Source organism: Terrabacter sp. Soil811 (assembly GCF_001429655.1).
In the GTDB taxonomy this organism is placed as follows: Bacteria; Actinomycetota; Actinomycetes; order Actinomycetales; family Dermatophilaceae; genus Terrabacter.
Window position 1 is genome coordinate 683,811 of record NZ_LMSX01000001.1, and the last position, 55,607, is coordinate 739,417.

At 72.0% G+C, this 55,607-nt stretch carries 54 protein-coding genes and 3 tRNA genes (2 of these 57 cut by a window edge); 27 read left to right on the forward strand and 30 right to left on the reverse strand.

The window, feature by feature from the left end:
* Nucleotides 1–413, reverse strand: partial view of a 50S ribosomal protein L10 gene (rplJ, locus tag ASH01_RS03120; protein ID WP_056771162.1) — the 5' portion only. 175 nt of this gene lie to the left of the window's left edge; 413 of the gene's 588 nt are visible here — the first part of the coding sequence; the start codon lies at nt 411–413; its stop codon lies off the left edge, out of view.
* 319 nt (nt 414–732) lie between these two features.
* Between rplJ and ASH01_RS03125 the strand changes: the two genes are divergently transcribed.
* Nucleotides 733–1,683, forward strand: a complete 951-nt coding sequence (locus ASH01_RS03125) for a DUF3152 domain-containing protein (RefSeq protein ID WP_235508485.1) — start codon at nt 733–735, stop codon at nt 1,681–1,683.
* A gap of 93 nt (nt 1,684–1,776) precedes the next feature.
* On the opposite strand, the gene ASH01_RS03130 is transcribed toward ASH01_RS03125, so the two are convergent.
* The 7 genes from ASH01_RS03130 to ASH01_RS03160 all read right to left on the reverse strand — a co-directional run bounded on the left by ASH01_RS03130 (nt 1,777) and on the right by ASH01_RS03160 (nt 8,173).
* Nucleotides 1,777–3,033: a choice-of-anchor P family protein gene (locus tag ASH01_RS03130; protein ID WP_056771165.1), complete on the reverse strand. Its 1,257-nt coding sequence runs from the start codon at nt 3,031–3,033 to the stop codon at nt 1,777–1,779.
* A gap of 214 nt (nt 3,034–3,247) precedes the next feature.
* The gene (gene ggt, locus ASH01_RS03135) at nt 3,248–5,131 is read right to left on the reverse strand and encodes a gamma-glutamyltransferase (RefSeq protein WP_082619364.1); all 1,884 of its coding nucleotides are present in this window, start codon (nt 5,129–5,131) and stop codon (nt 3,248–3,250) included.
* 227 nt (nt 5,132–5,358) lie between these two features.
* Nucleotides 5,359–6,075: a 50S ribosomal protein L1 gene (gene rplA, locus ASH01_RS03140; RefSeq protein WP_056771168.1), complete on the reverse strand. Its 717-nt coding sequence runs from the start codon at nt 6,073–6,075 to the stop codon at nt 5,359–5,361.
* A 149-nt stretch (nt 6,076–6,224) separates the two neighbouring features.
* Nucleotides 6,225–6,659: a 50S ribosomal protein L11 gene (rplK, locus tag ASH01_RS03145; RefSeq protein ID WP_056771171.1), complete on the reverse strand. Its 435-nt coding sequence runs from the start codon at nt 6,657–6,659 to the stop codon at nt 6,225–6,227.
* A gap of 97 nt (nt 6,660–6,756) precedes the next feature.
* Entirely contained in the window at nt 6,757–7,635 is an 879-nt protein-coding gene (gene nusG / locus ASH01_RS03150; protein ID WP_056771174.1) for a transcription termination/antitermination protein NusG, read from the reverse strand.
* 79 nt (nt 7,636–7,714) lie between these two features.
* A complete protein-coding gene (gene secE, locus ASH01_RS03155) occupies nt 7,715–7,984 on the reverse strand; it encodes a preprotein translocase subunit SecE (protein ID WP_056771177.1) in 270 nt (89 codons plus the stop codon).
* Between the two features lie 116 nt (nt 7,985–8,100).
* Nucleotides 8,101–8,173, reverse strand: a tRNA-Trp gene (locus tag ASH01_RS03160).
* Nucleotides 8,174–8,431: 258 nt separating this feature from the next.
* On the opposite strand from ASH01_RS03160, the gene ASH01_RS03165 reads away from it, so the two are divergent.
* The 4 genes from ASH01_RS03165 to ASH01_RS03180 all read left to right on the forward strand — a co-directional run bounded on the left by ASH01_RS03165 (nt 8,432) and on the right by ASH01_RS03180 (nt 12,263).
* On the forward strand, nt 8,432–9,814 hold the full coding sequence (locus tag ASH01_RS03165; RefSeq protein ID WP_056771180.1) for an aminotransferase class I/II-fold pyridoxal phosphate-dependent enzyme: 1,383 nt from the start codon (nt 8,432–8,434) through the stop codon (nt 9,812–9,814).
* Nucleotides 9,811–10,332, forward strand: a complete 522-nt coding sequence (locus tag ASH01_RS03170) for a DUF5709 domain-containing protein (protein ID WP_056771184.1) — start codon at nt 9,811–9,813, stop codon at nt 10,330–10,332. Before ASH01_RS03165 ends, ASH01_RS03170 begins: the two co-directional genes overlap by 4 nt.
* Before the next feature lie 93 nt (nt 10,333–10,425).
* Complete coding sequence (locus ASH01_RS03175; protein WP_056771186.1) at nt 10,426–11,454, forward strand: adenosine deaminase; 1,029 nt, start codon at nt 10,426–10,428, stop codon at nt 11,452–11,454.
* Nucleotides 11,455–11,579: 125 nt separating this feature from the next.
* Nucleotides 11,580–12,263, forward strand: coding sequence for a hypothetical protein (locus tag ASH01_RS03180; protein ID WP_156415391.1), 684 nt, complete (start codon nt 11,580–11,582; stop codon nt 12,261–12,263).
* Between the two features lie 88 nt (nt 12,264–12,351).
* On the opposite strand, the gene ASH01_RS03185 is transcribed toward ASH01_RS03180, so the two are convergent.
* The 6 genes from ASH01_RS03185 to ASH01_RS03210 all read right to left on the reverse strand — a co-directional run bounded on the left by ASH01_RS03185 (nt 12,352) and on the right by ASH01_RS03210 (nt 15,021).
* A complete protein-coding gene (locus ASH01_RS03185; protein ID WP_056771192.1) occupies nt 12,352–13,425 on the reverse strand; it encodes a UDP-N-acetylmuramate dehydrogenase in 1,074 nt (357 codons plus the stop codon).
* A 17-nt stretch (nt 13,426–13,442) separates the two neighbouring features.
* Nucleotides 13,443–13,913, reverse strand: a complete 471-nt coding sequence (locus ASH01_RS03190; RefSeq protein ID WP_056771193.1) for a MaoC/PaaZ C-terminal domain-containing protein — start codon at nt 13,911–13,913, stop codon at nt 13,443–13,445.
* A complete protein-coding gene (locus ASH01_RS03195) occupies nt 13,913–14,359 on the reverse strand; it encodes an FAS1-like dehydratase domain-containing protein (RefSeq protein ID WP_056771198.1) in 447 nt (148 codons plus the stop codon). Before ASH01_RS03195 ends, ASH01_RS03190 begins: the two co-directional genes overlap by 1 nt.
* Before the next feature lie 112 nt (nt 14,360–14,471).
* Nucleotides 14,472–14,642 carry a 50S ribosomal protein L33 gene (rpmG, locus tag ASH01_RS03200; protein ID WP_020143294.1) on the reverse strand — a complete coding sequence of 57 codons (171 nt, stop codon included), beginning with the start codon at nt 14,640–14,642 and terminating at the stop codon, nt 14,472–14,474.
* Between the two features lie 170 nt (nt 14,643–14,812).
* A tRNA-Met gene (locus ASH01_RS03205) sits at nt 14,813–14,889 on the reverse strand.
* Between the two features lie 59 nt (nt 14,890–14,948).
* A tRNA-Thr gene (locus ASH01_RS03210) sits at nt 14,949–15,021 on the reverse strand.
* A 138-nt stretch (nt 15,022–15,159) separates the two neighbouring features.
* On the opposite strand from ASH01_RS03210, the gene ASH01_RS03215 reads away from it, so the two are divergent.
* Nucleotides 15,160–16,536, forward strand: coding sequence for an AI-2E family transporter (locus ASH01_RS03215; RefSeq protein ID WP_235509509.1), 1,377 nt, complete (start codon nt 15,160–15,162; stop codon nt 16,534–16,536).
* Between the two features lie 27 nt (nt 16,537–16,563).
* Here the strand turns inward: ASH01_RS03215 and ASH01_RS03220 are convergent, their stop codons facing one another.
* On the reverse strand, nt 16,564–17,460 hold the full coding sequence (locus ASH01_RS03220) for a hypothetical protein (RefSeq protein WP_056771205.1): 897 nt from the start codon (nt 17,458–17,460) through the stop codon (nt 16,564–16,566).
* A 59-nt stretch (nt 17,461–17,519) separates the two neighbouring features.
* Between ASH01_RS03220 and ASH01_RS03225 the strand changes: the two genes are divergently transcribed.
* From ASH01_RS03225 to ASH01_RS03235, 3 genes are all read left to right on the forward strand, one after another.
* Nucleotides 17,520–18,341, forward strand: coding sequence for a hypothetical protein (locus tag ASH01_RS03225; RefSeq protein WP_056771208.1), 822 nt, complete (start codon nt 17,520–17,522; stop codon nt 18,339–18,341).
* Nucleotides 18,342–18,438: 97 nt separating this feature from the next.
* The gene (locus ASH01_RS03230) at nt 18,439–18,642 is read left to right on the forward strand and encodes a hypothetical protein (protein ID WP_056771211.1); all 204 of its coding nucleotides are present in this window, start codon (nt 18,439–18,441) and stop codon (nt 18,640–18,642) included.
* Nucleotides 18,642–19,889, forward strand: coding sequence for a cupin domain-containing protein (locus ASH01_RS03235; protein ID WP_056771214.1), 1,248 nt, complete (start codon nt 18,642–18,644; stop codon nt 19,887–19,889). The genes ASH01_RS03230 and ASH01_RS03235 overlap by 1 nt, the downstream gene beginning before the upstream one ends.
* A gap of 120 nt (nt 19,890–20,009) precedes the next feature.
* On the opposite strand, the gene ASH01_RS03240 is transcribed toward ASH01_RS03235, so the two are convergent.
* Together ASH01_RS03240 and icmF are read right to left on the reverse strand one after the other, a co-directional pair.
* The gene (locus tag ASH01_RS03240; protein ID WP_056771216.1) at nt 20,010–20,771 is read right to left on the reverse strand and encodes a helical backbone metal receptor; all 762 of its coding nucleotides are present in this window, start codon (nt 20,769–20,771) and stop codon (nt 20,010–20,012) included.
* Nucleotides 20,772–20,801: 30 nt separating this feature from the next.
* Nucleotides 20,802–24,071 (reverse strand): fused isobutyryl-CoA mutase/GTPase IcmF, encoded by a 3,270-nt coding sequence (icmF, locus tag ASH01_RS03245; RefSeq protein WP_056771219.1) that lies wholly within the window; start codon nt 24,069–24,071, stop codon nt 20,802–20,804.
* Between the two features lie 91 nt (nt 24,072–24,162).
* On the opposite strand from icmF, the gene ASH01_RS03250 reads away from it, so the two are divergent.
* On the forward strand, nt 24,163–24,705 hold the full coding sequence (locus ASH01_RS03250; RefSeq protein WP_056772636.1) for a MarR family winged helix-turn-helix transcriptional regulator: 543 nt from the start codon (nt 24,163–24,165) through the stop codon (nt 24,703–24,705).
* A 58-nt stretch (nt 24,706–24,763) separates the two neighbouring features.
* Nucleotides 24,764–26,014: an AGE family epimerase/isomerase gene (locus ASH01_RS03255; protein WP_056771222.1), complete on the forward strand. Its 1,251-nt coding sequence runs from the start codon at nt 24,764–24,766 to the stop codon at nt 26,012–26,014.
* Here the strand turns inward: ASH01_RS03255 and ASH01_RS03260 are convergent.
* Nucleotides 26,011–26,202 (reverse strand): BldC family transcriptional regulator, encoded by a 192-nt coding sequence (locus ASH01_RS03260; RefSeq protein ID WP_056771227.1) that lies wholly within the window; start codon nt 26,200–26,202, stop codon nt 26,011–26,013. The two genes, ASH01_RS03255 and ASH01_RS03260, sit on opposite strands and share 4 nt — an antisense overlap.
* A gap of 206 nt (nt 26,203–26,408) precedes the next feature.
* On the opposite strand from ASH01_RS03260, the gene ASH01_RS03265 reads away from it, so the two are divergent.
* Nucleotides 26,409–26,888, forward strand: a complete 480-nt coding sequence (locus ASH01_RS03265; RefSeq protein ID WP_056771230.1) for a MarR family winged helix-turn-helix transcriptional regulator — start codon at nt 26,409–26,411, stop codon at nt 26,886–26,888.
* A gap of 28 nt (nt 26,889–26,916) precedes the next feature.
* On the opposite strand, the gene ASH01_RS03270 is transcribed toward ASH01_RS03265, so the two are convergent.
* From ASH01_RS03270 to ASH01_RS03280, 3 genes are all read right to left on the reverse strand, one after another.
* On the reverse strand, nt 26,917–28,161 hold the full coding sequence (locus ASH01_RS03270) for a D-arabinono-1,4-lactone oxidase (RefSeq protein WP_056771233.1): 1,245 nt from the start codon (nt 28,159–28,161) through the stop codon (nt 26,917–26,919).
* Nucleotides 28,162–28,204: 43 nt separating this feature from the next.
* A complete protein-coding gene (locus ASH01_RS03275; RefSeq protein WP_056771237.1) occupies nt 28,205–28,531 on the reverse strand; it encodes a hypothetical protein in 327 nt (108 codons plus the stop codon).
* 133 nt (nt 28,532–28,664) lie between these two features.
* Nucleotides 28,665–28,850, reverse strand: coding sequence for a hypothetical protein (locus ASH01_RS03280; RefSeq protein ID WP_056771240.1), 186 nt, complete (start codon nt 28,848–28,850; stop codon nt 28,665–28,667).
* A 74-nt stretch (nt 28,851–28,924) separates the two neighbouring features.
* On the opposite strand from ASH01_RS03280, the gene ASH01_RS03285 reads away from it, so the two are divergent.
* Nucleotides 28,925–29,446: a MarR family winged helix-turn-helix transcriptional regulator gene (locus ASH01_RS03285; protein ID WP_082619366.1), complete on the forward strand. Its 522-nt coding sequence runs from the start codon at nt 28,925–28,927 to the stop codon at nt 29,444–29,446.
* A 115-nt stretch (nt 29,447–29,561) separates the two neighbouring features.
* On the opposite strand, the gene ASH01_RS03290 is transcribed toward ASH01_RS03285, so the two are convergent.
* Nucleotides 29,562–30,116, reverse strand: a complete 555-nt coding sequence (locus ASH01_RS03290) for an NADPH-dependent FMN reductase (RefSeq protein ID WP_056771243.1) — start codon at nt 30,114–30,116, stop codon at nt 29,562–29,564.
* 97 nt (nt 30,117–30,213) lie between these two features.
* Here ASH01_RS03290 and ASH01_RS03295 point away from each other — a divergent pair, with 97 nt between their 5' ends.
* Nucleotides 30,214–30,807 (forward strand): TetR/AcrR family transcriptional regulator, encoded by a 594-nt coding sequence (locus ASH01_RS03295; RefSeq protein ID WP_056771245.1) that lies wholly within the window; start codon nt 30,214–30,216, stop codon nt 30,805–30,807.
* Nucleotides 30,808–30,810: 3 nt separating this feature from the next.
* On the opposite strand, the gene ASH01_RS03300 is transcribed toward ASH01_RS03295, so the two are convergent.
* From ASH01_RS03300 to ASH01_RS03310, 3 genes are read right to left on the reverse strand one after another with little or no spacing between them, the layout of a single operon-like run.
* A complete protein-coding gene (locus ASH01_RS03300; protein WP_056771248.1) occupies nt 30,811–31,668 on the reverse strand; it encodes a class II glutamine amidotransferase in 858 nt (285 codons plus the stop codon).
* A 2-nt stretch (nt 31,669–31,670) separates the two neighbouring features.
* On the reverse strand, nt 31,671–33,392 hold the full coding sequence (locus ASH01_RS03305; RefSeq protein ID WP_056771251.1) for a thiamine pyrophosphate-dependent enzyme: 1,722 nt from the start codon (nt 33,390–33,392) through the stop codon (nt 31,671–31,673).
* Entirely contained in the window at nt 33,389–34,912 is a 1,524-nt protein-coding gene (locus ASH01_RS03310) for an FMN-binding glutamate synthase family protein (protein ID WP_235509511.1), read from the reverse strand. The genes ASH01_RS03305 and ASH01_RS03310 overlap by 4 nt, the downstream gene beginning before the upstream one ends.
* Before the next feature lie 246 nt (nt 34,913–35,158).
* Here ASH01_RS03310 and lysX point away from each other — a divergent pair, with 246 nt between their 5' ends.
* From lysX to ASH01_RS03325, 3 genes are all read left to right on the forward strand, one after another.
* Nucleotides 35,159–38,524, forward strand: coding sequence for a bifunctional lysylphosphatidylglycerol synthetase/lysine--tRNA ligase LysX (lysX, locus tag ASH01_RS03315; RefSeq protein ID WP_056771256.1), 3,366 nt, complete (start codon nt 35,159–35,161; stop codon nt 38,522–38,524).
* Entirely contained in the window at nt 38,515–39,630 is a 1,116-nt protein-coding gene (locus ASH01_RS03320) for an alpha/beta hydrolase (protein WP_056771259.1), read from the forward strand. The genes lysX and ASH01_RS03320 overlap by 10 nt, the downstream gene beginning before the upstream one ends.
* A gap of 100 nt (nt 39,631–39,730) precedes the next feature.
* Nucleotides 39,731–40,630, forward strand: a complete 900-nt coding sequence (locus ASH01_RS03325) for an SGNH/GDSL hydrolase family protein (protein WP_056771262.1) — start codon at nt 39,731–39,733, stop codon at nt 40,628–40,630.
* A 29-nt stretch (nt 40,631–40,659) separates the two neighbouring features.
* On the opposite strand, the gene ASH01_RS03330 is transcribed toward ASH01_RS03325, so the two are convergent.
* A complete protein-coding gene (locus ASH01_RS03330; protein WP_443081033.1) occupies nt 40,660–41,274 on the reverse strand; it encodes a flavodoxin family protein in 615 nt (204 codons plus the stop codon).
* Nucleotides 41,275–41,429: 155 nt separating this feature from the next.
* Here ASH01_RS03330 and ASH01_RS03335 point away from each other — a divergent pair, with 155 nt between their 5' ends.
* The gene (locus ASH01_RS03335; protein ID WP_056771265.1) at nt 41,430–42,443 is read left to right on the forward strand and encodes a TIGR03885 family FMN-dependent LLM class oxidoreductase; all 1,014 of its coding nucleotides are present in this window, start codon (nt 41,430–41,432) and stop codon (nt 42,441–42,443) included.
* A complete protein-coding gene (locus ASH01_RS03340; RefSeq protein WP_056771267.1) occupies nt 42,440–44,122 on the forward strand; it encodes an alpha-amylase family protein in 1,683 nt (560 codons plus the stop codon). The genes ASH01_RS03335 and ASH01_RS03340 overlap by 4 nt, the downstream gene beginning before the upstream one ends.
* An 18-nt stretch (nt 44,123–44,140) precedes the next feature.
* On the opposite strand, the gene ASH01_RS03345 is transcribed toward ASH01_RS03340, so the two are convergent.
* Both ASH01_RS03345 and ASH01_RS03350 read right to left on the reverse strand, forming a co-directional pair.
* The gene (locus ASH01_RS03345) at nt 44,141–44,410 is read right to left on the reverse strand and encodes a DUF7218 family protein (RefSeq protein WP_056771270.1); all 270 of its coding nucleotides are present in this window, start codon (nt 44,408–44,410) and stop codon (nt 44,141–44,143) included.
* 73 nt (nt 44,411–44,483) lie between these two features.
* Nucleotides 44,484–45,449, reverse strand: a complete 966-nt coding sequence (locus ASH01_RS03350; protein ID WP_235509512.1) for an SDR family NAD(P)-dependent oxidoreductase — start codon at nt 45,447–45,449, stop codon at nt 44,484–44,486.
* 79 nt (nt 45,450–45,528) lie between these two features.
* Here ASH01_RS03350 and ASH01_RS03355 point away from each other — a divergent pair, with 79 nt between their 5' ends.
* Together ASH01_RS03355 and ASH01_RS03360 are read left to right on the forward strand one after the other, a co-directional pair.
* Nucleotides 45,529–46,710 carry a zinc-dependent alcohol dehydrogenase gene (locus ASH01_RS03355; RefSeq protein WP_056771273.1) on the forward strand — a complete coding sequence of 394 codons (1,182 nt, stop codon included), beginning with the start codon at nt 45,529–45,531 and terminating at the stop codon, nt 46,708–46,710.
* A gap of 60 nt (nt 46,711–46,770) precedes the next feature.
* Nucleotides 46,771–47,142, forward strand: a complete 372-nt coding sequence (locus ASH01_RS03360) for a hypothetical protein (RefSeq protein ID WP_056772646.1) — start codon at nt 46,771–46,773, stop codon at nt 47,140–47,142.
* Between the two features lie 12 nt (nt 47,143–47,154).
* Here ASH01_RS03360 and ASH01_RS03365 read toward each other — a convergent pair whose 3' ends face one another.
* The gene (locus ASH01_RS03365) at nt 47,155–48,027 is read right to left on the reverse strand and encodes an SDR family oxidoreductase (RefSeq protein ID WP_056772649.1); all 873 of its coding nucleotides are present in this window, start codon (nt 48,025–48,027) and stop codon (nt 47,155–47,157) included.
* 601 nt (nt 48,028–48,628) lie between these two features.
* Between ASH01_RS03365 and ASH01_RS03370 the strand changes: the two genes are divergently transcribed.
* Nucleotides 48,629–49,468 carry a sigma-70 family RNA polymerase sigma factor gene (locus ASH01_RS03370; RefSeq protein WP_056771275.1) on the forward strand — a complete coding sequence of 280 codons (840 nt, stop codon included), beginning with the start codon at nt 48,629–48,631 and terminating at the stop codon, nt 49,466–49,468.
* A gap of 17 nt (nt 49,469–49,485) precedes the next feature.
* On the opposite strand, the gene ASH01_RS03375 is transcribed toward ASH01_RS03370, so the two are convergent.
* Nucleotides 49,486–50,250, reverse strand: coding sequence for a GAF and ANTAR domain-containing protein (locus ASH01_RS03375; protein ID WP_056771278.1), 765 nt, complete (start codon nt 50,248–50,250; stop codon nt 49,486–49,488).
* 321 nt (nt 50,251–50,571) lie between these two features.
* On the opposite strand from ASH01_RS03375, the gene ASH01_RS03380 reads away from it, so the two are divergent.
* The 5 genes from ASH01_RS03380 to ASH01_RS03400 all read left to right on the forward strand — a co-directional run.
* Entirely contained in the window at nt 50,572–51,933 is a 1,362-nt protein-coding gene (locus tag ASH01_RS03380; RefSeq protein ID WP_056771281.1) for a cation:proton antiporter domain-containing protein, read from the forward strand.
* A gap of 186 nt (nt 51,934–52,119) precedes the next feature.
* Nucleotides 52,120–53,214 carry a glycosyltransferase gene (locus ASH01_RS03385; protein WP_056771282.1) on the forward strand — a complete coding sequence of 365 codons (1,095 nt, stop codon included), beginning with the start codon at nt 52,120–52,122 and terminating at the stop codon, nt 53,212–53,214.
* Entirely contained in the window at nt 53,202–54,284 is a 1,083-nt protein-coding gene (locus ASH01_RS03390) for a glycosyltransferase (protein ID WP_056771286.1), read from the forward strand. Before ASH01_RS03385 ends, ASH01_RS03390 begins: the two co-directional genes overlap by 13 nt.
* Nucleotides 54,281–55,402: a glycosyltransferase gene (locus ASH01_RS03395; protein ID WP_082619369.1), complete on the forward strand. Its 1,122-nt coding sequence runs from the start codon at nt 54,281–54,283 to the stop codon at nt 55,400–55,402. Before ASH01_RS03390 ends, ASH01_RS03395 begins: the two co-directional genes overlap by 4 nt.
* Nucleotides 55,403–55,452: 50 nt before the next feature.
* Nucleotides 55,453–55,607: the beginning of a glycosyltransferase family 2 protein gene (locus tag ASH01_RS03400; protein ID WP_235509513.1), read on the forward strand. It continues 709 nt past the right edge of the window; the window shows 155 of its 864 coding nt (coding positions 1–155); it begins with the start codon at nt 55,453–55,455; the stop codon falls past the right edge of the window.

Consider the following 55,607-nt stretch of genomic DNA (forward strand, 5'->3'; position numbering starts at 1 on the left):
CCCGCAAGCTTGGCCAGGAGAACCTCGCGGGACTCGAGGTCCGCGAGCTTCGTGATCTCCTCGGGGGACAAGGTCTTGCCGTCGAGGACGCCAGCCTTGATCACGAGGAGGGGGTGTGCCTTGGCGAAGTCACGCAGACCCTTGGCCGCCTCGACCGGGTCACCGGTGATGAAGGCGATGGCCGACGGGCCCTGGAGGTGACCGTCGAAGGCCGTGATACCGGCCTCCTTGGCGGCGCGCTCCGTGAGCGTGTTCTTGACCACGGCGTAGGTGGCGTGTTCCCGGATCGAGGTGCGCAGCTGCGAGAGCTGGGCCACGGTCAGACCGCGGTACTCGGTGAGAACGGCCGCACCGGACTCACGGAACTTGTCCGCGATCTCGGCAATGGCAGCCGTCTTCTCGGAGTTCGCCATCTGGGCCTCCTTCCCTTGCGTGGTGCCGCCTGTCGAAGGGGCCCGGAGGGCCTGCACGAAAAGAGCCCCGGCGCAGGGCGCTCGGGGCTCGCAGCGACATACTCGAGGTATGCCGTGAGGCTGAGTGTCCTGCGCTGGCTGCCCGCATCGTGCGGAACCTTCGGGAGATCGTGGTTGCCCACGCCCTCCAACCGGCGGTCATTGGTCGTGGACCACAGTACGGGCTGGACCGCTGCGGACCAAATCGAGCCCGGGGCCTGTCGGCGGGTCCGACGCACGATCCCCCACCACACCGGGTACGTGACCTAGCGTGACCCCCATGGCGAGTGGCAGCGCAGTCCGCCGCCCGACCCCGTCAGAGCGGCAGGCGATCCGCCGCCGCCGGACGTGGGCGGGTCTGGCCGTCGTGCTGTGCGTGGCCGCCGACCTCTGGGTCATGACGTCAGCCGGCGCCGGCGAGCCGGTCCCCGAGGGTGCGGTCTCACGCGCCGCGCGGGTCTCAATCACGGCCGGGACGGCACCCGCGGTCTCGATCGACCAGGTCGAGCGAGTGCCCGAGGCCGCGACCGACTCGCAGGTCGACGGTTCCGCCTCGACCGGTGCGACCGGTGCGGCAGGCACCACGGGCTCGACGACGTCGGACGACGCGACGGCCGCCGGGAAGAACGACGGCAAGGACGACGGCAAGGACGACAAGGGCGCGGTCATCCAGGCGGGGTCCGGCAGGTTCACGGTCGTGGCCATGCCCGCGGCCGCCCTGCGCCCGGTCCCCACGAGCGGCCGCACGGTGCGCTACACCGTGGAGCTCGAAGGTGGTCTCGACATCAAGGCCGCGGACCTGGCCACGACGGTGGGGAGCGTGCTGACCGATCCGCGAGGCTGGCAGGCGAAGGACGGCGTCCGCTTCGTCAACGTCTCCCCCGCCGCGGCCGCCAAGGGCGGGGCGACCATCGACCTGCGCATCACGCTCGCGAGCCCCGACACGACCGACCGGCTCTGCGCGCCGCTGCAGACCCGGGGCCAGGTCAGCTGCCACAACTCCGGGCGGGTGGTGCTCAACCTGCGCCGGTGGGTCCTCGGCGCGGAGGCCTACGGCAGCGACATCGCCGGCTACCGCACCTACCTCGTCAACCACGAGGTCGGCCACGGCATCGGTCACGCGCACGCCTATTGCGGCGGGCCGGGCAGGGTGGCCCCGGTCATGATGCAGCAGACCTACGGCCTCAAGGGCTGCACGGCGTGGCCCTGGCCGACCCCGAAGCCGGCCTGACCTCCCACGTCGCGGCCGGCATACGCCCACTCACCCTGGTGACGGGCCGCGGCCGGTGATGCCGACCGCGGCCTCGTCACGATGGGTGCCGTCTCAGAGCAGCGAGCTCGCGGAGTGGCCGACCCGGACGACGGAGCCCGTCGGCAGCGAGCCCAGCACGCGGTCGGTGACGACCTCGATCATGACGACCTCGACCGACTTCGCGGTGCGGGTCACCTTGTGCAGGGTGACCCGGCCGAGCCCCGGCACGGTGACGACCGTGTTGGGCTTGACCGTCGAGGTGATGGACGGCAGACCGGTGATGCGCAGCCCGACGAACCGCGAGGCGTCGGTGGTCACCGGGGTGGCGCCCGCGCTCGATTGGACCGCCGAGGTCTCGGCGACGATCGTGTCGGCGCTGATGAGGCCGTTCAGCACGCGAGGCGCACCAACGGTGTTTTTGACCTGGCTGCGACGCGACGTGGCGGTGATGGTGGAGAGCACGTCTGTCGTCGTCGTGCCGGTGGACACCACCCCCGGCACCCCTGCCGTGGCCACCGTCGCGCGTCCCGAGCCTCCGGTGCACGGGGGGTACGCGAGAGCGGTCCGGCTCGAGGACACGGCGCCGTCGGCGAGGTTGGCCGACGTGGCGTAGCCCATACCGGAGACGAGCCCGACCACTGGTCGCGACAAGGAAGTGTTGGCGACCCCGACGTCGATGCGTGACCCGACCGGCAGGCCGAGGGAGTTCTGTGCGGTGATGACGACCCGCAGGGCCGTCGTGCTGACTCGCCAGTCGTTGCCGGAGAACGCCTTGGTCTGCGTGTTGAGGTAGACCGTGGCGAGCGCGGTCCCGGCCGAGGTCCGCAGCGTGATCGCCGAGTTCGGAGCCGGGTTCGCATTGAGGGCACGCCCGCCGATCTTGAGGCCGAGCAGCTCGGCGCGGTTGTCGCCGCTGTAGACGCCTGTCGTGCTCAACGTCGCCGTGCTGGCCCCGGTGACGGCATCGGCTCGGACGAGCCCGCCGAGGAGGTCGACCGCCCCGGTGGTCGCCGTGGCACGGCTGATCTTGTAGGTCGTCGTCGTCGAGGTCGCGGCCGAGGTGCGCGTCGACCCCACCGACCCGGCCGCCGGGACGGTGACTGCCGCCGTGGATCCCGTGGTCGTGTGGCCGAAGGTAGTCGTGCAGCCGATCGAGGCGATGGCCGTGGGCCCGGAACGCACGAGGCCCCCGACCACGACGTAGGTGCCGTAGGCGAGGGCCGAGACTCCGGTCGCCGGTGCTGCTGCGGATGCCGGTGCGGCACCGAGGGGCGCGGCCATCGTGGAGATGGCCGCTGCTGCGAGGATCGCCGTGAGTTTCCTGTTCATGGTCGTGCTCCTGTCATCGATGCCCTGCTCATCGATCCCCTGACCGATGTACCCATGTCAACGACCCGACCTGTCGGCGTGTTATGGGCTGGATGCGTCAATCGCAAGGTTGGTGTGGTACTGGGGCTCTTGCGATTTCAAGCACCCCCGGAGCGGACGCCGGAGAGGCCGGCCCCTCGTCGGGACCGGCCTCTCCGGGTGGGTGCGCTCCAGGTCAGCGCGGGTGCACCACCATGGCCGAGCCACCACCGCGGCGCGTCGTCTCCGCGGCGGCCTCGAACAGGCCCCAGCGCAGGCTGCGGATCGCCGTCACGGCACCGATCTCGTTGGGCGTGCCTGCCGATGCCAGCTTGTGGCCCATCGCCGTCAGCGCCGCACCGGTCGGACCGCTGAGGATCGCCGGCTCGGCGCCCTCGCTCGAGCCGTTGCGCGAGCTGAGGCGCGGCGCCGCGATCGCGTCGACGAGCGACAGGTCGCGGTCGAGGTAGCCGAGGATCGTCTGCGACACCGACGTGATGATCGTGGCACCGCCCGGCGAACCCACCGCGAGGAAGGGCTTGCCGTCGTCGAGCAGGATCGTCGGGCTCATCGACGACCGCGGACGCTTGCCGGGGCCGGGCAGGTTCGGGTCCGGGACGCCCGGGGTCAGCGGCGTGAAGTTGAAGTCGGTGAGCTCGTTGTTGAGCAGGAACCCGTACCCGGGAACCGTGATGCCGGAGCCACCGGTCTGCTCGATGGTCAGGGTGTAGGACGCGACGTTGCCCCAACGGTCGGTGGCCGTCAGGTGCGTCGTCGACTGCCCCTCGTAGGGCTCGCTCTGCGCGACCGTGCCGGGCGCGCAGGAGGTGTAGGCGCCGTCGGGCGAGCCGAACGGGATCTGACGAGCCTGGGCCTTCATCGGGTCGAAGAGGCAGGCGCGCTCTGCGGCGAAGGCAGGATCGGTCAGCTCCTTGACCGGAACGTCCGGGACGTCACCCACCCAGCGGTTGCGGTCGGCGAAGGCCGTCGCCGACGCCTCCGAGAACCGGTGCAGGTAGTCGACGTCCGACAGGTCGGACGTCGAGACGCCCGTGCGGTCCTCGTAGGCCTGGACGAGGTTGAGGATCTCGGCCACCGCGATGCCACCCGAGCTCGGGACCGGCATGCCGTAGACGTCGTAGCCCTTGTACTGCGAGTGGATCGGGGCCTTGGTCAGGGCGCGGTAGGCGCGCAGGTCGGCCCTCGTCAGCTGGCCGCCCATGACCGAGGAACCCGCCTTGGCGTGCGGCGCCCGGGACTCGGCGACGATCGCCCGTCCGAGCGCCCCGGCATACAGCGCCTCGGTGCCCTGGGTGCGCAGCGTCCGGTACGCCCTGGCCATGTCGGGGTTGGTGAAGACGGAGCCCACGGCCGGAGCCTGGCCGCCCCGCAGGAAGACCTTCGCCGTCTCGGGGAACACGGAGAAGCGCGCGGCGTTGGCTGCCGTCTGGTCGGCGAACGTCTGGTCGACGACGAAGCCCGTGGCGGCGAGGCGCTCGGCCGGCTTGAGCGCCGCGTTGAGCGACAGCGTGCCGTGGTCGCGCAACGCCTTGGCCCACAGGGCGGGCGTGCCGGGCACGCCGATCGACAGCCCCGAGTTCACCACGGTGTTGAAGTCCATCGCCTTGCCCGTGGCCGGGTCGGTGAAGGTCTTGTCGGTGAACGTCGCCGGAGCCGTCTCGCGGCCGTCGATGGTCGAGACCTTCCTGCTGCGCACGTCGTAGTAGACGAGGAAGCCACCGCCGCCGATGCCGGCGCTGTAGGGCTCCGTGACGCCGAGCGCCGCTGCGGTCGCGACCGCAGCGTCAGCTGCGTTGCCCCCGCGGGCCAGGACGTCGATGCCGACCTGCGAGGCGTCGCGGTCGACCGAGCTGACGGCACCCCCGGAGCCCGTCATGACGGGGACCTTCGGCAGCGGGGTGGGCTGGCCGTGCCAGCCGCGGTCAGCCGCGGCGGCGGCGGGCGCGACCGCCGGCTGCGCGCCGGCCGTGGCCGGCAACAGGGAGAGAGGGAGCCCGACGACGAGAGCGCCGAGGACCCATCGGGAACGTGTCGTGGTGCATACGCTGTGACGACTCATCTTTCGACCGTACCCGCGCAAACGCCGCAGATCGCCCCGAGAACCCCGCCGATCCGAGGTCTGGGACAGGTGTGACCAGGAGGCCACTCGACGGGGACGGGGCGCTCACTCGAGGGTGAGCGAATGGCGTCGGCGCCGGGAGCGCCCCCAGCCAGGACGGTCGGAGACGCACGAGAGCCCGCCACCCCCAGAGGGGTGACGGGCTCTGCGCTGCGTGGGTCAGGCCGTCAGGCCTGGTCCTCCTCGGCGAGGAGGTTGCGCGTCTTGGAGAAGTCGAGCGGGATGCCCGGGCCCATCGTCGTGGAGACGGTGGCCTTCTCGATGTAGCGGCCCTTGGAGCTGGCCGGCTTCAGACGCAGGATCTCCTCGAGGGCAGCGGCGTAGTTCTCGACGAGCTTCGTCTCGTCGAAGGAGGCCTTGCCGATGATGAAGTGGAGGTTCGCGTGCTTGTCGACGCGGAACTCGATCTTGCCGCCCTTGATGTCGGCGACGGCCTTGGCGACGTCCATCGTCACGGTGCCGGTCTTCGGGTTCGGCATGAGACCACGCGGGCCGAGGACCTTGCCGAGACGACCGACCTTGCCCATGAGGTCAGGCGTGGCGACGACGGCGTCGAAGTCGAGCCAGCCGCCCTGGACCTTCTCGAGCAGGTCGTCGGAGCCGACGTGGTCGGCGCCGGCCTCACGGGCGGCCTCGGCCTTGTCGCCGTTGGCGAAGACGAGGACGCGGGCGGTCTTGCCCGTGCCGTGCGGCAGGTTGACCGTGCCGCGGACGGCCTGGTCGGCCTTGCGGGGGTCGACGCCGAGGCGCATGGCGACCTCGACGGTCTCGTCGTACTTGGCCTTGGCGGTCTGCTTGGCGACGCGGACGGCCTCGAGCGGGGCGTAGACCTTGCCGGGCGTGACGAGCTCGGCGGCTGCGCGGTAGTTCTTGCTGCGCTTCATGACTGCTCCTGCTTTCTTCGTGGAGTCGTGGTGCGACCGTGCGCTGGTCTCCCACGGGGCCTCACGGCCGTATGCCGTGTGGCCCGGTTCGGGGCGTGCCCGCCCTCACGCGGAGGGCGGGCGTCCCGAGGTCTGGTGACCCGAGCTCGTCAGAGCTCGGTGTCGATGCCCATCGAGCGGGCGGTGCCGGCGATGATGCGCGCCGCCATCTCCTCGTCGTGGGCGTTGAGGTCTTCCATCTTCTGACGGGCGATCTCGAGGACCTGGTCGCGCGAGAGCTTGGCGACCTTGGTCTTGTGCGGCTCGCCCGAGCCCTTGGCGACGCCGGCGGCCTTCTTGATGAGCTCGGCGGCCGGCGGGGTCTTCGTCACGAAGGTGAACGAGCGGTCCTCGTAGACCGTGATCTCGACCGGAATGACGTTGCCGCGCTGGGACTCCGTCGCGGCGTTGTACGCCTTGACGAACTCCATGATGTTGACGCCGTGCTGACCGAGGGCGGGGCCGACGGGCGGTGCGGGGGTGGCCTGACCGGCCTGGATCTGCAGCTTGATGAAGCCGGAGACCTTCTTGCTCTTGGGGGGCATGGTTGCCTACCTTCTGCGTTGCTGGGCCGACGCCTTGGGCGATGACCCGGTTGCATGTCCTCGTGCGGTCAGCCGCACGAGGTCGTACGACCCTCGATCAGATCTTGGCGACCTGGGCGAAGGAGAGCTCGACCGGGGTCTCCCGGCCGAAGATGGAGACGAGCACCTTGAGCTTCTGGGTGTCGGGGTTGATCTCGGAGATCGTCGCGGGAAGGGTCTCGAACGGGCCCTCCATGACGGTGACGGACTCGCCGACCTCGAAGTCGACGACCCGCACGTCCTTGCCGGCGCTCGAGCCCGACGACGCGCCGGAGCCGTCGGCGGCCGCAGCGGCCTCGAAGTTCGGGGCGAGCATCGTGAAGACCTCGTCGATCGACAGCGGCACCGGCTGGTGGGCGTTGCCGACGAACCCGGTGACGCCGGGCGTGTGGCGCACGGCGCCCCAGCTCTCGTCGGTGAGGTCCATGCGGACGAGGACGTAGCCGGGCATCCGGACGCGACGGACCTGCTTCTTCTGGCCGTTCTTGATCTCGGTGACCTCCTCCATGGGGACCTCGATCTCGAAGATGAAGTCCTCCATGTTGAGGGTCTGGATGCGCGTCTCGAGGTTGGCCTTCACGCGGTTCTCGTAGCCGGCGTAGGAGTGGATGACGTACCAGTCACCGAAGCGCGTGCGCAGGTCGGCCTTGAAGTCGGCGACGGGGTCGCCGCTGCCCTGGGCCACCGGCTCGTCGTCATCGGAGGTCTCGGAGGTTTCGGAGTCAACGGCGGGGTCGACGTCGTCGTCGGACCCGTCGTCGGTCTCGACATCGGTCTCCGCGGCGACGGTGTCGAGGTCGGAGTCGGTGGCGTCGTCCTCAGCACCCGACTCGACGTCGGAGGCCGAGAGGTCGTCGGTCTCGACCGCGGGGTCGACGACGTCGCTCTCGGTGCTCTCGCCGTTCGGGGCGCCCTCGTGGGCGAACTGCTCGGACACGCTCTGACCTGCTTCCTTGCTCGTGGACCGGCCGTGACGGCCGGCAGTGACATCCCGTGAGGGGGCCGGGGCTCGTGCCTCAGGTGGCCGAGCCGGTGAAGACCCAGGAGACCAGCCGGCTCAGACCGAAGTCGAGCGCTGACACGAGCGCCATCATGATCACGACGAACACGACCACGACGGTCGTGTAGCGCACGAGCTCAGGACCCGTCGGCCGCACGACCTTGCGCAGCTCGTCGAGGATCTGGCGCACGAAGAGGCTGATCGCGCCAAAGAGGCGCGACACGGGGTTGCCGCCGCGAGCCTTGTCGGCACGGCCGGACCCGCGCTTGGCGCTCGTCTCCGTCACGATTCCTTCTTTCTGCCTGGGTGTCGGCCCGCGGGCGCCACACCCCGACCGTGGAGTCCCACGTCAGGGCAGAAGCCGCGTGCCGCCTTGCACGACGACCACATCACTGGGATGCGCAGGGCAAGAGGGACTCGAACCCCCAACCGCTGGTTTTGGAGACCAGTGCTCTACCAATTGAGCTATTGCCCTTCGCCGGGGACGTTGGGTGTCCACGGCGGGACGGCATGCGTCAGCATGGCCAGCGAAGCCGTCCGAGGGACGATCATACGGGACGGATGCGCCCCAACGCGAACCGACCCGAAACCCCCTCCGCGGGCCCTCCCCCGTCACCCGCAGGTGACCCTTCGGACGGCCTCCGGGCACCTGCCGCGCCCGCGGCGGGAACCGCGCGACCCGGCATACGGACTCGGCCGCCCGACCCGGGCGCCGCAGTGGCAGGATCGAGAGGTGACGAACCCGCGCACCTCCCTCGCGTCCCTGTCCGACGACGACCTGGCCGGCTTCCTCGCCGAGCAGCGTGAAGCCTACGCGGCCCTGCAGTCCCGCGGCCTCAGGCTCGACCTGACGCGGGGCAAGCCGTCCGCCGCGCAGCTCGACCTCTCCGACGACCTCCTGCGCCTGCCGACCGCGACGAAGGACCGGGCCGGGGTCGACGTGCGCAACTACGGCGGACTCGAGGGCCTCGCCGAGCTGCGCGAGCTCTTCGCCGACCTGCTCTGGGTCGAGCCGAGCCAGGTCGTCGCCGGGGGCAACTCGAGCCTGACGATGATGTACAGCACGATCGTCGACTTCCTCCTCTTCGGCGGCGTCGACTCGCCGCGGCCCTGGTCGCAGGAGGAGAAGGTCCGCTTCGTCTGCCCCGTCCCCGGCTACGACCGGCACTTCTCGATGCTCGCGTCGTTCGGCATCGAGATGGTCACCGTCGACATGCACGCGGACGGCCCGGACATCGCCGCCGTCGAGGCGCTCGTCAAGGACGACCCGAGCGTCAAGGGCATCTGGATCGTCCCGACCTACGCCAACCCGTCCGGGGCCGTCGTCTCGCAGGAGATCGCCGCCCGCCTCGCGGCCATGCCGACCGCGGCGCCCGACTTCACGATCTTCTGGGACAACGCGTACGCCTTCCACCACCTCACCGAGGACGAGGCAAAGAGCGCCGACATCCTCAGCCTCGCCGCCGCCTCCGGGCACCCGAACCGGCCGATCATGTTCGCGTCGACCTCGAAGATCACCTTCGCGGGCGCCGGAGTCGCCGTCCTCGCCGCGAGCGCGGCCACCGTGAGGTGGTACCTCGGACACCTCGCGATGGGCTCCATCGGTCCCGACAAGGTCAACCACCTGCGTCACGTCGAGTTCTTCCACGACGCCGACGGCGTGCGTGCGCACATGCGCAAGCACCGCGAGATCATCGCGCCGAAGTTCGCGGCGGTCGACGAGGCTCTGACGAACGGCCTCGCGGGGCTCGAGGTCGCCGAGTGGAGCCACCCGACCGGGGGCTACTTCGTCAACCTCGATGTGCTCGACGGGACCGCGTCGCGGGTCGTCGCGCTCGCCAAGGAGGCCGGCATCGCGCTGACGCCGGCGGGCGCGTCCTTCCCGCTGGGCCACGACCCGCGCGACCGCAACATCCGCCTCGCCCCGACCTTTCCCGTGCTCGACGAGGTGCGCACGGCCATGGCCGGCGTCGCGACGTGCGTCGCCCTCGCCGCCGCCGAGAAGCTGACGCAGGACCGCGCCGCGGGGGTAGGGGCAGAGGGCGACGGCGAGACGCCGTCGGCCGGGGACGCCACGAGCCCCTCGCACACCGCCACCGAAGGAGCCTCGCGATGAGCGACCAGGATCCCAACGAGACCATCGACGACGAGCTGACGACCTACAGCGTCGACGACGAGGACCAGCTCCAGCCCGAGGACACCCTCGACGACGGTGACCTCGAGGACGTGCTCGACCGCGGCTACTCGCCCAACGACCGGCCGCAGGGCGTCACCGCCCACGGCACGACCGCCTACGAGGAGTCCGTCGACGAGACCATCGACGAGCGCATCCGCCAGGAGGTGCCGGACCCCGACTCCGCCTACGGCGCGCCCGACAACGAGAGCGGCCTCGACGGCGACCGCGTCGGTGGCGACGACCCCGACGCCATCGACGCCGAGGACGACTGGCTCGGAGACCACGAGGTGGGCGACGCCCGCGCCGGTCGCCTCGTGGCCGACGACGAGGGCGCGCACGACGACGACGAGAAGCAGGCCTGGGCCAGCGACGTCGGCGTCGACGGGGCCGGCGCGTCGGCCGAGGAGGCCGCGATGCACATCGTCGACGAGATCGCTGACGAGCCCGACGAGGACTGAGTCCCGCGCGACCCGCAGAGAGGCCACGGCCCGGCACCAGCCGCGCCGTGGCCTCTCCGCGCCGCCCGGGGACCGGATGACACACTGACCCGCATGACGCGTGCGGTGCAGGACCTGCCCAAGGCGCACCTGCACCTGCACTTCACGGGCTCGATGCGCATCGACACGGTGCGAGACCTCGCCGCCCGGCACGGCATCCGCCTGCCCGACGCCCTCGTGACGGGCTGGCCGCCCCGACTCGCCCGAGCCACCGACGAGCGCGGCTGGTTCCGCTTCCAGCGCCTCTACGACGCCGCCCGGTCCTGTGTGCGCGGGGAGGACGACATGCGCCGGATCGTGCGCGAGGCCGCGGCCGACGACGCGGCCGAGGGGTCACGCTGGCTCGAGATCCAGGTCGACCCGACGTCGTACGCCCCCTTCGTCGGCGGGATCACGCCGGCGCTCGAGATCGTGCTCGACGAGGCACGGGCCGTGTCGGCCGCGGGGGACATCGGGGTCGGCGTCGTCGTCGCGGCGAGCCGCATGCGCCACCCCCTCGAGGCCCGCACGCTCGCTCGCCTCGCCGCCCACCACGCGGGCGAGGAGGCCGGCGACGTCGTCGGCTTCGGCCTGTCCAACGACGAGCGACGCGGGGCCGTAGCCGACTTCGCGCCGGCCTTCGCCATCGCACGGCGGGCCGGTCTGGCTCTCGTGCCGCACGGCGGCGAGCTCCTCGGCGCCCAGTCCGTCATGGAGACGCTCGAGCACCTCGACCCGGACCGCATCGGGCACGGCGTGCGCAGCGTCGAGGACCCACAGGTGCTCGACGCCGTCGCCGAGGCCGGCGTGACCCTCGAGGTGTGCCCGGGCAGCAACGTCGCCCTCGGGGTCTACGCCGACGCGAGCGACGTCCCGTTGCGCCGGATCGTCGAGGCCGGCATCCCCGTGGCGCTCGGCGCGGACGACCCGCTCCTCTTCGGGTCCCGCCTGGCCGCGCAGTACGCCGCGGCCCGAGAGCTCGGCTTCGACGACGACGGCCTCGCCGCGCTCGCCCGCGGCTCCCTCGAGGGCAGCCGGATGCCCGACCGCCTGCGCAAGGCCGCGCTCGCCGACGTGGACGCCTGGCTCGCCGGGCCGGCGTGACACCGACCACACGCAGGACCGGGTCGTAACCGGTCATAACGGGCCGCTCCCCACGGAGCCGGCCTCCTCGCCCATCCCCACCGGGTTTGCTCAGGATCGGTGCGCCCGGTCATGCTGGTCGGGAGATGAAGACTTCTGCCCCCGCCACCACCCGCCCATCGACCGCCTCCGGCGCCCGTCTGCGACGACTCGCCGTGGTCGGTCTCGTCGCCCCCGTCGTCGCGCTCGCGGCGTGCAGCGGGGAGTCGCCCGTGACCGCCGACCCGACGGCCCCGGCCGGCACGACCCCGGCCGCGACGAGCACCTCGACGACGTCCACGACGACCGCAGCGCCCACCACGGCCGCGCCGACGACCGCCGCCCCGGTGAAGTACTCGACGCGCACCGTCAAGGCCGTCATCAAGGACCCCCAGCTCGGCCACACGATCACGGCCATGCGCGTCTCGCGCGGCCTGCCGTTCCCGAAGAACCAGCCCGTCGGGGCCGAGGCCTTCGAGATCGTCGGGGTCAAGGTCGAGTTCGCCGCCGGCTCGCGCTACTCGGCGTCGCTCGACCCGAAGATGCTGACGCTCATCGCGACGAACCCCAAGCAGAACGTCGCGCCCACGGCCGAGTTCGGCAAGGCGTACAAGGCCGACCCGCTGCTCACGACGAAACGCGACGAGCGCGACCGCGGGTGGGTCTTCTTCAAGGTCGACAGGGGAACGACGACCGCCCTGCGCCTGGCCTTCAACCGGCCGGCCTACGCCGTCAGCACGACGGACAAGAACATCCCGGCCAAGACCTTCTCCGTCGTCCTGACGAAGTAGTCACTGCACACGGTCTGACGCGAAAGGCTCCGGTTCCCAAGGGAACCGGAGCCTTTGCCGTGTGATCGAGCGCTCGCCGGAACTGCTCTCAGAGCTGGTCGCCGACGATGACCGGCTCGTTGACGAGCGTCACGCCGAAGGTGTCGCGCACCCCGTCGCGCACCTGCCGGGCGAGGGCGAGGACGTCGGCGGTCGTGGCACCGCCCCGGTTGGTCACGGCCAGGGTGTGCTTCGTGGACAGCGCCGCCGGCGCCGGCAGGCCGAAGCCCTTGGCGAAGCCGGCGTGGTCGATGAGCCACGCGGCGCTCGTCTTGACCCGGCCGTCGGGCTCGGGGAAGCGCGGCGGCGTCGGCCCCTCCCAACCGAGCCGCTCCCCCACGCGCTCGACGAGGTCGTCGAACTCGTGGCGGCTGAAGATCGGGTTGGTGAAGAACGACCCGCACGACCACGTGTCCGGGTCGGCGTCGTCGAGCACCATGCCGCGGGACCGGCGCTGCGCGAGGACGGCCTCACGGGCGTCCTGGAGGGGCACGCGCGTGCCGAGCTCGACCCCGAGACCCTTCGCCAGGGCGGCATACGCCACCGGGCGGCTGAGGTCGGCGACCTCGAACTGGAACACCACGTCGAGCACGACGTAGCGCGAGTGCCCCTTGAAGCGCGAGTGGCGGTAGGTGAAGGCGCAGTCGGCGTTCATGAAGGTGCGCACGGCCTGCTCCTGCCGGTCCCACGTGCGCACCTGCGCGACCGTCTGCGACACGTCCTGACCGTAGGCGCCGACGTTCTGGATGGGCGTGGCCCCCGTGAGACCGGGTATGCCGCTCAGTCCCTCGACGCCCGCCCATCCCTGCGCGACGGCATGGGCCACGACGTCGTCCCACACCTCGCCAGCGGCCACCCGGACCACGGCGCCGCCGCAGTAGTCGGCGGACTCGGGCGTGATGCCCGACGTGGCGACGCGCACGACCGTGCCCTCGAAGCCGTCGTCGGAGACGAGGAGGTTGGAGCCGCCCGAGACGACGAGCAGCGGCTCGTCGGCGTCGTCGACCTCACGGACGGCGTCGACGAGCTCGTCGGTGGTCGTGGCCGTGACGACGCGCGCAGCCGGGCCACCGACCCGCATCGTCGTGAGGGTCGAGAGGGGGACGTCGTGTTGCTCCTGCACGCGGTGGACCGGCCGGCTCAGTCGAGGACCGCGACGGCGAGCGCCCGGCCGAGGACCTTCTCGCCGGCCGCGGTGGCGGTCAGCTCGACGGTGACCCGCTTCGCCTCGGGGTCGACGGACTTGACGACGCCCGAGACCTCGATGTCGGCGCCGCCGTCGTAGGGCACGACGACGGGGCGGGTGAAGCGCACGCCGTACTCGACCACGCGGCCGGCGTCGCCCACCCAGGCGGTGACGAGCGTGACCGCCGAGCCCATCGTGAACATGCCGTGGGCGATGACGTCGGGCAGCCCGACCGCCTTGGCGAAGGGCTCGTCCCAGTGGATGCGGTTGCGGTCGAGGGAGGCGCCGGCGTACTGGACCAGGCGCGCCCGGTCGACGTGGACGGTCGTCGCGGGCAGCGCGTCACCGACGGAGACCTCGGAGAAGGACCGCACGGCCGCCGGCGTCGTGCTCGGAGTGCTCGGAGTGCTCGGAGTGGTGCTCATCACTCGCCCCCTCGGATCACGATGGTCGACGTGGCCGTGCAGACGGCCTCACCCGCCTCGGTGGCGAGCTCGGTGCGGGTCGTCACCATGGCGTGGCCGCCGGCCTCGCGCACGGTGTCGACGTGGAGCGTGCCGACGACGGCGTCGCCGGCCGTCAGGGGGCGGTGGTGGACGAAGCGCTGCTCGCCGTGCACCACGCGGGAGAAGTCGATGCCGGCCTCGGGGTCACGGATCAGCTGGCCGTCGCACTGCTGGGCGATGAGGACCGCAAACGTCGGAGGCGCGATGACGTCGGCGTAGCCGCGAGCCCGGGCGACCTCGGCGTCGACGTGCACCCGGTCGGCCGAGCCGACGGCCTCGGCGAACTCACGGATCTTGGCGGCACTGACCCGATAGGTCTCGGTGGGCGGGTAGACCCGGCCCTGGAAGTCTGAGTTCACCGGCATACGGGCAGCCTATCGACCGCTGCCGACCGGCGCCCGCGCCACCCGGTGGGCGTCCGGGAACGACGACGCTCCCCCGGCCGATGGCCGAGGGAGCGTCGAGGAAAGCGATGGTTCAGCGGGTCTCGCGGTGCTCCGTGTGCTTGCCGCACTTCGGGCAGAACTTGTTCATGGCGAGACGGTCGGGGTTGTTCCGACGGTTCTTCTTGGTGATGTAGTTGCGGTCCTTGCAGTCCACACACGCCATCGTGATCTTCGGACGGACGTCGCTGCTCTTGCTGGCCACGGCAACCTGCTCTTTCGGGAACGTACTTTGGGTGTTCGGTCGTCTTGCGACGGGTGTCGCGCGGCGCGTCACGCGTTCCGGGCGGCATCCCGGGGTGACACGCAGGCGCGACGTCCAAGGCTACGCGACACCCCGATGATTCGAGAAATCGAACCGGGTACGCGCGGAAGTGGTAGCGGGAGCGGGGCTCGATCCCGCGACCTCACGATTATGAGTCGTGCGCTCTAACCAGCTGAGCTACCCCGCCATGGGCTGTCGTCCCCCGGCCCGCCGCAGAAGCGACGAGGCCGGGAACCGACCGACCAGAGCCCCAATAGGGAATCGAACCCTAGACCTTTTCCTTACCATGGAAACGCTCTGCCGACTGAGCTATTGGGGCGCGGCCGACACCGAGAAACGTTGCGAGAACGTCTTCAGGACGACCTGTTGTGCGACGGTGAGACTACACGGTCGGCGGCGCGGATACGAAATCGAGCAGATGACCGACGGCCGGCGTCCCAACTGGGAGGATCAGGGCATGAGCGGTCTCATCGACGGCCAGCACGACCCGGGTCCGGCCACCGAACCGCCGGACCCACCGGTCGGGTCCGGGGGCCCACCGCCCGGCACCGACGTCGGTGACGTGGACACCCGCCTGGTCGACGTGCAGGTGCGCTTCGACCGGCGCAGCGTATGGCGCGCGGGCTGGCTCGCGGTCGCCATCGTCGCGATCGCCGCGCTCGGCAAGTTCGTCATCGACGACGGCGGCTCGGTCATCTTCACCCTCATCATGGCCATGCTCGCCTCGATCGCGATGGAGCCGGCCGTCGCACGGCTCTCGCGCCGGATGCGGCGCGGTATGGCGACCATGATCGTCATGCTCGGCGTGCTCGTCTTCTGCATCGTCTTCATGCTCGCCTTCGGCAACCTGCTGGCCGACCAGCTGGCCACCTTCGTCGCCTCGATCCCGTCGCTCGTGGAGAGTGCGACGACGTGGGCCAACGAGACCTTCGGCGTCGAGCTCAGCCCCGACAAGCTGCTGGCCCAGTTCACGAGCGAGGTCGGCGGCCTGAGCACCCTGGCCGGCAGCGTGGCCGGCGGCCTCATCGGTGCCATCGCCGCCGTGCTCGGCGCCTTCTTCTCGTCGATCACCTTCTTCTTCTTCACCTTCTACTTCTCCGCCGACAGCCTGCGCCTGCGTCGCTGGGTCGCCCAGCTCGCCCCGCCGCGCCAGCAGGCGGTCATCGGGGTGGCCTGGGACCTCGCGGTGATCAAGACCGGCGGCTACGTGTCGGCCCGGCTCGTGCTCGCCGGGATCTGCGGCGGACTGTCGAGCCTGTTCATGCTCATCATCGGCATGGACTACTGGTTGGCCCTCGGCATCTGGACCGGCCTCGTGGCCCAGTTCGTGCCGACCATCGGGACCTACATCGCGATCGCCTTGCCGGTCTTCGTCGGCCTCGTCGGACCGGAGCCGTGGCAGGGGCTGGCGCTGCTCGGCTTCGCCCTCGTCTACCAGCAGATCGAGAACGTGACGATCGAGCCGCGCATCTCGGCCGACGCCGTCGACGTGCATCCCGCGGTGTCCTTCGCAGCCGTGATGTTCGGCGCGGCGCTCTTCGGCGTCTCGGGGGCCTTCGTGGCGGTGCCCGTGGCCGCGCTGATGCTCGCCCTCTTCGACATCTACTCGCGCAAGTACGAGCTGCTCCCCCAGCTCGCCGCGCCGCAGCCCGGTGAGCGCCAGAAGGCCGACCACCAGCACGCGTCCTTCACGGCCCGCCTCCCGGTGCTGCCCGGAGCCCGGGCGAAGGCACCCGAGCCGCCGACGCCCGCGGCGGCGCCGGAGCCGACGGGTCTGCGCGCGACGCTGCGCCACTGGTTCTCCCGGCACGACACGTCCGGCCCGAAGACGTAGCCCGCACCCGATGCCCTGACGGCCGCGTCACTCCCCGTCGTGCGCGTCGTGGGCGTCCAGCGCCTGCTGGGCCGTCGCCTCCTCCTCCTCACGGCGACTGCGTATGCCGCCCGCCTCGTCGAGCTCACCCGTGACCTTCTCGAGCCGGGACCTCGCCGTCGCGAGCCGCCGCTCGAGGTCGGCGATGCCCTCCGTGACCTCCTCCTGGCGGGCCGTGAGGACCGCCACCTGTCGGTCGGCGGACCGCAGGTCGGCCCGTGCGGTCTCGAGTGCCGACTGGAGTCGGGCCCGCTCGGCGGCGCGCCGGCTGCGTCGTCGGTCCTCGAGGTCGACGGCGTCGCCTCCTCCCCCGCCGGGCAGGACCGAGAGCGCCGGTCGGGCGCGGTCGGGCGCGGACGACCCGAGCTCCTCGGGGTCCGTGATGGCGACGACGTCGGCCACGTCGACCGAGCCGAATCCTGAGTAGCTGAGCGCCTTGACGAGCGCGCCCGTGAGGACCGAGGCCTCGGCGTCCTCATCGGCGATGAGCGCGGTCAGCGTCTCGCGCACCTCCTGGGCCGCACCGGCGCCGAGCTTCTGGCCGTCCTCGGCCGCGACCTCGGCGATGCGGTCGGCCATGGCGTCGACGCGGGTGGCGCGCTCCCGGCCGAGCAGCCGCAGCTGGTCGGCGTCGAGGGTGCGCTGGGCCTCACGGAGCAGCTCGGCGAACGACCGGAGCTCCTCGAGCTCGTCCGCGTGCTCGCGCACGAAGTGGTTCACCGCCCACGCGGCGAGGGTCGGCTTGCGCAGGGCACCCACCGAGGCGGCGAGGTCCTTCTCGCCCGCGGACCTCGCCTGGGCCACCAGCTCGGAACGGAGGGGAGTGAAGCGAGCGGGCGGGGCGGCATACAGCTGCTCGACGGCGGCGCGCAGGTGCAGGATCACCTCTGCATCCTCCCGCAAACCCGCTGGTGCGGCCCGCGCGGGACGGGCAGGCTGGGGCCGTGATCTGGATCTGTGCGACGTGCGCCGTCGAGACCGATGACCTGCCCGAGCCTCCGGACGCGTGCGCCGTCTGCGAGGACGAGCGGCAGTGGGTGCCCGAGCAGGGGCAGCGCTGGACGACGGTGGACCGGCTGCGGGAGGCCGGGACGCGCATCCGCGTCGAGGCGGTCGAGGACGACCTCTGGGGGCTGCGCGCCGAGCCCGAGGTCGGCATCGGGCAGCAGACGATGGTCGTGCGCGTGCCCGAGGGGGTGCTCCTCTTCGACTGCGTCGGCTACATCGACGACGCCGCGGTCGAGCTCGTGCGATCGCTCGGGCCCGCGCTCGCGGTGGCCTCGAGCCATCCGCACATGTACGGCTTGCAGACGGAGTGGGCCCGGGCGCTCGGCGACGTCCCGGTGCTCGTGGCCGCGCCCGACGCCGAGTGGGTGCGCCGGCGAGACCCGCTCGTCGAGCTCTACGACGAGCAGCGGCAGGTCGCACCGGGTCTGACGCTGCACCGCGTCGGCGGGCACTTCCGCGGTCAGGCCGTCGTCGAGTGGACGGCGGGCGCCGAAGGACGCGGGGTGCTGCTGGCAGGCGATGCCGTCTTCCCCAACCCAGACCGTCGGTCGATGAGCTTCATGCGCAGCTATCCGAACCGGATCCCCTTGTCGGGCAACGTCGTCCAGCGCGTTGCCGGTCAGCTGGAGGCCCTGCACTTCGACCGCCTCTACAACAACTTCGGCACCGCCGTGCCGTCAGGGGCCAAGGCCATGCTGCGACGGTCCGCCGACCGCCACGCGGCGTGGACGCGGGGGGACTTCGACCACCTGACGTGAGGACGCGGCGCCAGGTCGTGCCCGCGACGCGTCCAGTGGGTAGGTGCACCTCGACGGCGTCGTCCGGCGCCGCGCCACACCCCGTGGAGGAGAAGCCATGAGCGACAACCCGCTGGACCCCGTGAGCGACGACCCGACGACCGARGGCCCCGCTGACGGCGGAGCCGACACGAGCAGCCACGACGGTGGCGCCGACGGTGGCGCCGACACCGAGGGCCCCGCTGACGGCGGAGCCGACACGAGCAGCCACGACGGTGGCGCCGACGGTGGGGCCGGAGCGGACCCGACCAGCTCGATCTGATGACCGCTGGCACGACGAGCCGGGTGCCCACGCACGAACGTGGGCGCTCGGCGCTCGCGCGTCTCGTCCCCTTCGCCGCCGACGAGTTCGCCACGGACCACTGGTCGCACACGCCGGTCGTCACCAGGGCAGCCGATCTGCCGGGCGGACTGCTCGACCTCTTCGACGAGGGCTCCGTCGACGAGCTCGTCTCCCGACGCGGGCTGCGCGCCCCCTTCCTGCGGGTCGCCCAGAACGGCCGCACCCTCGGTGACCGGGAGTTCACCCAGAGCGGAGGCGTCGGTGCATCCGTCGCCGACCAGGTGAGCGACGACAAGCTGCTCGGGCTCTTCGCCGACGGTGCCACCATCGTCCTGCAGGGGCTGCACCGCACGTGGGGGCCCCTCATCGACTTCACCCAGCAGCTCGCGGAGGAGCTGGGGCACCCGGTTCAGGCCAACGCCTACGTCACGCCCAGCCAGAACACCGGCTTCAGCGACCACTACGACGTGCACGACGTCTTCGTGCTCCAGATGGCCGGGGAGAAACGCTGGCGCGTCCGGCCCCCGGTGCACGACTCACCGCTGCGCGACGAGCCGTGGACCGACCACCGTGCCGAGGTCGAGGAGGCGGGACGTCGAGCACCTGACCACGAGTTCACGCTCCGTGCCGGTGACGTCCTCTACCTGCCGCGCGGCTGGGTGCACTCGGCCACCGCGCTCGGCGGGGTCAGCACGCACCTCACTCTGGGCGTCCACGTCTGGACGCGACGTCACGTGGCCGACGAGCTCGTGTCGATAGCGCTGGCCGAGGCCAGCCGCGACGAGAGCGTGCGCGCCTCGCTCGACGTCGCGCCGACGGGCTTCGACCACGAGGCCATCGCCCCCGACGTCGAGCTCGTGCGGGCAGCGCTCGTACGCGCCCTGGGCGAGATCGACGTGGCCACGGTCGTCGACGCCCTCGAGGCGCGCGCTCGCGGGTCGCAGCGTCCAGCACCGATCAGCCCGCTCGCCCAGGTGGCAGCCGCTGAGGCCCTTCGTCCCGAGACGACGCTCCGGCTCCGGCCGCACGTGGCCGCGCGGCTCGTGCCCTCGGGCGACGGCCCGGCCCGGCTGCGCAGCCGCCTCGCCGACTTCCCGGTCGAGTCGCACGACGTCGGCACCTTCGTGGCGCTCGTGGCAGGCGGCGTGCTGCGTGCCGACATGGTCGGGCTGGAGCTGGCTCGTCGGCTGATGCTCTCCGGCCTGCTCGTCGTCGCCGACGACTGAGGCACGACGTGGCCCCTCGACGGTCGAGGAGCGGCAGATGGTGGCCTCTCGACGGTTGAACCGTCGAGAGGCCTCGTCGTGCCGGATGGCGATGGTCGAGGGGTCAGTCGGTGCCGGGACTCAGGCGGTGCCGGCCGCAGTCAGGATCGCCCGGGCACCGACGAGACTCGGGCCGTACCAGGTGAGCAGGCGTCCGCTGACGAGCGCGGTGCGGGCCTGCGTGAAGGCCTCCGGACCGTCGGCCGCCGTGAAGACGTAGGGCTCGTCGGGCAGCAGGACGGTCACGCCCTCACGGTCGAGGGCGGCCACCTCGACGTGCGGATAGCGGTCTGCGTCGTCGGCGAGGACGTTGCGCCAGCCGAGCCGCGACACGAGGTCACCGGTGAAGGTGTCACGCCCGACCGCCATCCACGGGTCGCGCCAGATCGCCACGGCCACGTCGACGACGGGCTCGGGCACGGGCCCACCCCACTCGCCCCGCGCGGCGACGAGCCAGTCAGGCGTGCCGACCTCGAGCACCTCGACGAAGAGTCGCTCGAGGGAGTCCAGCGCCCCCGGCACCGTCTCGATGTCGGTGACCCAGACAGGTAGGCCGTCAGCCCGCAGCCGGCGGACGTCGAGCTCGCGGTTCTCCTCCTTGTTGGCCACGACGAGATCCGGCTCGAGAGCCGAGATGGCCCTGAGGTCGGGGTTCTTGGTGCCCCGAACCCGTTGCACCGCAAGACCTTCCGGATGCGTGCACCAGTCGGTCGCGCCGACGAGCCGCTCCGGGCACGTCGTCGCCAGCGCCTCGGTGATCGACGGCACCAACGACACGACCCGGCGTGGCGGTGTCGGGAACGACACGGCATACGCCAGGTCGTCGGCGAGTGTCACCGGCACGGTTCGTGGCCTTTCGACGGTTGCAGCGGTTCAGACGTTGCGGCGGTACTGGCCACCGACCTCGAAGAAGGCCTCGGTCACCTGCTGGAGCGAGCACACCCGCGCCGCCCGCATGAGGACGTCGAAGACGTTGCCGCCCTCGATGGCGACGGCCTTGAGCTCCTCGAGCGCCGCCGCCGCCTCGACCTCGTGCTCTGCGCGGAACGCCCGGACGCGCGAGAGCTGGCTCTGCTTCTCCTCCTCGGTGCCACGGGCGAGCACGACCGTGCGGGGCACGTCACCCTCGTGCGGGTTGCGGAAGGTGTTGACGCCGACGATCGGCAGGCTGCCGTCGTGCTTGCGGTGCTCGTAGAGCATCGACTCGTCCTGGATGCGGCCACGCTGGTAGCCGGTCTCCATGGCCCCGAGCACGCCGCCGCGCTCGGTGATGCGGTCGAACTCCTTGAGGACGGCCGCCTCGACGAGGTCGGTCAGCTCGTCGATGACGAACGAGCCCTGGAGCGGGTTCTCGTTCATCGCGAGCCCCCACTCGCGGTTGATGATGAGCTGGATGGCGAGGGCGCGACGCACCGACTCCTCCGACGGGGTCGTCACGGCCTCGTCGAACGCGTTGGTGTGCAAGGAGTTCGCGTTGTCGTAGATCGCGATGAGCGCCTGCAGCGTCGTGCGGATGTCGTTGAAGTCCATCTCCTGCGCGTGGAGCGAGCGACCCGACGTCTGGACGTGATACTTCAGCTTCTGCGACCGCTCCCCCGCGTTGTACTTCTCCTTCATCGCCACGGCCCAGATGCGGCGGGCCACGCGGCCGAGCACGGAGTACTCCGGGTCCATGCCGTTGCTGAAGAAGAAGCTGAGGTTGGGCGCGAAGTCGTCGACCGCCATGCCGCGCGCGAGGTAGCTCTCGACGTAGGTGAAGCCGTTGGCGAGGGTGAAGGCGAGCTGGCTGATGGGGTTCGCCCCGGCCTCGGCGATGTGGTAGCCGGAGATCGACACGGAGTAGAAGTTGCGGACCTTCCGCTCGATGAACCACTCCTGGATGTCGGCCATCATCTTGAGGCTGAACTCGGTGCTGAAGATGCAGGTGTTCTGGCCCTGGTCCTCCTTGAGGATGTCGGCCTGCACCGTGCCGCGGACGTTGGCGAGGGCGTATGCCGTGAGCTCCTCGCGCTCGGCGTCGCCGGGCTCCCTGCCCTCCCGCGCCCGGAAGGCATCGACCTGCTGGTCGATGGCGGTGTTGAGGAAGAAGGCGAGGATCGTCGGCGCCGGACCGTTGATCGTCATGGAGACGCTCGTCGTCGGGGACACGAGGTCGAAGCCGTCGTAGAGGGCCTTCATGTCGTCGAGCGTGGCGACGGAGACGCCCGAGGTGCCGACCTTGCCGTAGACGTCGGGGCGGGGGTCGGGGTCGCGGCCGTAGAGCGTCACGGAGTCGAAGGCCGTGGACAGGCGGGTGGCCGGCTGCCCCTCGGAGACGAGCTTGAAGCGGCGGTTGGTGCGGAACGGGTCACCCTCCCCCGCGAACATGCGCGCCGGGTCCTCCCCCTCGCGCTTGAACGGGAAGACCCCGGCGGTGAAGGGGTAGTAGCCGGGGAGGTTCTCGCGGCGCAGGAAGCTGACGAGCTCGCCGTGGTCGCGGTAGCGAGGCAGTGAGACACGGGGGATCTTGTTGCCCGACAACGACTCCCGGGTCAGGGTGTTGCGGATCTCCGTGCCCCGGATCGTCACGACCTGCTCGTCGCCGGAGTAGGACTCGACGACGGAGGGCCAGTCGGCGAGCGCGCTCGCCACATCGGTCGGCACGTCGGTGCGGGCGTGGTCGAGCAGGGCCTCGACGGCGTCGACCGCGCTCTCGGCGCTGTCGACGTCGTCGGCCGCCGCTGCGGCCGCGAGCTCCCCGCGCACCGACTCGAGCCGCTGCACCCGGCTGGCCGCGGCGGCATACCGCTCGGTGGCCTCGTGGTAGCCGCGGACGGTGTCACTGATCTCGGCGAGGTAGCGCACCCGGGACGCGGGCACGATGGTCGCGATGCGGGTGGACTGCCTCGTGGCGACGCGCGGCAGCACGCCCTCGTCGACGGGCATCCCCTTCTCCGAGAGCAGCTCGCGCAGCTGCTGGTAGAGCGCGGTGACGCCGTCGTCGTTGAAGGTGGCCGCCGAGGTGCCGTAGACGGGCATGTCGGCCGGGCTCTTGCCGAAGGCCTCGCGGTTGCGCACCATCTGGCGGCCGACGTCGCGCAGGGCGTCCTCGGCGCCGCGGCGCTCGAACTTGTTGATGGCCACGACGTCGGCGCGGTCGAGCATGTCGATCTTCTCGAGCTGGCTGCTGGCGCCGAACTCCGGCGTCATGACGTAGAGGGAGACGTCGGCGTAGTCGATGACGGCGGCGTCGCCCTGGCCGATGCCCGGCGTCTCGAGGATGACGAGGTCGAAGCCGGCGGCGCGCACGACGTCGAGGACGTCATCGAGGTGGGTCGGCACCTGCGAGCCGCCGCGCGTGGCGAGGCTCCGGAAGAAGACGCGGTCGCCGTCGAGCGAGCTCATCCGGATGCGGTCGCCGAGGAGCGCTCCGCCGCCACGGCTGCGGGTCGGGTCGACGGCGAGCACGGCGACCCGCAGCTTGTCCTGCTGGTCGAGGCGCAGCCGGCGGATCAGCTCGTCGGTGAGGCTCGACTTGCCGGAGCCGCCGGTGCCGGTGATGCCGAGGACCGGCACGCGACGCCGGCCCGCGGCCTCGCGGACGCCCGACAGCATGGCGTCGTCGATGTCACCCTCCTGCGCGCCGGTGATGGCGCGTGCCACGGCGGCCCGCTCGCCGGCGAGCACGGCCTCGAGCGCCGGCGCACCGAGCTCCCACGGGTCGAAGTCGCAGTCGGCGACGACGGTGTTGATCATGCCGGCGAGGCCCAGGCGCTGGCCGTCCTCGGGGCTGAAGATCGTGACGCCGGACTCGCGCAGCCGCGCGATCTCCTCGGGGACGATGACGCCGCCGCCGCCGCCGACGACGCGGATGTGGCCGGCGCCGTTCTCCTCGAGCAGCTTCACGAGGTACTCGAAGTACTCGACGTGCCCGCCCTGGTAGGAGCTGACGGCGACGCCCTGGACGTCCTCCTCGATCGCCGCGTCGACGACCTCCTGGACCGAGCGGTTGTGCCCGAGGTGGATGACCTCGGCCCCCTGCGTCTGCATGATGCGCCGCATGATGTTGATCGACGCGTCGTGCCCGTCGAAGAGGCTGCTCGCCGTGACGAGGCGGACGTGGTGGGACGGCTGGTGGTGATCGCGCTTCGCTGCGTCGGACATGGAAAAATAGTAGGACTTCCTACTAATGGACGTCAACGCGTCGGCGTCCTACGATGGCGCCATGAGTGCGCAGACCAACGCCGCGGGCGGCATGAGCGCCGGAGCGGGTGGCGGCACGAGCGCCGGCGTCGCCGCCGGGTCCGGCCTCGGCTTCGACCCGATCGCCCGGGCGCGGGAGCAGTGGGTCGAGCAGGGCTGGGGCCCGGCCGCCGACGGGATGGCCGCCATCACCTCGCTCATGCGGGCGCATCAGATCGTGCTCGCCCGCGTCGAGGCGACGCTCCGGCCGCTCGGGGTGACCTTCGCGCGCTACGAGGTGCTCATGCTCCTGTGGTTCAGCCGGCGCGGCTCGCTCCCGATGAAGGTCATCGGCAGCCGCCTGCAGGTGCACCCCACGAGCGTGACCAACGCGGTCGACCGCCTCGAGGACGCCGGGCTCGTGACGCGCTCGACGCATCCCGAGGACCGGCGCGCGATGCTCGTCGCCCTCACCCCGACCGGCCGCGAGCTCGCGGAGCGGGCCACCAAGGCCCTCAACGCCGAGGTCTTCGAGCAGCCCGACCTCGGGGCCACCGACGTCCGCTCGCTCGTCGACGTCCTGACGCGGCTGCGACGCGACGCGGGCGACTTCTGACCCCAGTTCGTTACGCGGACCGGCAGCGGCCGGGGCGCGACCTCGGCAGACTGGGGGCATGCCCGACACGCCGCTGCCCCCGGACCACCTCGACCGGCTCGCGCAGCAGCGGCGGTCGTTGCGCGAGCTCGCGCGCGCCGCGCAGCGGCCCGGCGGCGGGTTCGGATGGCTCGGCGACGACGGGAGGCTCGACCCGGCATACGGTGTCGAGCTGTGGATCACGGCACGGATGACCCACGTCGCCGCCCTGGCGGTGCTCGAGGGCGACACGTCGTTCGAGGCGGTCGTCGACCACGGCGTCGCGACCTTCGCCCCCGGCGGCCTGCTCCACGATCCCGAGCACGGTGGCTGGTTCGCGTCGGTCCACGCCGACGGCACGCCCGACGTGTCCGACAAGCGGGCCTACGAGCACGCGTTCGTCGTGCTCGCCGCGACCTCCGCGTCAGCCGCCCGGCGTCCCGGGGCGGACGACCTGCTCGACCGCGCGCTGCAGACCTACGAGCAGCGCTTCTGGCGGGAGTCCGACGGTCTCGCCCTCGACGTGTGGGACCGCACGTGGACCGACCTCGAGGACTACCGCGGCGTCAACGCCAACATGCACTCGCTCGAGGCCCTGCTCGCGGCGTGGGACGTGACGCGCGACCCGCGTTGGCTCGGTCACGCGCTCCGGATCACCGAGCGCGCCGTGCACGGCTTCGCCCGCTCGTGGAACTACCGCCTCCCCGAGCACTTCGACTCGTCCTGGGAGCCGCGCCCCGACTACAACCGCGAGCGCCCGACCGACAAGTTCCGCCCGTTCGGCGTGACGCCCGGCCACCTGCTCGAGTGGTCGAGGCTGTCGCTGCACCTGCGCCACGCCCTCGGGGCCGAGGCGCCGGCATGGCTGCTCGACGAGGCGCGCTCGCTCTTCGACGTCGCGGTGCACGAGGGCTGGGACGTCGACGGGCACGAGGGCTTCGTCTACACGACCGACTTCGAGGGTCGGCCCGTCGTGCGGGACCGGCTGCACTGGGTCGTCACGGAGGCCATCGGCGCCGCCCGCACGCTCCACCTCGCGACCGGCGACCCGACGTATGCCGCCTGGTACGACCGGTGGTGGGAGCACGCCCACGCGTGGTTCGTCGACCCCGAGCAGGGGTCGTGGCGCCACGAGCTCTCACCCGAGCTCGCGCCGTCGAGCGTCGTCTGGCAGGGACGCCCGGACGTCTACCACGCCTACCAGGCGTGCCTCGTCGGCGCGCTCGGCGAGATCACGTCGTTCGCCGGGGCCCTCCGGGACGGGCACCTCCGGTCGGCTCGGACCGCCTAGTCCTGCTGGCGGTCGACCAGGGCCCAGATCTCGCTCTCCGGGTAGCGGCGATGTCCGCCCAGCGTCCGCAGCGCGTGGAGCCGGCCGCTCCGTGCCCACCGGCTGACGGTCTTGGGATCGACGCGGAAGATCGTCGCGACCTCCGCCGGGGTCAACAGCCTCTCGACCGCTGTGTCATTTCCGTCCATGTCAGTCCGCCTCGCGCGATCGCAGCGTCAGTGGAGGTCACGGACTCGGGGCTGGCTGCTCAACCCCGAGTCCGAAGGATCCCGGATCCCGGCTCGCCCTGGGGGCGGTCGTCGCCGGGCTCCCGACACCTGTCACGGTACGGACAGTTCATTCGACAATCAAGCGACCAGACCAACGAGCGAGACGGCCTCAGTAGATTGGGCTCATGAGCCACCGCGCCCAGGCCCGCGACGACGCGACGGTCGCCCTGAGAGAGCTGATCCTCGCCGGCGAGCGCTACCGCATCGCGGTGGCCGCGCGTCTCGACCTCACGGTCAACGAGAGCCGGACCATCAGCTACCTCCTGGCCCGTGGCCCCATGGGCCAGACCGAGCTCTCGACCGCCCTCGGCCTGACGACGAGCTCGACGACGACGCTCCTCGACCGCCTCGAGCAGCGCGAGATGGTGCGACGCGTCCCCGACCCGAACGACCGGCGGCGCAGCTCGGTGGAGATCCCCGAGTCGGGCGTGCTCCGGCTCCGCGAGGTCAGGGACTGGCTGCCCCAGGCCTTCGACGCGTTCGCCGGGGACGACCTGCACGACGTGGCCGCCACGCTGGGGACCCTCGCCGCCTCGCTGCGCGAGGTCACCACCCGGATCGACGCCTCGCACACGTCGAGCCCCGGGCGCCGCAAGCGCCACTGAGCGCGGCGTCGTCCGGACCGGTCGTGACTCAGCCGATGACGCGGTCGAGGAAGGCGTTGCCGAAGACGCGCTCCGGGTCGACCCTCGCCCGCAGCGACCGGAAGTCGGCCATCCGCGGGTAGAGCGGCTCGAGCTCGTCGACGCCCGCGACGAAGCACTTGCCCCAGTGCGGCCGTGCCCCGAGCGGCAGGAGGGCTGCCTCGACCGCCGGCAGGACGGCATACACGCGCTCGACGTCGCGGACCCACGTGAAGTGCACGGCCACGACGTCGTGCCCGTGCGAGCCGCTGAGCCAGAGGCCGTCGGCGGCGACGGTGCGCAGCTCCGAGACCTGGAGCACCGGCGCCATGAGGTCACGGAGGCCGCGGAGGCGCTCGATCGCGGTGAGGGCGTGCTCGCGGGGCACGAGGTACTCGCTCTGGAGCTCCTCGCCGCGGCTCGGGGTGAAGCCCATCCGGAAGTGCGGCAGCCGGTCGAGCCACGGCCCCGGCACGCCGCCCTGGGCCGTCACCGACTCCGGGTCGGCACCGTCGAGCATGTGCATCGTCGTGGTCGCCGGAACCGCGCCCAACGGCTCGCTCGGCGCCTGCTCGCCGCGGCTCTTGAGCCAGACCTGGTCGATGCCCGCCTCGCCCCACCGGGTGAAGAGGCTGACGCTGTAGGCGCTGCTCGTGACCGCGTCGAACGCGGAGGGGAGCGCGTCCCACGACAGGCCGGTGAAGACGTCCTGTCGCACGTCGTAGGTGGACTCGACGTCGAGGGTGACGGAGGTGACGATCCCGAGCGCACCGAGAGCGACGACGCTGCCCTCGAAGCCGGCGTCGCCACGGCTGACGGTGCGCCGCTCACCGTCGGGACCGATGAGATCGAGGGAGGCGACGGCCGTTGCGAGAGAGCCGTTCCCGGTGCCCGAGCCGTGCGTGCCGGTGGCGACGGCACCCGCGACGGAGATGTGCGGGAGCGACGCGAGGTTGCCGAAGGCCCATCCCGCCGCGTGCAGCCGGGTCGCCACCTGGCCGTATGCCGCGTGCCCCGTCACGCGGGCCGTGCGGGTCGTCGGGTCGACGACCACGGCGGTCGGCAGGTCGACGAGCGAGACGAGCACGCCGTGGTCAGCGTCCGTGATGTCGGTCAGGTCGGTGAAGCTGTGCCGCGACCCGAGGGCGCGCACGCGCGGGGCCGCCGCGACGAGCTCCTGCAGGTGCTCGACCGAGCGCACCCGCTCGATCGGGGACCGGTAGGTGTGGCTGCCGGCCCAGTTCGTCTCCGCCATGGCCCCCAGTCTGCCCGCGGCGGCCGAGGCGAGGTCAGCGGTGTCAGGCCTGGTGACGCCGGCGGTGGCTGCGGTCCTCGTGGAGCTCGGGGTGGACGTCCTCGGGCAGCTCCTCGGGCTCGGCACCCTCGCCCGGACGGGCCACGCCCCAGCCGTCGGCGGTGATGGTGTCGACGGGCGGGTTGCCGACGAGGTGGGAGCGCTCGGCTCCCTCCGGGTGGTCGCGACGCGCCTGCTCGGTGTCGTCCCGATGCTTGTTGAGCGACTCGCTGGAGTCGCGCCCGGCTCGACGCGGCCCGACGATGACGAGGCCGATCACGAGGATCACGACGACGGCCAGCATGACGATGAGTCCTACACGATCACCCATGGGCACCTCCAGGGTCCGATGCGTCACTCCCGACGGTACTCCCGTCGGCTCCGCGTGAGGCCCGTTGTGCGCGAACGGATGCCGCGCGGGTCGCGCAGCCCGCAGCGGCCCGGAGCTGCTCGGATCGCCCGGGTCAGTGTGCGTCGCGGGCGGCCCGGGCCGCGGCGACCTTCGCCGCGCGCTCGCGCGCGAGCCGGGCCGTGGGGTCGTTGCCCTCGCCCAGCTGCGCCGGGCCGAAGACGGTCAGGGCGACCAGGCGCAGGCGGTAGCCGATGCGGTACCCGACCGAGAGTCCGTCACGGGGCGTTGATCTCGACACGATGCTGCCTCCAGTTAGTTAGTGCACTAACTGTTAGTGTACACAGATCCCGCCACCCCGACGACGAGGCCTCGATGACCCGCAGCACCACCGCCCGCACCACGCCGCGACCGACCACCCGCTCCGGGGAGACCGCCGGCTCCACCGTCTCCCCCGTCTCCCCCGACGACCTGCTCAAGCTCGACCAGCAGGTCTGCTTCGCCCTCGCCGTGGCGGCCCGCAACGTCATCGGGCTCTACCGCCCGGTGCTCGAGCCCCTCGGGCTCACCCACCCGCAGTACCTCGTCATGCTCGCCCTCTGGGAGCGGTCACCCCTCACCGTCCGCGAGATCGGCCGGCTCCTCAGCCTCGAACCGGCCACGCTCTCGCCCCTGCTGAAGCGGCTCGAGGCCGCAGGTCTCGTGACGCGCGACCGGCACCCCGACGACGAGCGTGCCCTCGCCATCACCCTGACGCCGCGCGGCCGGCGGCTGCGCGAGCAGGCGCTCGACGTGCCGCCGCAGATCGTCGAGCGGCTCGGGGTGCGGGTCGAGGACCTCCAGGCGCTGCACGCCTCGCTGACCCGGGTCATCGCCGCCACGACGGCGAACGACTGAGCGCGACCCGACGGGGCACAACGGCCCGGGTATGCCGCGGGGCCCGGACATCGGTCCGGGCCCAGCGGGTCGTCGGCTCGTGGCGAGCCGGGAGGTCGGACGTGGGGCAGGCGGGTCAGGCCGCGGGTCGGTGGTCAACGAGGGCGCTGAGCGCGTCCTGCAGTCGCCCGAAGACCTGGGGGTCGCCGAGCACGTCGGTGTCGATGGTCGTCTGCGACACGATGACGTCGTCGAGCACGACGGCACCGGCGATGCCTGCCGACCGACGGGCGTCGTCGTGGGCCCACTTGCCGCCGTAGGGGGTCGGGGTCGCGCCGACGACGGCGAAGGGCTTGCCGGTGATGGCGCCCTGACCGTAGGGGCGGGACAGCCAGTCGATGGCGTTGTTGAGCACGGCGGGCATGGTGCCGTTGTACTCCGGCGTCACGGCGAGCACGCGGTCGGCGCCCGCGACGCTCTCGCGCAGCTGGGCAGCCGTGGCAGGCACGTCGTCGCCGTCGATGTCCTCGTTGTAGAACGGCAGGGCGCCGAGGCCGTCGATGATGTCGATCTCGACACCCTCGGGCGCCTGGTCGCGCAGCGACTCGGCGATGCGACGGTTGACGGACTCGGTGCGCAGGCTTCCGACGAGGACGGCGACGCGCGTGCGGGGGGTGGCAGCAGTGGTCATGCGAGACAAAACGGACCGCGGTCCGCTTCTATTCCCGAGGGCGGCAGGTCATCGCGGTCGCCCTGCACGGTCCGTCGTCCGACCTAGGATCACGACCGTGTCCACCGAGTCACCGCTCTTCGACCTGCACCGCCGCCCCGAGCGGCGTGACGCGGCGCGCAACCGCGAGCTCCTCCTCGACGCCGCGCACCGGCTCGTCGACCGCGACGGGGTCGACGCCGTGACGATGGATGCCGTCGCCGCCGAGGCCGGCGTCGGCAAGGGCACGGTGTTCCGTCGCTTCGGCAGCCGCACCGGCCTGATGTCGGCCCTCCTCGACCACGGCGAGGCACGGTGGCAGGGCCGGGTCATCTCCGGTCCACCACCCCTCGGGCCCGGCGCGCCCGCGCTCGACCGGCTCCTCGCCTTCGGCGAGTCCCGGCTCGAGCGCACCCTCGTCAGCGGCGACCTCATGGTCGCCGCAGCGGGTCGCCACGGCCGGTCGCTGCCAGCGGTCGCCTTCCTCGTGGCCCACGTGCGCCACCTGCTCGCCGAGCTCGACGTGACCGGGGACCTGCCGGTCCTGGCCCTGTCCCTCCTCGCCCCGCTCGACGTGACCTTCGTCCTGCCCCAGCTCGAGGCCGGCGTCACCCGCGAGCGCATCCTCGCCACCTGGACCGACCTCGTGCGTCGCGTCGTCGAGGCCGGCTGAGCCTCACCTCCCGGTCGGTCGCTGCGAGGCTGCGGCCGCGCCGAGGTCAGCCGGCTGCAGGCGGTGCCGCGGCTCCGGGTCGACGACGACCCGCTCGGTCACAGACAGGTCGGGGCCGACCCGGACGAGGACGCCGGGGTCGAGCATCCGCCACGCGGGGTCGTCGTCGAGGCGTTCGCTCGCGACGACGACGCACGGTGCGTCGGCCAGCTCGTCGCTGACGACGCGCGTGCCGGCGTCACTGCGGTGGTCCAGGACCTCGACGGGCTTCCGACGGTCGAGCAGCCACAGGGCGTGCGTGTCGGGGTAGCGGCACGCCCACAGCTCGGTGGGCGTCGTCAGGACGACGTTGACGGCATACACGGGCAGGTGCCGGGCCACCCAGCCGAGGGCACGCTCCATCCCCAGGGCCACGTCCCCACCGGCAGCGGCGGTCTCGGCGGTCACGAGTGCGAAGAGGCGCTCGGAGTCGGTGTCGCCGCGCACCGTCGCCATCGCCGCGCCGAGGTGCTCCTCGAGACGGGGCAGCCCCTGGACCACACCGTTGTGTGCAAAGAGCCGGCCGTCGAGCTCGAAGGGGTGGGTGTTCTCGGGGCGCGGCCCGGTGCCGGACGAGTGGCGGACGTGCGCCACGAAGGTCGCACTGCGCCGTTCCTTCGCCTCGCTCGCGAAGTCCGCGTCGTCCCAGGCCGCCAGCGCCTGCTTCTCCACGACCGGGCGGCCGGCCTCGTCGAAGGTGCCGAGGCCCGTGCCGTCGGGGTTGCGGTGCGACTGGCGACTCAGGCTGTCCGGGGCGTCGAGGAGCCAGAACGTCGCGGACACCCGCGCGCGACCGGCACTCATCCCGAAGAGGCGACACACGGCTACCTGCTCTCCACGGCCTCCTTGGCCTTGGCGCTGGCGAAGCCCCAGCCCTGGGCGAGCTTGGGCTTGGGCGGGATCGCGACCTCGTCGGGGTTGGTCACGACGTCGAGCAGCACCGGGCCGTCGGTGGCGAGGGCCCACGTCACGGCGTCGTCGAGCTCGTCGGCCTCGGTGACCCGGCGGCTCGTCAGACCCATGGCCGCCGCGACGGCAGCGAGGTCGGGGTTGTCGAGCTCGGTCCCGAACTCCGGCAGCCCACCCTGCTCCTGCTCGAGCTTGACCATGCCGAGCCGCCCGTTGTCGAAGACCACGACGACGACGGGCAGCCGATAGGTCACCGCGGTGCGCAGGTCGCCGAGCAGCATCATCAGTCCACCGTCGCCGGCGAAGGCCACGACCGGACGAGTGCGGTCGAGCGCCTGCGCTCCGAGCGCCATCGGCATCGCGTTGGCCATCGAACCGAGGTTGTAGGAGCCGACGAGCCGACGCGTGCCACGCATCGTCACGAACCGGGCGAGCCACGCGGTGGACATGCCGGTGTCGCTCGTGAAGATCGTCGTGTCGGGCGCCAGCCGGTCGACGGCGGCCGCCACCGCCTCCGGCCGGATGCGCTCGTCGGGGTTGTCGAGGACGGCTCTGGCCCGCCCGAGGAGCGTGCGGTCGTGGTCCGGGTCGAGCAACGAGCGCTGACGTTCATGCCACGTCTCGTATGCCGTGCGCGCGCTCTCGAGGTGCCCGCGGTCCTCGCGTCGGCGGAGGCGCGGCAGGAGCTGGTCCAGCGTCGACGCGGCGTCGCCGACGAGGGCGTGCTGCACGGGGGTGCGCCGGCCGACGTGCTCCCCGCGCGCGTCGAGCTGGATCACCGCCTTGCCGGTCGGGTACCAGTCGCGGTAGGGGAAGTCGGTGCCGACGAGGACGAGCACGTCGCAGTCGTCCATGGCCTTGGCGGCGGCGGGGTTGCCGATGAGGCCGGACTGGCCGACCTCGAAGGGGTTGTCGTGCTCGAGTCCCTCCTTCGCCTTGAGCGTGAGCACCATCGGGGCGGCGAGCACGTCGGCCAGCTCGAGCACCTGCGAGCGGGCCCCGCGCGCACCGCACCCGACGAGGAGCGTCACGGGGACGTCACCGGCGAGGGCGGCGGCGGCGGCCTCGACCTGCGCGACCGGTGCTGGCGCCGGCACCGCGGTCGGTGCGAACGTCGCGGGACGCACGCCCTTGTCGAGTGCGAGGTCGCCGACGTCGCCCGGCAGCGTCAGCACGGCGACGCCGCGCATCGACTGTGCCGCGTTGACGGCCTGCTCGAGCAGGTAGGGCAGCTGTCCCGCCGAGGTCAGGGTCTGGGACCACACCGAGACGTCGGCGAAGAGGGCGTTGTTGTCGACCTCCTGGAAGAAGTCGGTCCCGATCTCGGGGCTCGGCACCTGGCCGCAGATGGCGAGGACCGGCGCGTGCGACTTCTTCGCGTCGTAGAGCCCGTTGAGCAGGTGGATCGACCCCGGTCCCACCGTGCCCATGCACACCCCGAGCGTGCCGGTCAGCTGCGCCTGGGCGCTGACGGCGAAGGCCGCCACCTCCTCGTGGCGCACCCCGACCCACTCGATGCGGTCCTCCGTGCGGATGGCGTCGGTCAGCGGGTTGAGGGCGTCGCCGACGACGCCCCAGACCTGCGTCACCCCGGCGTCCGCCAACGAGGTGATGATGTGCTCGGCGACGGTGGTCATGACGGGCTCCCGCCGAAGTGGTCGGCGCTCGCTGCGGCCCAGTCGTGGGCCCAGTCCCGCGGGGGCTCGGCCAGCAGCTGCCCCGGCGCGAGCCAGTCGTAGAGCTCGGCGTAGGACTGGTTGCGGGTCGCCGACACGTTGAGCCGCAGGTGGTGCGGCGTCAGGCGCGAGGGGTCCGTGACACCCATGGCCGCCATGATCCGCATCGCCTCGTCGACCGTGGCCTGCTGGTAGCGGTGGACGCGCTCGCTCTTGTCGCCGACGTCGAGCGCTCGTGCGCGGCGCGGGTTCTGGGTGGCGACGCCGCTCGGGCACTTGTCGGTGTGGCAGCGCTGGGCCTGGATGCAGCCGGCGGCCATCATCATGGCGCGGGCCGAGTTGGTGTAGTCCGCCCCCTGGATGACGCGCTTGACGATGTCGTTGCCGGCCGCGACCTTGCCACTCGCGCCGATGCGCACACGGTCACGCAGGCCGACGCCGACGAGCGCGTTGTGCACGGTCATGAGGCCGTGGGTGAGCGGCATCCCGACGTGGTCCTCGAACTCGAGCGGCGCAGCACCCGTGCCACCCTCAGAGCCGTCGACGACGATGAAGTCTGGCGTCGTGCCGACCTCGAGCATCGCCTTGCAGATGGCGAGGACGTCGACCCGGGAGCCGACGCAGAGCTTGAAACCGGCGGGCTTGCCGCCGGCCAGCTCACGCATGCGCCCGATGAACTCGATGAGCTCCACCGGCGTGCGGAAGACGCGGTGGCTCGACGGGCTGACGCACTTCTCCCCCTGCGGCACCTGGCGGATGTCGGCGATCTCCTTCGTCACCTTGGCCCCCGGCAGCACCCCGCCGATGCCGGGCTTGGCGCCCTGGCTCAGCTTGAGGGAGACGCACTTGACCGAGTCGCCGGATGCCTTGTCGGAGAAGGTTGCCGGGTCGAAGTCACCGTCCTTGGTGCGCGCACCGAAGTAGCCGGTGCCGATCTCCCAGACGATGTCGCCCCCGTGCTCGAGGTGGTAGGGCGACAGGCCGCCCTCGCCCGTGTCGTGGGCGAAGCCGCCGAGGGCAGCACCCTGGTTGAGCGCGCGGATCGCATTGGCGGACAGGGCCCCGAAGCTCATCGCCGAGACGTTGAGCAGCGCCATGGAGTAGGGCCTCGAGCAGTCGGGGCCGCCGACCACGACGCGGGCCGGCTCGTCGGGTGGGTCGACCGGCGCAGCGGAGTGCACGAGGTACTCGTAGCCGACCTCGTTGACGTCGAGCTCGGTGCCGAACGGGCGCTCGCCGTGGATGCCCTTGGCCCGCTCGTAGACGACCGACCTGGTGTCGCGGTCGAACGGGCGGCCGTCCCAGTCCCGCTCGATGAAGTACTGCTGCAGCTCGGGGCGGATGTCCTCCAGGAGGTAGCGCAGGTGCCCGACGACGGGATAGCGCCGCAGGATCGTGTGCTTGCGCTGGAGGAGGTCCCAGGCCGCGAGCCCGACCGCACCCGCCCCGGCTCCGCCGACCACCCACCTGCTTCGACCCACGACTGCCTCCTCGCCCGACGTGCCGCCTGCGCGACCCGTGCTCGTTCGCCCCGGGTGCCCGTTCGGGACGAGCACTCCGACGTTCGCGTCCACCCGAGACCTACCCGCGACGGTGGACCGCATACCTGAGAGGTTCCTGAGCCGGTCGGGCCCGTACGACACTGGATGTGGGCTGGGCGCGGCCTGTGGGGCCGTTCGCAGGCAACGCCCAGCGACCGTCCAGCGCGCAGGTGGATCGTCTGCGGCATGGGCACCCGAACCTTGCGGGCGCCGGCCTCGCACCGTCCCGCGCGACTGCTCACCGGCCTGTACGCGCTCGCCACCCTCGTGGCACTGCTGCTGACCCTGCTGGCCCGACGCCGACCGCACCCGTTCCTCGCCGAGGGCATCTTCGGCCTCCTCAACGTGCCGGTGGCCCCGACCTTCGTGTCGGTGGTCGTCCTCGCCCTGGCCACTCGGGCGCTGCTGGGCCGCAAGCGGATCGGGCTGTGGTTCGTCGCCGTCTTCCAGGTCCTGGGCATCTACGTCGGGTTCGTGGCGCTCGTGCCGGCCGCACGGCTCCCCCGGACCGAGATGTGGGTGAGTCGCGGCGAGCTCGGGCGCGGACTCGACATCGTCTCGACCCTCGTCGCAGCCCTGGCCCTGTGGTGGCTCTGGCGGATCCGGCACGAGTTCACCGGCCGGCTCCAGCGTGGCTCGTGGGGCCTCGCATTCGCTGCGCTCGCCGTCGGTTCCGTCGTGACGCTCGGGGTGGCCTGGCTGCTCCTCGGCGCCGTCGGCGCTCCCCGCTCCCAGGTCGACCCCCTCCTCGACACCGTGCTCGCCGTCTTCGGGGGTGTGAGCCGCCGCACCCTCGCGCTCGTCCCACCCTGGGTCGTCGACGTCGTGGCGGTCTGCGCCGGCCTGACGATCCTCGCGGCCGTCACTCTCTTCCTCGCCTCGGCCCGCCCGCGCAGCCGCTGGTCGCCGGACCGCGAGGTGGCGCTGCGCGGCCTCCTCGCCCGCGACGGGGCCGAGGACTCCCTCGGCTACTTCGCGACCCGTCGTGACAAGGCCTCGGTCTTCTCCCCCGACGGTCGGGCCGCCGTCACCTACCGGGTCGTCGCCGGGGTCTCCCTGGCGAGCGCCGACCCGGTCGGGCATCCGGACAGCTGGCAACCGGCGATCGAGGCCTGGCGGGCCGAGGCACGCGAGTTCGGCTGGGTGCCGGCCGTCGTCGGCGCGAGCGAGCGCGGCGCCCGGGCGTACGCCGCCACCGGGGGCATGCGCGTGCTGCTCCTCGGGGACGAGGCGATCCTCGACCCCGCGCGCTTCGACCTCCGGAGGGCCTCGCTCTCGCCGGTCCGGCACGCCGTGGCGCGGGCGGCCCGAGCCGGACTCGAGGTCCGCGTGCGTCGCCAGCGCGAGCTGCGGGCCGACGAGGTCGCCGAGATCACCGACCGCGCCGAGGCGTGGCGCGGGGGCGAGACCGACCGCGGCTTCTCGATGGCCCTCGGCCGCGGCGGCGACGCCGCCGACGGGGACGTCCTCCACGTGACCGCCCACGCCGCCGACGGGTCGCTCGTCGGGGTGCTCTCCCTCGTGCCGTGGGGACGCTCAGGCGTCTCGCTCGACGTCATGCGGCGCTCCCCAGACGCCCCCAACGGCGTCACGGAGCTCATGGTGAGCGAGCTGCTCGCCCACGCCCGCCGGCTCGGCCTGGCACGGGTCTCGCTCAACTTCTGCATGTTCCGCTCCGTGTTCGAGGACGCCGAGCGGCTCGGGTCCCGGTCGCTGACGCGGGTGGGCGCGTCGGTCCTCGGCTTCTTCGACCGCGTCTGGCAGCTCGAGCGCCTCTACCGGGCCAACGAGAAGTACGAGCCGGCGTGGCAGCCGCGCTTCCTCTGCTACGACGACGCCGTGTCCCTCCCTCAGGTCGCGCTCGCCGCCGGGGCGGCCGAGGGCTTCGTGCGACACCCGTCGATCCGCAACGTCCGCACCGGCCGTACCGAGCTCGACGCCGAGCACCTCGCCCAGGTGGCCGAGATCAGCGCGCCGCCCGTCGACGTCGAGGGCCTCGGCCCGCGCCGGTCCGACCAGTTCCGCCACCGCGCCGCCGCGCTGGACCGGATGCGCGCGGCCGGGGTCGACGCCTACCCGGTCGGCGCGGCCTCGGTGACGACGACCCCGATCGCCACCCTCGGCCCGGACGCCTGGCAGGCCCCACGAACGCTGTCCGTCGTGGGACGGGTGAGGGAGGTGCGCGACCACGGCGGCGTCGCCTTCGCGACCCTCGTCGACGGCGAGTCACGCCTGCAGGTGCTCTTCGACGCGGCCCGCCTCGGCCGGGAATGCCTCGACCGGCTCACCTCGTTCGTCGACGTCGGCGACCTCGTCCGCGTCGACGGCACGACCGGCCGGTCCCGCACCGGCACCCCGAGCCTGCTCGCCGACGACTGGCGGATGGAGGCCAAGTGCCTGCACCCCGTCCCGTTCCGCGCCTTCGACGACCCGGCAACCCGGGCGCGCCGGCGCTCGACCGACCTGCTCGTCCACCCGCGCGACGTCGAGCTGCTCCGGAGCCGCTCGGCCGTCGTCGGGTCGATCCGGAGGACGCTCGGCGACGCCGGCTTCCTGGAGGTGGAGACCCCGATGCTGCACACGACCCACGGTGGTGCGAGCGCGCGCCCCTTCCGGACGTTCATCAACGCGTACGGCGTCGACCTGTCGCTGCGCATCGCGCCCGAGCTGCACCTCAAACGGCTCCTCGTCGCCGGACTCGGTCCCGTCTTCGAGCTCGGTCGCAACTTCCGCAACGAGGGGGCGGACGCCACGCACAACCCGGAGTTCACCTCGCTCGAGGTCTACCAGCCGCACGCCGACTACACGACGATGCGCCACCTCACCGAGCGGCTCGTCCGCGCCGCGGCACGCACCGTCCACGGCCGGGAGGTCATCCCGCTGCCCGTCCCGGGTCCGCGTCGCGACGGGCTCGACGCGCTCGACGACGACGGCACGCAGGGGGTCGACCTCGTCGACATCAGCGGGGAGTGGCCGGTGGTGAAGGTCCTCGACGCGGTCTCCGACGCGGTCGGACAGCGGGTCACCGTCGACACCGACATCGACGTGCTGCTCGGCCTGGCCGAGCTCCACGGGATCACGGTGCGCCCCGAGATGGGCGCCGGGGCCGTCATCGAGGCGCTCTACGCCGAGCTCGTCGAGCCGGTCACGATGCTGCCCACCTTCTACACCGACTTCCCCGTCGAGACCTCGCCCCTGACCCGGCCGCACCGGACGGAGGCCGGGCTCGTCGAGCGCTGGGACCTCGTCGCGGCGGGGATGGAGGTCGGCACGGCATACAGCGAGCTGACCGACCCCGTCGACCAGCGGGCGCGGCTCACCGAGCAGTCGCTCAAGGCCGCTGCAGGCGACCCCGAGGCGATGGAGGTCGATGAGGACTTCCTCCACGCCCTCGAGCTGGGGATGCCACCCAGCGGAGGTCTCGGGATCGGTGTCGACCGGCTCGTCATGCTCCTGACCCACACCTCGATCCGCTCGGTGCTGACGTTCCCGTTCGTGCGTCCGATGAGCACGCGTCGGGCCGACCGAGAGACGAGCCCCGCATGGAGCTGACCGATCCCGGCCCCGTCGTCCTGCTCTCCGTGCTCGCGCTCGTCGTCTTCGGACTGGTCGTCGCCGGCCTGCCCCGGTGGGGCTCCGGCATCTCGCGCGCCGTCGTCCGAGGCGTGCAGGTCGTGCTGCTCAACGTCCTCGTCCTCGCCCTCGCAGGCGCCGCGCTCAACGACCAGTACCTCTTCTACTCCAGCTGGGGTGACCTCTTCGGCTCCCGCTCGACGTCCGTCCAGGTGCACCACGGTGGGACGAGCCCCGAGGTCGTCACGGCCGCCGTGGCCGGTCCCGGTCTCCGCGGCGTCACGACACCGGCCGTGCTGCCACCCCTCCCCCAGCCGGGCTCGCGGCTGCAGACGTACACGGTCGTCGACACGCGGTCGAACGCCGAGGGCCAGGTCTACGTCCACCTGCCCGTCGGCTACGACCCGAGGTCCTCGCGCACGTATCCGGTCATCCTCGGCCTGCACGGCTTCCCGAGCGGGCCGAAGGGCTTCCTCAAGCTCGACTTCCTCAGCTCCGTCGACGCCCTGACCGCCGAGCACCGGCTGGCCCCCTCGATCGTCGTCGTCCCGCGCATCGACACCCCGGCGAGCCTCGACACCGAGTGCGTCAACGGCGGAGTCGGAGAGCCGCAGACGGACACGTGGCTCGCCCACGACATCCCCGCGTGGACCGCGCACCACTTCCGGGTCACGCTGGCGCGGACGTCGTGGGCCACGCTCGGCTACTCCTACGGCGCCTGGTGCGCAGCGTCGCTGTCGATGCGCCACCCCGACGTCTTCGGCGCCGCCGTCGTGCTCCTCGGCTACTTCCGTCCGGACTTCAGTGCGGCCTACGACCCCCTGACGACCGCGACCCAGCGCGGCTACGACCTCGTGACGATGGCGCACACCGCGCCGCCGCCGGTGGCGATGTGGGTGCTCACCTCCCGCGAGGACACGTTGTCCTACCCCACGACGTCGAAGTTCCTCAGCGTCGCCCGGAGCCCGCTCGACGTGACGGGCACCGTCCTCGCACACGGTGGCCACCGGGACTCGGTGTTCACCCCCTACGTCCCGGCCGCCCTCGCGTGGCTGGCCCAGACCCTGCCGGGCTTCCGTGCCTGAGAGCGGACGACGTATGCCGTCGGGCCGGGCCCCTGACGGGCCCCCGGGCCGGGGCCGGCGCCGGGGGCGCGGGGTGCGCGGGGTGCGCGGGGTGCGCGGGGTGCGCCCGCGACCTCGCCACCTCGTCGCGGCGCTGCTCGGCCTGGCCGTCCTCGCCGCCCTGGGCCTGAGCGGTGTGGTGCCCGGCCTCGGACCGCCGACCCTCCTGGGAGATCCCGGCGCGGCACCGAACGCGTCTGCCACCACGGTGGGCCCGGCTCCCGCGACGCCGTCCGCTTCCGAGACGACGCCGTCCGGACCGCTGACGCTCGTGGGTCTCGGGGACTCCGTGCCGTCGGCCGAGACGTGCGGCTGCACCGGCTACGTCGAGCAGGTCGGTCAGCGGCTCGGCGCGCTGACCCACCGGGGCTGGGTGGTGCACAACGACGCGAACGGCGGCTGGACCACGTCGGACGTCGAGGACGACCTCGGCTCCTCGTCCACCCGTGGCCACCTCGCGAACGCCGACCTCGTGCTCGTCGAGGTGGGGGCCAACGACTTCGATCTCGACCGGGTCGACGACCAGGGCTGCTTCCCGGCCGCCGGGTCGGACTGCTGGTCCGCCACGATCGCCGGCCTGCGCGACGGCCTGACCCGGATCATCGCGGCGATCCGCCGCGTCGACCACCGTCCCGACCTGCGGATCGCCCTGCTCGGCTACTGGAACGTCACGGTCGACGGCTCGGTCGGCCGGGCTCTCGGCGAGGACTTCGTCCTCGGCAGCGACGAGCTCACCCGCCTGGTCAACGACACGGTCCACCAGGTGGCCGCGTCGACGGGCGCGGTCTACGTGGACGCGTACAGCCCGCTCAAGGGCACCTCGGGCACCCGGGATCCGACGGGTGACCTCCTCGACGACGGTGACCACCCGAACGCGAGCGGCCACACCCTGCTCTCGACCGCCGTCGTGGACGAGCTCGCCACGGCGGGGGCGGTCGCGGCGTGGCGCGGGGCGTCCTGAGGGTCGACCAGCCGCCGAGGGTCAAAGCGTCAGCCCGCGTTCGATGAAGGATAGCCGGCGGTGCCCAGCAGTCGTGCGAGGTGGGCGGCGTTCGCCGCCAGCGTGCGCGTCGTGCTCGCGACCGTGTCGGGGGTGGACTCGAGGTCCTTGTAGTCCGTGCCGTGCATGGCCTCGCCGTTCCAGTAGGTCACGCCACCGGCCGGGATGGTGAACCCGACGTCGTTGAGCGACTGGAACGCGACCGCGCTGATGTGGTGGGCCCCGTCCTCGTTGCCGACGACGACCACGACGGCGACCTTGCCGTAGGTGAGCAACCGGCCCTGCTCGTCCGTCTCGGACAGCTCGGCGTCGAGGCGCTCGAGGACCCGCTGGCACACGCTGCTGTGCTGCCCCAGCCACGTCGGCGTGGCGAGGACGAGGATGTCGCTCGCGATGAGCTGCTCGCGGAGGTTCGGCCACGCGTCCCCGTCGCCCATGTCGAGCTCGACCCCGGGACGAACGTCGTGGTCCACGACGCGGATCATCGAGCCGCTGACGTCGTGCTCGGCGAGGGCGTCGAGGACCTGCTGCGCGAGCAGCTCGGTGCTCGACTCGGCCGGCGACGGACTGAGCGTGCAGTTGAGCGCGAGAGCGGTCAGGGGCACGGGAACCTCCGGGTGTCGGCGAACGCGTCCGGCGATCGGGTTGGACGAACAGGATCTTGCGCCCATACCCATTCGCCCGGGATCCCAACAGCCACAGGCACGCCGGACCCTTGGGCGTTGACGGCGCACCCCTCGGTGCGGTTGCGTGGGGAGGCATGACCGTCATCGGCTTCCACTGCTCGCACGAGCAGATCGACCCCGCCCAGCTCCTCCGGGACGTCCGCGCGGCGCAGGACGCCGGCTTCACGGCCGCCATGTCGTCGGACCACATCTCGCCGTGGAGCAGCCGTCAGGGCGAGTCGGGGTACGCATGGAGCTGGCTCGGCGCGGCCCTGGCGACCACCTCCCTACCGTTCGGCGTCGTCACGGCCCCAGGTCAGCGCTACCACCCGGCCGTCACGGCGCAGGCCATCGCGACGCTCGGGCAGATGTTCCCCGGACGCTTCTGGGCCGCGCTCGGGTCGGGCGAGGCTTCGAACGAACGAGTGACCGGCGGGGTGTGGCCGCGCAAGGAGGTCCGGGACGCCCGCCTGCTCGAGTGCGTCCACGTCATCCGACGGCTGCTTGCGGGTGAGGAGGTCAGCCACGACGGGCTCGTGTCTGTCAACCGGGCTCGCCTTTGGACGCTGGCCGACCCCGTGCCCGATCTTGTCGGGCCGGCGGTGACCGCCGAGACGGCCGCGCACCACGCCGGCTGGGCCGACGGCCTCATCACCGTGAACCAGCCGCCCGAGACCCTGCGTCGTGTGCTCAACGCCTACCGGGACGCCGGCGGACAGGGCGCCGCGCGCCTGCAGGTGCACGTGAGCTGGGCCCCGACGGAGGACGAGGCCCTGCACGTCGCCCACGACCAGTGGCGCAGCAACGTGATCGGGCCGCCCGTCGCGTGGGACACCGAGACGGTCGAGGCCTTCGACCTCATCGGCGAGAAGGTCTCGCCCGAGCAGGTCCGCGACGCGGTGCTCGTCTCGGCCGACCTGGGGCGTCACGCCCAGTGGCTCCAGGACTACATCGACATGGGCTGGGATGAGCTCTACGTCCACTTCGTCGGTCAGCACCAGGCACCCTTCATCGAGGCGTTCGGCACCTCCGTGCTCCCTCAGCTGTCGGTGACCAGCCCTGCGGCGCAGGGCGCCTCACCTCAGGGCGCACGGGAGGAGGACCGATGAGGATGAGCGACACGGGTGACGTGTGGTGGAAGAACGCCGTCCTCTACTGCGCCGACATCGAGACGTTCCAGGACTCCGACGGCGACGGGGTGGGCGACCTGCGCGGGATGACCGACCGCATCGAGTACCTCGCCGACCTCGGCGTGACGTGCCTCTGGCTCATGCCGTTCTACCCGACGGCGCGCAAGGACGACGGCTACGACATCACCGACTTCTTCGGCGTCGACCCACGCCTCGGCACCCTGGGCGACTTCGTCGAGCTCGTGCGCACCGCCCGGGACCACGGCATCCGGGTCATCATCGACTTCGTCATGAACCACACGTCGGACCAGCATCCGTGGTTCAAGTCGGCTCGGCGCAGCCGCGAGGACCCGTACCGCGACTACTACGTGTGGAGCCGCTCGAAGCCGCGGTCGAGCGCCAAGGACGTCGTCTTCCCGGACCAGGAGAACAGCATCTGGGAGCGGGACGAGAAGACGGGCGACTACTACCTTCACCACTTCTACAAGCATCAGCCAGACCTCAACGTCGCGAATCCTGCTGTCCAGGAAGAGATCTCCCGAACCCTCGGCTTCTGGCTGGAGCTCGGGGTGTCCGGGTTCCGGGTGGATGCCGTGCCGTTTCTCTTCGCCCGCGACGGGGTGCCCGGGGTCGACGACGCGGATGCGTTCAATCCCGACCGCTACCTCGGTGACGTCCGGTCGTTCGTCACCCGCCGCGTCGGGGACGCGGTGCTCCTCGGCGAGGTCAACCTGCCCTACCCGGAGCAGCGCCGGTTCTTCGGTGGTGACGACGGCGACGGCCTCAACATGCAGTTCGACTTCATCGGGATGCAGCGCTTCTACCTCTCCCTGGCTCGGGGCGACGCCGGGCCGCTCGCCGCTGCGCTGCGCGAGAGGCCCCCGCTCGACGTCACGAGCCAGTGGGCGAGCTTCGTGCGCAACCACGACGAGCTGACCCTCGACAAGCTCACCAAGACGGAGCGGCGCGAGGTCTTCGACGCCTTCGGGCCCGACCCCGACATGCAGCTGTACGACCGGGGTCTGAGACGCCGCCTCCCGCCCATGGTCAGCGGTGACGAGCGGAGGGTGCGGCTCGCGTACTCCCTGATGTTCTCGCTTCCCGGCACCCCGGTGCTCTTCTACGGCGAGGAGATCGGCATGGGCGAGAACCTCGACGTGCCGGGGCGGCTCGCCGTGCGCACCCCCATGCAGTGGAGGTCCGCACCGAGCGGCGGCTTCTCGACTGCCACCCCGAAGCGCCTCACCCGACCGATGCCCGCCGGGGTCTGGGGCCCGGAGCACGTCAACGTCTCCGACCAGCGACGCGACCCCGGCTCGCTGTGGTGGTTCGTGCGCAGCCTGGCGCGCCGCTACCGGCAGCTGCCCGAGAGCGGCTGGGCGACGGTGGACGTGCTCGACCACCCCGTGAAGTCGGTCCTCGCGCACGTCAGCCGCTGCGACGACTGGGCCATGCTCGCCGTGCACAACCTCGGCGAGGAGGGGGCCGTGGTGCCGCTCACGGTGCCTGGCCTTCCGTCGGATGTCCGGCTCGTCGACGTGCTCGGCGAGCGTCCCGACCTCGACGTCGCGGCATCCGGTCGGGTCGAGGTCGACGTCGAGCCCTACGGCTACCGATGGCTCCTCGTGGTTCGCGAAGGCGACGACCCCCTTCTGTGACCGCCCGCCGCGAGCGCCTCAGTGGTGACGCAGGGCGGAGATGAGCTGCGACTTGTTCATGCTCGACCGGCCCTCGATGCCCACCTCTCTGGCACGCTTCATGAGCTGGTCCTTCGTCATGTCCTCGTAGTCGCCCGCGCTGCCGCCCTTGCGGCTCACGGCCGAGCGCGAGCTCGCGGCAGCCGCGTTGGAGACGCGGGCAGCCTTCTCCTTGCTCGCCCCGTCGTCGCGCAGCGACTCGTAGAGGTGCTTGTCCTTGACGGAGGGTCCGGGTGTCCTGCGTGGCATGGGTGCCTCCTTGGTCGAGACCTATACCGTGCGCCTACCCAGCCCGCTCGCCTTCGACACGTCGGGTCGTCGCTCAGCCCTTGTTGCGTCTGGCGGCTCGGTCGCCGAGCGTCGCGAGCCGGTCGACGAAGGGCGACCCGAGCCGTCTCCGTGCCTTGGCGCCGTCGACGGTGCGCGCCCCGCCGCGTTGCGGCGCGCTCGGCAGGAGCCGGCTCATGAGCCCCATCACCCGGGTCGTGGTCGCCGGCGCGAGACCTCGCACCCGGATCCCTACCCAGGCCAACGGCGTCAGCACGACCATGGGGCGACCGGCCAACACCGCGTCGACGATGCGACGCGCCGCCCGGTCGGCATCGACCGACAGCAGCGGCAGCGATGCGGCGGGCGCGAACCACGCGTACTCGGCCGCCGGGTCCCCGCCGAAACGGGCATGGGTGTGGCCGCCGGTACGCATCAGGCCCGGGACGATCGTCGTGGCCGTGACGCCGGTGCCACTCAGGGCGGCGGCGAGCCCGTCAGAGAAGCCGACCGCCGCGAACTTCGCCGTCGCGTAGGGCAGCAGGTGCGGAGGCGAGACCATGCCGCCGACCGAGGTGACTGTCCCGATGCGGCCGTGGCCGCGCCGACGCATGTGCGGCAGCACCGTCATCGCCGCATGGATCGGCCCCCAGGCCATCGTGTCCATGGCGTCCTCGAACTCGTGCAGGACCAACGACTCGACCGGGGCGGTCTGGATGACGCCCGCCACCGTCACGAGCACCTCGATGGGTCCGACCGAGTGCTCCACCCGGCCGATCAGGTCGCCGACGTCGTGGCGGTCACGCACGTCACAGAGGTCCGCCGTGACCGGACCGTGCGCGGCCAGGGCTCGGGCGGCAGCCGCGACCTCCGCCTCGTCACGGGCCGCCACGACGACCCGGTGACCCCGCGTCAGCAGCTCCCTCGCGACGAGGAAGCCCAGCCCGCGCGAGGCCCCCAGGACGAGGGCCACCGGCTGGTCGCCGACGGTCTCCTCGGTCGGACTCATGGTCGGACTCATGCTCGCCTCCTGACGTCGTGCACACCCTGACCCCATCCGCCGGCCGTTTCCCTGGGCCCACCATGGGTAGGTCCGCCACATGAAGGCTCTGACCTGGCACGGCATCGAGGACGTTCGTGTGAGCGACGTACCCGACCCCGTCATCGCTCACACCACCGACGCCGTCGTGCGCGTCACCTCGACCGCCATCTGCGGCTCCGACCTGCACCTCTACCGGGTGCTCGCGCCGTACCTGGAGCCCGGTGACGTGCTCGGGCACGAGTTCATGGGGATCGTCGAGGAGGTGGGTCCAGGTGTCGCCACGCTCGCCGTCGGCGATCGCGTCGTCGTCCCGTTCAACATCTCCTGCGGTCGCTGCTGGATGTGCCAGCGTGGCCTGTTCGCCCAGTGCGAGACGACGCAGAACACCGACTCCGGCAAGGGCGCCAGCCTCTTCGGGTACACGAGCCTCTACGGTTCCGTGCCCGGCGGTCAGGCAGAGAGGGTCCTGGTGCCGCACGCAGACTTCGGGCCCATCGTCATCCCCGACGAGATGCCCGACGAGCGATTCCTCTACCTCTCCGACATCCTCCCCACGGCGTGGCAGGCCGTCGAGTACGCCGACGTCAACGGGAGCGACACCCTGGCCGTGCTCGGGCTGGGACCAGTGGGTCAGCTCGCCGTCCGGTCGGCGCTGCACCGCGGCGTCGGCCGGGTCATCGGCGTCGACCTCGTGCCCGACCGGATCGAGAAGGCCCGGGCCCGCGGCGCCGACGTCATCGATGCGTCCGACACCGACGTGGCGCAGGCCCTCAAGGACCTGACCGAAGGCCGGGGACCGGATGCGGTCATCGATGCGGTCGGCATGGAAGCCCACGGGAACCCGTTCTCGGAGAAGGTCATTGCCGGCGCCAGCCGTCTGCCCAAGCCCATCGCCCGCGGAGCGATCGAGACCGTCGGGATCGACCGGCTCGCGGCACTGCACACCGCGGTCGCAGCCGTGCGCCGCGGCGGCACCCTGTCCATCAGCGGCGTCTACGGGGGCATGGCCGACCCCATGCCGATGATGGAGCTCTTCGACAAGGGCCTGACCATCCGGATGGGTCAGTGCCACGTCCGCCGCTGGAGCGACGAGCTGCTCGACATCGTCCGCACCGACGACGACGTCCTGGGACTCGAAAGTCTCGCCACCCACCACGGCAGCCTGGAGGACGCGCCCGACTTCTACCGCATCTTCGAGGAGAAGCAGGACGAATGCCTCAAGGTCGTCCTCCGCCCCTGAGCGAGACTGCCCACCGTTCCGTCCCCGGCCCAACCAACCACCAGAAAAGGAGACGTGATCATGAGCGTGACGAGCTTCCAGGACCTTCCCCTCGCCGACCGCGACCGGGAGTGGGACGGCGACGCTGCCGAGAAACGGGTGCGGGCATGGGCCGCAGCGGAGGACGAGCCGAACGAGAAGTACCGCGACGCACACGTCTGGTACGACGCGGAGAGCAAGACGAACTTCACGGCCTACAAACTCCTCGTCGCCGACGTGGTCGACGGCCGCCTCCGGGCCGTCCCGCGCGCGGTCATGGCCGCCGCCGCGGTCATGCAGGGCTCACGAGGCGGGGTCGACCTGCCGGACAAGGACCGCGACCGGGTCCGCAGCCACCTCGCGAAGTACTACGCGAAGATGGGTGAGGAGGCTCCGTGGGAGCGTGACGGCTGACCGTCGTCGGGCTCAGAAGACCGCGCCGCCACCCGTCACTCCGAGGACGGTGCCCGACACGTAGCTGGCCTCCGTCGGGGACGCGAGAAAGACGTATGCCGGAGCGACCTCACCAGGCTGACCGGCGCGCCCCAAGGGCGTATCCGCGCCGAACGTCTCGATCTTCCTGCTGTCACGCGTCGCTGGCTGCAACGGCGTCCAGATCGGACCCGGCGCGACCGCATTGACGCGGATTCCCTTGGGGCCCAATGAGGCCGCCAGGTTGACGGTCAGGTTGTTGAGCGCGGCCTTGGTGGCTGCGTAGTCGAGCAGCGCGGGTGAGGGGTCGTAGGCCTGGATCGAGGTCGTGTTGATGATCGACGAGCCGGGCTGCAGGTGCGGCAGTGCTGCCTGGCAGAGCCAGAGCACCGCGTGGAGGTTGGTGCGCATGACGCGTTCCACGTGCTCAGGCTGGAGGCCCTCGAGACCCTCCGGCCCACGGTCCCAGTGGTAGCCGGCGTTGTTGACGAGGATGTCGAGGCCCCCGAGGCCGCGCACCGCATCGGCGACGGCGCGCATGCAGGTCTGGCGCTCGACGAGGTCTCCGGGCACGAGGACGCCCGTGCGGCCTGCCTTCTCGATCCAAGCGAGGGTGTCCTCGGCGTCGGACTGCTCGGCGGGGAGGTAGCTGATGGCGACGTCGGCCCCTTCGCGGGCGAACGCGATCGCGACCGCTCGTCCGATGCCGGAGTCGCCACCGGTGATGAGCGCTCGTCGGCCCTCGAGCCGGCCGTGCCCGACGTAGGTCTCCTCGCCGTGGTCCGGAACCGGGTGCATCTCACTCGTCAGCCCGGGCGGTTCCTGCTGCTGGGCGGGGAAGCCGCCCTGGTCGTCGTGGCGCACCATGCTCTCTGCGCGGTCGGCGATCTCGGACACGGTCAGTCCCTCCAGTCGACTTCGGTTGGCACTCCTCCTACCCACGGCCGGACGGCTCACGCAGCTCAGTCGGCCGACGTCGTGAGTCATGCGGCATCCCTACCCTCTTGGACTCGGGCGAGCCGCCCTCGCGAGGGTGGATGCGGAGACGGCCATCGACCCGATACGCGAGCAGCAGCCCGAACCGTCTGCCGTCACCAACCAGCCGGAGTCGAACGGCGCCAGGAAGACCGTCTGACCGGTGAGAACGACTGGGCGGACTCGATCGCGACGGTGACGGTCCGGACCTCACCAAGGGGCTCGTGCGTCCTGCCTCGGCAGCCGAGCAGGCAGCAAGGGACATCCCCGTCACGACGGCGACCAGCACGGAGGACGAAGGCACGCCCTCTCGCCATACCCCACCCCGCGGGCAAACGAACACGAGTGGTTTGCCACGCCTGCAAGCACACTCAGCCCAAGCACGTCGGCAGCATCCCGACTGTTGCGAAATCCGCCGCCGCGTGGCACTGTCGAATCGTCTGAGCGGTCCAACTACAGCGCCGACTCCGTCACCGCACCCCGGAGATGAGTCATGTCGCAGCACCCTCAGCATCCACGACTGTCCTTCGCCGAGCGTGACGCCGAGACGTCCGAGCTCTTCCGCCGCCTCGCCCTCGCTCGCACACCGGAGGACTCCGAGCCGATCGTCGAGGAGATCGTCCACCTCTACCTCGATCTCTGTGCCTCCATGGCCGGACGCTACGACGGGCGAGGCGTCGAGCACGACGACCTCGTCCAGGTCGCCCGCCTGGCCCTCGTCAAGGCCGTCCGCCGCTACGAGCCCGGCCACGCCCCGTCCTTCGCCGCCTACGCCGTGCCCACCATCTCCGGCGAGCTCAAGCGATGGTTCCGTGACCGCGGCTGGGTCGTGCGGCCACCGCGACGCCTCCAGGAGCTGCGCGCCAACCTGCAGTCCGTCCGGGGCCGTCTGGAGCAGGAGCTCGGCGCCACACCCTCGGACGAAGAGCTGGCCCAGGCCGTCGGTGCGTCCGTCGAGGAGGTCCGTGAGGTGGCCACCGCCGCCACCGGCTTCCGGCCGTTGTCGCTCGACTGCAGTCCTTCGGACGACGAGCGGCCGGGCCTCAGTGCCTTCCTCGCCGCGGACGACGACGACCTCGCCGGGGCGGACGACCGCGTCTGCCTCGCGGAGGCTCTGACCGAGCTCGATGATGACGAGCGCGAGCTGCTCCTCATGCGCTACGTCGAGGGCATGACCCAGCGCGAGATCGGCGAGGTGCGCGGCGTGAGCCAGATGCAGGTCTCGCGGACCTTGCGACGCATCACGGTCCGGCTCCACGACCAACTGTCCGAGCCCGACGTGGATCCGACCGGGCCTCCGGACGTCGGCGAGGAGATGAGCACCGCCTCGTGAACGGGTGAGCATCCGGCTCAGTCGGCGGCGCTCTCCTTGCGCCGCGGACGCTCACCCGCGATCGACGGCAGGGAACCGGTGTCGGCCACCTCGAGGGCGACATCGTGCAGCTTGCGGTTGGTGTTCTGGCTCGCCATGCGCAGCAGCCCGAACGCCTGGTCGCGGGTGACGCGGTGCCGGGCCATGAGCACGCCCATCGCGACGCCGATCTCGCGATTCGACAGGAGCGCCTTCTGGAGGTTCTCGACCCGCTCCTGGTTCGCCGTGAGCGCCACGGCCAGCGCTCCGTGCGTCGCCAGCATGAGCCCGACGACCTCGGACCGCTCGTCGAAGGCCCCGACCTCGTCGGAGTAGATGTTGAGCCCGTCGACGCGGTCGCCGATCTCGTGGCCGAGGCGGTAGGACAGCATGCTGCGCATGCCGACCTCCCTCGAGACCCGCTCGCCGTACTCAGGCCACCGTTCGTCGTGCCGCAGGTCGCGTGGGCGGTAGAGGGTGTCGTCGACGATGGCATCCAGGCACGGCCCCGACCCGACGGCGTACTGGATGGCATCCGCCTGCCGGGCGATGTCGTCGGTCGCCGCGACCGTGCGGAAGCGGTCGTGCTCGTAGCTCGTGATGCTCGCCCACCTCGCGCCGGGGACGCGCTCGACGGCGGCTTGCGCAAGCGCGTCGAGGGTGTCGTCGGGACTCATCGACCCGAGGTCGACCCCGAGCTTCGCGAACGTCTCCGCCACGTTGCGCAGAGCGTCGTCATCGGGTGCCAGCTCGTCCACGCCCATGGCTCACCATTCCTTCTCCGTCGACCGTAGACCTCGACGCGCGGTGTGGCGAGGTGTCCACGAGCCGGCCTGCTCCGGTTGCAGGAGTCCACCGCCAAGGGTGCAATGGACACAGCGTGCCACGCGTCCCGGGGCGTGTGCTGCGTAGGTCTGCCGGCCAAAAAACGAGCCGGCAGGCCGCATGGGCGCGAAGGCTCGTGGGTCGCCCTCCTCGTTCGGGGCTTGCTGCCCCCCGGTGCAGCACGGTCTCGCCGATCGGCGAGCCGCTGGGGCGGGTAGGTCATCATGAGGCCCACTCTGAGGAGCAACCCGCATGTCGTCATGTCGATCAACCTGATCTACCTCATCGCCGGTCTGGCGATGTTCCTCGCGGCCGTCCTCCCGGCCGTCCTCGACCGGTATGCCGTGTCGGCCGCGATGGTGCTCCTGCTCCTCGGCATGGCCATCGGGCTGCTGCCGCTGCCCGAGGGGATGCGCCTCGACCCGGTCGTCATCCGGCCGCAGGTCGAGCGGGTCACCGAGTTCACGATCCTCGTCGCGCTCATGGGCGTCGGCCTCGCGATCGACCGCTCGTTCGACTGGCGCAGCCGCGCCGCCTGGGCCGCGTGGTCGCCGACGTGGCGGCTGCTCGCCATCGCGATGCCCCTGACGATCGCGTCGGTGGCCCTGCTCGGGTGGGGTCTCGGCGTCGCCCCCGCGGCGGCCCTGCTGCTCGGCGCCGCGCTCGCCCCGACCGACCCGGTGCTCGCGAGCGACGTCCAGGTGGAGGGTCCGCGGGTCGACGGCTCGGGCAACGCGGGCGAGGCCGACGACGACGGCGCCGACGACGGCGAGGCCCTCGGGGAGCCCGTCGACGAGCAGGACGACGTCCGTTTCGCCCTGACGTCCGAGGCCGGCCTCAACGACGGGCTCGCGTTCCCCTTCGTCACGGCCGCGGTGCTCCTCGCGTCGGCCGGAAGCTTCTCGTCGTGGGGTCTGCACTGGCTGGCCTGGGACCTCGTCGGCAAGGTCGTCGTCGGCGTGCTCGTGGGCGTGGCCGTCGGGTGGGGCCTGGCAAAGGTCGCCTTCCGGTCGCCGCGCCGGTCGTTGCGACTCGCCGAGCAGGGCGAGCCACTGCTCGCGCTCGCCGCGCTGGTCATGACCTACGGGCTGAGCCAGCTCGTCGGGGGCTACGGCTTCCTCTCCGTCTTCGCGTGCGGCATGACGCTGCGGGCCGCCGAGCGCAACCACCGTTACCACCGCTCGATGCACGAGGTCGTCCAGCGCCTCGAGCGCCTGCTGACCCTCATCATCCTGCTCATGCTCGGGATGGCGATGACCAAGGGCGTGCTCGGCGAGCTCGACTGGCGCGGCGTCGTCATCGCCGTCTCCCTCGTCTTCGTCGTCCGCCCGCTGTCCGGCTGGGCGAGCCTGCGGCTGCGCGCCCGCCCGGCCGACCTCCCGGGCGGGCTCGGCCGCCGCGAGACGCTCGCGACGGCGTTCTTCGGAGTCCGCGGCATCGGCTCGCTCTACTACCTCGCCTTCGCGGCCGGCGAGCACGCCTTCGCCGACGAGCGGTGGCTGTGGTCGACGGTCGCCTTCACCATCCTGCTGTCGGTCATGGTCCACGGCACCCTCGCCACCCCCGTCATGCGCTACCTCGAGCGCCGGCGGGAGCGCGCCGGCGCGGCGGGGCCGGCCTGACGGCAGACCCCCGCCGGTCCGGCGAAACCACCGCATACCGCGCACGATCCACCGGATCGGTGTGGCCGGGCCGCTACCCGGGTATGGGCCTGCTGGAGGCTCCAGCCCAGCGGCCCCCCGAACCCGCGCCGGCGCCCCCTCTTCCTCCCTCGGTGCGTCGGGCGGCGTGCACCGAGAGGCAACCGGTTGAGTCCCGTCATCGCGTCCGTCCCCGCAGGCCACGTCTACGTCCGTCACCTCGCTCCTCCTGACGGCGACACGACGGTGACGCGGCTGGCGGACCCCCGCCCCCGCGCCGACGTGCCCGACGCGCAGTGGTGGCCGCCGCGGATGCTCGAGCCCGGCTGGGTCGACGCCCATGCCACCGACTTCGACGTCATGCACGTGCACTTCGGCTTCGATGCCGTGTCACCCGACGACCTCGCCCGGGTCGCCTCGAGCCTGCGCCGCCACGGGAAGCCCCTCGTGCTGACCGTTCACGACCTGCGCAACCCGCACCACCACGAGCGCGAGCTGCACGACGCGCAGCTCGGGGTCCTCGTCGAGGCGGCGGACGCCCTCATCACGCTCACTCCCGGCGCCGCGGCGGAGATCGCCGAGCGGTGGGGGCGCGAGGCGCTCGTCGTGCCCCATCCGCACGTCGTCGAGGAGCCGCGCCTGTCCCGGCCCCGAGTGCCGCACCGCGGCTACGTCATCGGGGTCCACGCCAAGAGCCTGCGCGCGGGCATGGACCCGCTACCCGTCATCGAGCAGATCGTCGCCACCCTGCCGGAGATGCCCGGCGCCCGGCTGCGCGTCGACGCCCACACCGACGTCATGACCCCGGGCGGCCCCCGACATGCGAGCGACCTCGAGCCCCGGCTCCGGGAGCTCGCAGCGACCGACGGCGTCGACCTGCGCGTCCACGACTACTTCAGCGACGAGGAGCTGTGGGACTACCTCCAGTCCCTCGACGTCTCGGTGCTGCCCTACCGCTTCGGCACGCACTCGGGCTGGCTCGAGGCGTGCCACGACCTCGGGACGACGGTCGTCGCCCCCGACTGCGGCCACTACGCCGACCAGCGTCCGTGCCTCCTCTACGGCGCGCCGGGATCCGTTGCGGGCGGCGCTGCCCCGACGCTCCGGGACACCCTCCTGAGGGCGTACCACGAGCGGCCCTCGTGGCGGGCCGAGCCGGAGGAACGCCGGCGCGAGCGCCACGACGTCTCGCGCTCCCACGAGCAGGTGTATGCCGCCGTGCTGGCTGCCGCTGCGGAGCGGGGTGTCGCGTGCGCGTCGTGATCCTCGCTGCCGCGAGGCACCCCATCGCGGAGCCGTTCGCCGGTGGCCTGGAGTCGCTGACGTGGCACCTCGTGCGAGGGCTGAGGCGACAGGGTGTCGACGTGTCCTTCTTCGCCGGCCCGGGCAGCGACCCGGCGCTGGGGGCCACCCCGCTCCACGTCGAGCCCCTGCGCCTGAGCCACACCGCCCGGAGCGACGCGTCGATGGTGCCGGAGGCGTGGCTGCGCGAGCACCACGCATACCTGCAGGTCATGCTGGCACTCCAGCAACGTCCCGATGTCGCGGTCGTGCACAACAACAGCCTTCACCACCTGCCCGTCGCCATGGCCGACTCGCTGCCGTCGCCCGTGCTCACGACCCTGCACACTCCGCCGACCCCGTGGCTCGAGCCCGCGATCGAGATCGGCGCTCGGTCACGAAACCCCTTGCGGCACAGCCACTTTGTGGCCGTGAGCGAGCACACCGCGCGGTCGTGGGCGCACGTCACCCCGGCGCACGTCGTGCACAACGGCGTCGACGTCGACCGATGGGTCGAAGGACCCGGCGGCGAGGACCTCGTCTGGGTGGGCCGGCTCGTGCCGGAGAAGGCACCACACCGGGCCATCGCCATGGCACGGGCGGCAGGCCGCCGGCTCCGCCTCGCGGGCCCGGTCGGCGACGCGGACTACTTCACCCGGCACGTCGCGGGCGAGCTCGGCGACGACGTCGAGTACGTCGGCCACCTCGGTACCGACGGCCTCGTCACCCTCGTCGGGGCGAGCGCGGCCATGCTCGTGACGCCGGAGTGGGACGAGCCGTACGGCCTCGTCGCCGCGGAGTCCCTCGCGTGCGGCACGCCGGTCGTGGCCCTCGACCGCGGTGGCCTGCGCGAGTTCGTCGTGCCCGGCGTCGGGCTGCTGCTCCCCCGCGACTGCGACGACGCAGCTGCCGCCGAGGCCGTGGCCGCAGCCGTCGACCTCGACCGCGCTGCGTGCCGGGCCCATGCCGTCGTCGCCTGCTCGGTGGACCGCATGGTCGAGAGCTACCTCGGGATCTACGAGTCCCTCAGCGCGATGTCCGGTGCCGCATGATCGGCTGGTACGTCCACCACCAGGGGCTCGGCCACCTGACCCGCCTGCAGGCCGTCGCCGAGCACCTCAGCTCGCCCGTCACGGGGATCAGCTCCCTTCCGGCCCCCGACGGATGGCCGTCGGAGTGGCTGCAGCTCGACCGCGACGACCGGATGCCCGCCGGCGAGGTCGTCCGCGCCGACCCCACGGCGGGCGACGTGCTGCACTGGGTCCCGCGGCACGACGCCGGACTGGCCCACCGTGCCGCTGCACTGACCGAGTGGGTCGCCCGGACGCGGCCCTCGCTCGTCGTCGTCGACGTGTCGGTGGAGGTGGCGACGCTCGTCCGGCTGTGCGGCGTACCGGTCGTCGTGCTGGCGATGCCCGGAGAGCGCACCGACCGCGCCCACGTCCTCGCCTACGACCTCGCCGATGCCCTGCTCGCCCCGTGGCCGGAGGCGGCCCATGCGACCGACTGGCCCGGGTCGTGGCGAGACAAGCTCTGGGCGGTCGGGGGCATCTCGCGTTTCGACGACCGGGTCCCGTCGCGTCGACGCACGTCCCTCGGCTCGGCCGCGGGCGGCATCGAGGCGTTGGCGGACGGCCCTCGCCCGTCTGGCCCGGAGCCCGACGAGCCGTCGCCGCGACGCGTCCTCGTCCTCTGGGGCGGCGGCGGACGGTCGACGTCCGCAGCGGAGGTGGCCGCCGCCCGGGCCGCGACACCGGGCTGGGAGTGGGTCGAGCGCGGCCCTGGCTCGCCGTCGCCCGACCTGTGGGCCGACCTCGAGTCAGCCGACGTCGTCGTCACGCACGGCGGCCAGAACGCCGTCGCCGAGGTCGCCGCGGCGCGCCGTCCTGCCGTCGTCGTGGCCCAGCCGCGCCCCTTCGACGAGCAGGTGGCGACGGCCGCCGCCGTCGACCGGCTCGGGGCCGCGGTCGGCGTCCGCGCCTGGCCGCTCGCCACGGCCTGGCCCGGCCTGCTCGAGCGGGCCCTCGACCGCGGCGGGGAGGGCTGGCGCCGGTGGTCCACCGGTCAGGGGGCGGCCTCCGCAGCGGCCAGGCTCGACGAGCTCGCCGCCCGCCACGACCGCCACGACCGCCACGACCGCACTCGCGACGACATCCGCACGGCGTCGTGACACCCGCCCTCCCACCGACAGCCGTGACGCCCGCGGGCAGGGCGCCCCGCGTGGCCGTGGTGACGATCGTGCACGGGCGGCACACGCACCTCGCGCGCCAGCTGTGGGGCCTGCGTCGCCAGACCCGGCTGCCGGACCTGCAGGTGGTCGTCGCGATGGACGACCCGGAGGTCGAGCAGCTCGCCCGGTCGCAGGCGGGGCCGTG

Excerpts from the sequence above, each read along its gene's own strand:
- ASH01_RS03125 (WP_235508485.1), top strand. The coding sequence starts at position 733 with ATGGCGAGTGGCAGCGCAGTCCGCCGCCCGACCCCGTCAGAGCGGCAG.
- ASH01_RS03130 (WP_056771165.1), bottom strand. The coding sequence starts at position 3,033 with ATGAACAGGAAACTCACGGCGATCCTCGCAGCAGCGGCCATCTCCACG.
- ggt (WP_082619364.1), bottom strand. The coding sequence starts at position 5,131 with ATGAGTCGTCACAGCGTATGCACCACGACACGTTCCCGATGGGTCCTC.
- rplA (WP_056771168.1), bottom strand. The coding sequence starts at position 6,075 with ATGAAGCGCAGCAAGAACTACCGCGCAGCCGCCGAGCTCGTCACGCCC.
- rplK (WP_056771171.1), bottom strand. The coding sequence starts at position 6,659 with ATGCCCCCCAAGAGCAAGAAGGTCTCCGGCTTCATCAAGCTGCAGATC.
- ASH01_RS03170 (WP_056771184.1), top strand. The coding sequence starts at position 9,811 with ATGAGCGACCAGGATCCCAACGAGACCATCGACGACGAGCTGACGACC.
- ASH01_RS03175 (WP_056771186.1), top strand. The coding sequence starts at position 10,426 with ATGACGCGTGCGGTGCAGGACCTGCCCAAGGCGCACCTGCACCTGCAC.
- ASH01_RS03180 (WP_156415391.1), top strand. The coding sequence starts at position 11,580 with ATGAAGACTTCTGCCCCCGCCACCACCCGCCCATCGACCGCCTCCGGC.
- ASH01_RS03190 (WP_056771193.1), bottom strand. The coding sequence starts at position 13,913 with ATGAGCACCACTCCGAGCACTCCGAGCACTCCGAGCACGACGCCGGCG.
- ASH01_RS03195 (WP_056771198.1), bottom strand. The coding sequence starts at position 14,359 with ATGCCGGTGAACTCAGACTTCCAGGGCCGGGTCTACCCGCCCACCGAG.
- ASH01_RS03215 (WP_235509509.1), top strand. The coding sequence starts at position 15,160 with ATGAGCGGTCTCATCGACGGCCAGCACGACCCGGGTCCGGCCACCGAA.
- ASH01_RS03235 (WP_056771214.1), top strand. The coding sequence starts at position 18,642 with ATGACCGCTGGCACGACGAGCCGGGTGCCCACGCACGAACGTGGGCGC.
- icmF (WP_056771219.1), bottom strand. The coding sequence starts at position 24,071 with ATGTCCGACGCAGCGAAGCGCGATCACCACCAGCCGTCCCACCACGTC.
- ASH01_RS03250 (WP_056772636.1), top strand. The coding sequence starts at position 24,163 with ATGAGCGCCGGAGCGGGTGGCGGCACGAGCGCCGGCGTCGCCGCCGGG.
- ASH01_RS03255 (WP_056771222.1), top strand. The coding sequence starts at position 24,764 with ATGCCCGACACGCCGCTGCCCCCGGACCACCTCGACCGGCTCGCGCAG.
- ASH01_RS03260 (WP_056771227.1), bottom strand. The coding sequence starts at position 26,202 with ATGGACGGAAATGACACAGCGGTCGAGAGGCTGTTGACCCCGGCGGAG.
- ASH01_RS03265 (WP_056771230.1), top strand. The coding sequence starts at position 26,409 with ATGAGCCACCGCGCCCAGGCCCGCGACGACGCGACGGTCGCCCTGAGA.
- ASH01_RS03270 (WP_056771233.1), bottom strand. The coding sequence starts at position 28,161 with ATGGCGGAGACGAACTGGGCCGGCAGCCACACCTACCGGTCCCCGATC.
- ASH01_RS03275 (WP_056771237.1), bottom strand. The coding sequence starts at position 28,531 with ATGGGTGATCGTGTAGGACTCATCGTCATGCTGGCCGTCGTCGTGATC.
- ASH01_RS03285 (WP_082619366.1), top strand. The coding sequence starts at position 28,925 with ATGACCCGCAGCACCACCGCCCGCACCACGCCGCGACCGACCACCCGC.
- ASH01_RS03290 (WP_056771243.1), bottom strand. The coding sequence starts at position 30,116 with ATGACCACTGCTGCCACCCCCCGCACGCGCGTCGCCGTCCTCGTCGGA.
- ASH01_RS03305 (WP_056771251.1), bottom strand. The coding sequence starts at position 33,392 with ATGACCACCGTCGCCGAGCACATCATCACCTCGTTGGCGGACGCCGGG.
- lysX (WP_056771256.1), top strand. The coding sequence starts at position 35,159 with ATGGGCACCCGAACCTTGCGGGCGCCGGCCTCGCACCGTCCCGCGCGA.
- ASH01_RS03320 (WP_056771259.1), top strand. The coding sequence starts at position 38,515 with ATGGAGCTGACCGATCCCGGCCCCGTCGTCCTGCTCTCCGTGCTCGCG.
- ASH01_RS03335 (WP_056771265.1), top strand. The coding sequence starts at position 41,430 with ATGACCGTCATCGGCTTCCACTGCTCGCACGAGCAGATCGACCCCGCC.
- ASH01_RS03340 (WP_056771267.1), top strand. The coding sequence starts at position 42,440 with ATGAGGATGAGCGACACGGGTGACGTGTGGTGGAAGAACGCCGTCCTC.
- ASH01_RS03345 (WP_056771270.1), bottom strand. The coding sequence starts at position 44,410 with ATGCCACGCAGGACACCCGGACCCTCCGTCAAGGACAAGCACCTCTAC.
- ASH01_RS03350 (WP_235509512.1), bottom strand. The coding sequence starts at position 45,449 with ATGAGTCCGACCATGAGTCCGACCGAGGAGACCGTCGGCGACCAGCCG.
- ASH01_RS03355 (WP_056771273.1), top strand. The coding sequence starts at position 45,529 with ATGAAGGCTCTGACCTGGCACGGCATCGAGGACGTTCGTGTGAGCGAC.
- ASH01_RS03360 (WP_056772646.1), top strand. The coding sequence starts at position 46,771 with ATGAGCGTGACGAGCTTCCAGGACCTTCCCCTCGCCGACCGCGACCGG.
- ASH01_RS03365 (WP_056772649.1), bottom strand. The coding sequence starts at position 48,027 with ATGGTGCGCCACGACGACCAGGGCGGCTTCCCCGCCCAGCAGCAGGAA.
- ASH01_RS03370 (WP_056771275.1), top strand. The coding sequence starts at position 48,629 with ATGTCGCAGCACCCTCAGCATCCACGACTGTCCTTCGCCGAGCGTGAC.
- ASH01_RS03375 (WP_056771278.1), bottom strand. The coding sequence starts at position 50,250 with ATGGGCGTGGACGAGCTGGCACCCGATGACGACGCTCTGCGCAACGTG.
- ASH01_RS03380 (WP_056771281.1), top strand. The coding sequence starts at position 50,572 with ATGTCGATCAACCTGATCTACCTCATCGCCGGTCTGGCGATGTTCCTC.
- ASH01_RS03395 (WP_082619369.1), top strand. The coding sequence starts at position 54,281 with ATGATCGGCTGGTACGTCCACCACCAGGGGCTCGGCCACCTGACCCGC.